The organism is Rhodococcus sp. 24CO (assembly GCF_050586165.1).
Classification (GTDB): domain Bacteria; phylum Actinomycetota; class Actinomycetes; order Mycobacteriales; family Mycobacteriaceae; genus Rhodococcus_F.
In genome coordinates this window covers 345499-403169 of record NZ_JAZFNF010000003.1, presented here as the reverse complement: position 1 = coordinate 403169, position 57671 = coordinate 345499, and the positions used below count along the sequence as shown (strand labels likewise).

50 protein-coding genes and 3 tRNA genes (2 of these 53 only partly in view) are annotated in these 57671 nt (G+C 62.2%); 30 read left to right on the top strand and 23 right to left on the bottom strand.

Annotated features, from left to right (window positions below; translation table 11 throughout):
• Positions 1 to 45, top strand: the final stretch of a protein-coding gene (locus V2B23_RS09060) for a DUF998 domain-containing protein (RefSeq protein WP_430950037.1). It extends 651 nt beyond the left edge of the window; 45 of the gene's 696 nt are visible here — the last part of the coding sequence; the start codon falls outside the window, past its left edge; its stop codon occupies positions 43 to 45.
• Between the two features lie 29 nt (positions 46 to 74).
• The gene (locus tag V2B23_RS09055) at positions 75 to 1313 is read left to right on the top strand and encodes an alpha/beta hydrolase family protein (RefSeq protein ID WP_430950036.1); all 1239 of its coding nucleotides are present in this window, start codon (positions 75 to 77) and stop codon (positions 1311 to 1313) included.
• Here V2B23_RS09055 and V2B23_RS09050 read toward each other — a convergent pair.
• The 3 genes from V2B23_RS09050 to V2B23_RS09040 form a co-directional block, all read right to left on the bottom strand.
• On the bottom strand, positions 1310 to 2497 hold the full coding sequence (locus V2B23_RS09050; protein ID WP_430950035.1) for a cation:proton antiporter: 1188 nt from the start codon (positions 2495 to 2497) through the stop codon (positions 1310 to 1312). The genes V2B23_RS09055 and V2B23_RS09050 overlap by 4 nt on opposite strands.
• A gap of 67 nt (positions 2498 to 2564) precedes the next feature.
• Positions 2565 to 3206, bottom strand: coding sequence for a dihydrofolate reductase family protein (locus V2B23_RS09045; RefSeq protein ID WP_430950034.1), 642 nt, complete (start codon positions 3204 to 3206; stop codon positions 2565 to 2567).
• Positions 3207 to 3291: 85 nt separating this feature from the next.
• On the bottom strand, positions 3292 to 4125 hold the full coding sequence (locus tag V2B23_RS09040; RefSeq protein ID WP_430950033.1) for a MurR/RpiR family transcriptional regulator: 834 nt from the start codon (positions 4123 to 4125) through the stop codon (positions 3292 to 3294).
• Positions 4126 to 4408: 283 nt separating this feature from the next.
• Between V2B23_RS09040 and V2B23_RS09035 the strand changes: the two genes are divergently transcribed.
• Positions 4409 to 5638, top strand: a complete 1230-nt coding sequence (locus V2B23_RS09035; protein WP_430950032.1) for an amidohydrolase family protein — start codon at positions 4409 to 4411, stop codon at positions 5636 to 5638.
• Positions 5639 to 5729: 91 nt separating this feature from the next.
• Here the strand turns inward: V2B23_RS09035 and V2B23_RS09030 are convergent.
• The 3 genes from V2B23_RS09030 to V2B23_RS09020 form a co-directional block, all read right to left on the bottom strand.
• Positions 5730 to 5802, bottom strand: a tRNA-Arg gene (locus V2B23_RS09030).
• Positions 5803 to 5884: 82 nt separating this feature from the next.
• A tRNA-Ser gene (locus V2B23_RS09025) sits at positions 5885 to 5976 on the bottom strand.
• Between the two features lie 96 nt (positions 5977 to 6072).
• Entirely contained in the window at positions 6073 to 6789 is a 717-nt protein-coding gene (locus tag V2B23_RS09020) for a dienelactone hydrolase family protein (protein ID WP_430950031.1), read from the bottom strand.
• Between the two features lie 61 nt (positions 6790 to 6850).
• Here V2B23_RS09020 and hisC point away from each other — a divergent pair, with 61 nt between their 5' ends.
• The 3 genes from hisC (at position 6851) to V2B23_RS09005 (ending at position 10616) form a co-directional block, all read left to right on the top strand.
• Positions 6851 to 7927 carry a histidinol-phosphate transaminase gene (hisC, locus tag V2B23_RS09015; RefSeq protein WP_430950030.1) on the top strand — a complete coding sequence of 359 codons (1077 nt, stop codon included), beginning with the start codon at positions 6851 to 6853 and terminating at the stop codon, positions 7925 to 7927.
• A 100-nt stretch (positions 7928 to 8027) separates the two neighbouring features.
• Entirely contained in the window at positions 8028 to 9710 is a 1683-nt protein-coding gene (locus tag V2B23_RS09010; RefSeq protein WP_430950029.1) for a bifunctional metallophosphatase/5'-nucleotidase, read from the top strand.
• Positions 9711 to 9746: 36 nt separating this feature from the next.
• Complete coding sequence (locus tag V2B23_RS09005) at positions 9747 to 10616, top strand: MYG1 family protein (RefSeq protein ID WP_430950028.1); 870 nt, start codon at positions 9747 to 9749, stop codon at positions 10614 to 10616.
• A gap of 16 nt (positions 10617 to 10632) precedes the next feature.
• Here the strand turns inward: V2B23_RS09005 and V2B23_RS09000 are convergent, their stop codons facing one another.
• Complete coding sequence (locus V2B23_RS09000; RefSeq protein ID WP_430950027.1) at positions 10633 to 11670, bottom strand: alpha/beta hydrolase-fold protein; 1038 nt, start codon at positions 11668 to 11670, stop codon at positions 10633 to 10635.
• A gap of 359 nt (positions 11671 to 12029) precedes the next feature.
• On the opposite strand from V2B23_RS09000, the gene V2B23_RS08995 reads away from it, so the two are divergent.
• Positions 12030 to 12647, top strand: coding sequence for a LysE family translocator (locus V2B23_RS08995; protein ID WP_430950026.1), 618 nt, complete (start codon positions 12030 to 12032; stop codon positions 12645 to 12647).
• Positions 12648 to 12674: 27 nt separating this feature from the next.
• Positions 12675 to 13079, top strand: coding sequence for a DUF4259 domain-containing protein (locus V2B23_RS08990; protein ID WP_430950025.1), 405 nt, complete (start codon positions 12675 to 12677; stop codon positions 13077 to 13079).
• A 6-nt stretch (positions 13080 to 13085) separates the two neighbouring features.
• Here V2B23_RS08990 and V2B23_RS08985 read toward each other — a convergent pair whose 3' ends face one another.
• From V2B23_RS08985 to V2B23_RS08970, 4 genes are all read right to left on the bottom strand, one after another.
• On the bottom strand, positions 13086 to 14012 hold the full coding sequence (locus V2B23_RS08985; protein WP_430950024.1) for a D-isomer specific 2-hydroxyacid dehydrogenase family protein: 927 nt from the start codon (positions 14010 to 14012) through the stop codon (positions 13086 to 13088).
• 165 nt (positions 14013 to 14177) lie between these two features.
• Positions 14178 to 14267 (bottom strand) — tRNA-Ser (locus tag V2B23_RS08980).
• A gap of 53 nt (positions 14268 to 14320) precedes the next feature.
• Positions 14321 to 14812, bottom strand: a complete 492-nt coding sequence (locus V2B23_RS08975; protein WP_430950217.1) for a MarR family winged helix-turn-helix transcriptional regulator — start codon at positions 14810 to 14812, stop codon at positions 14321 to 14323.
• A gap of 184 nt (positions 14813 to 14996) precedes the next feature.
• The gene (locus V2B23_RS08970) at positions 14997 to 16241 is read right to left on the bottom strand and encodes an alpha-hydroxy-acid oxidizing protein (protein ID WP_430950023.1); all 1245 of its coding nucleotides are present in this window, start codon (positions 16239 to 16241) and stop codon (positions 14997 to 14999) included.
• Here V2B23_RS08970 and V2B23_RS08965 point away from each other — a divergent pair.
• Positions 16240 to 17229: an NAD(P)H-quinone oxidoreductase gene (locus V2B23_RS08965; RefSeq protein WP_430950022.1), complete on the top strand. Its 990-nt coding sequence runs from the start codon at positions 16240 to 16242 to the stop codon at positions 17227 to 17229. The two genes, V2B23_RS08970 and V2B23_RS08965, sit on opposite strands and share 2 nt — an antisense overlap.
• Positions 17230 to 17245: 16 nt before the next feature.
• On the opposite strand, the gene V2B23_RS08960 is transcribed toward V2B23_RS08965, so the two are convergent.
• The gene (locus V2B23_RS08960) at positions 17246 to 18448 is read right to left on the bottom strand and encodes a cysteine desulfurase-like protein (protein WP_430950021.1); all 1203 of its coding nucleotides are present in this window, start codon (positions 18446 to 18448) and stop codon (positions 17246 to 17248) included.
• 131 nt (positions 18449 to 18579) lie between these two features.
• On the opposite strand from V2B23_RS08960, the gene V2B23_RS08955 reads away from it, so the two are divergent.
• The 6 genes from V2B23_RS08955 to V2B23_RS08930 all read left to right on the top strand — a co-directional run bounded on the left by V2B23_RS08955 (position 18580) and on the right by V2B23_RS08930 (position 23995).
• Positions 18580 to 19152 carry a bacterial proteasome activator family protein gene (locus V2B23_RS08955; RefSeq protein WP_430950020.1) on the top strand — a complete coding sequence of 191 codons (573 nt, stop codon included), beginning with the start codon at positions 18580 to 18582 and terminating at the stop codon, positions 19150 to 19152.
• A 64-nt stretch (positions 19153 to 19216) separates the two neighbouring features.
• On the top strand, positions 19217 to 20089 hold the full coding sequence (gene wzm, locus V2B23_RS08950) for a galactan export ABC transporter permease subunit Wzm/RfbD (RefSeq protein ID WP_033235132.1): 873 nt from the start codon (positions 19217 to 19219) through the stop codon (positions 20087 to 20089).
• 12 nt (positions 20090 to 20101) lie between these two features.
• Positions 20102 to 20908, top strand: a complete 807-nt coding sequence (gene wzt, locus V2B23_RS08945) for a galactan export ABC transporter ATP-binding subunit Wzt/RfbE (protein WP_430950019.1) — start codon at positions 20102 to 20104, stop codon at positions 20906 to 20908.
• Positions 20905 to 21816: a galactofuranosyltransferase GlfT1 gene (gene glfT1 / locus V2B23_RS08940; protein ID WP_095887660.1), complete on the top strand. Its 912-nt coding sequence runs from the start codon at positions 20905 to 20907 to the stop codon at positions 21814 to 21816. The genes wzt and glfT1 overlap by 4 nt, the downstream gene beginning before the upstream one ends.
• A 174-nt stretch (positions 21817 to 21990) precedes the next feature.
• On the top strand, positions 21991 to 23121 hold the full coding sequence (rsgA, locus tag V2B23_RS08935) for a ribosome small subunit-dependent GTPase A (protein ID WP_430950018.1): 1131 nt from the start codon (positions 21991 to 21993) through the stop codon (positions 23119 to 23121).
• A 46-nt stretch (positions 23122 to 23167) separates the two neighbouring features.
• Positions 23168 to 23995, top strand: coding sequence for a TylF/MycF/NovP-related O-methyltransferase (locus V2B23_RS08930; RefSeq protein ID WP_430950017.1), 828 nt, complete (start codon positions 23168 to 23170; stop codon positions 23993 to 23995).
• A 3-nt stretch (positions 23996 to 23998) separates the two neighbouring features.
• Here V2B23_RS08930 and V2B23_RS08925 read toward each other — a convergent pair whose 3' ends face one another.
• Together V2B23_RS08925 and V2B23_RS08920 are read right to left on the bottom strand one after the other, a co-directional pair.
• Entirely contained in the window at positions 23999 to 25888 is a 1890-nt protein-coding gene (locus tag V2B23_RS08925) for a glycosyltransferase (RefSeq protein WP_430950016.1), read from the bottom strand.
• Positions 25889 to 25947: 59 nt separating this feature from the next.
• Positions 25948 to 26775, bottom strand: a complete 828-nt coding sequence (locus tag V2B23_RS08920; protein ID WP_430950015.1) for a glycosyltransferase — start codon at positions 26773 to 26775, stop codon at positions 25948 to 25950.
• Between the two features lie 149 nt (positions 26776 to 26924).
• Here V2B23_RS08920 and V2B23_RS08915 point away from each other — a divergent pair, with 149 nt between their 5' ends.
• Positions 26925 to 29132, top strand: a complete 2208-nt coding sequence (locus V2B23_RS08915) for a hypothetical protein (protein WP_430950014.1) — start codon at positions 26925 to 26927, stop codon at positions 29130 to 29132.
• On the opposite strand, the gene V2B23_RS08910 is transcribed toward V2B23_RS08915, so the two are convergent.
• Both V2B23_RS08910 and V2B23_RS08905 read right to left on the bottom strand, forming a co-directional pair.
• A complete protein-coding gene (locus V2B23_RS08910; RefSeq protein ID WP_430950013.1) occupies positions 29087 to 30067 on the bottom strand; it encodes a Gfo/Idh/MocA family protein in 981 nt (326 codons plus the stop codon). The genes V2B23_RS08915 and V2B23_RS08910 overlap by 46 nt on opposite strands.
• Positions 30068 to 30069: 2 nt before the next feature.
• Positions 30070 to 31170: a DegT/DnrJ/EryC1/StrS family aminotransferase gene (locus V2B23_RS08905; RefSeq protein ID WP_430950012.1), complete on the bottom strand. Its 1101-nt coding sequence runs from the start codon at positions 31168 to 31170 to the stop codon at positions 30070 to 30072.
• 110 nt (positions 31171 to 31280) lie between these two features.
• On the opposite strand from V2B23_RS08905, the gene V2B23_RS08900 reads away from it, so the two are divergent.
• Both V2B23_RS08900 and V2B23_RS08895 read left to right on the top strand, forming a co-directional pair.
• Positions 31281 to 31997 carry a DapH/DapD/GlmU-related protein gene (locus tag V2B23_RS08900; protein ID WP_430950011.1) on the top strand — a complete coding sequence of 239 codons (717 nt, stop codon included), beginning with the start codon at positions 31281 to 31283 and terminating at the stop codon, positions 31995 to 31997.
• Positions 31998 to 32130: 133 nt separating this feature from the next.
• Positions 32131 to 33084: a lysylphosphatidylglycerol synthase transmembrane domain-containing protein gene (locus V2B23_RS08895; protein WP_430950216.1), complete on the top strand. Its 954-nt coding sequence runs from the start codon at positions 32131 to 32133 to the stop codon at positions 33082 to 33084.
• Between the two features lie 22 nt (positions 33085 to 33106).
• Here the strand turns inward: V2B23_RS08895 and rfbB are convergent, their stop codons facing one another.
• The gene (rfbB, locus tag V2B23_RS08890; protein ID WP_430950215.1) at positions 33107 to 34111 is read right to left on the bottom strand and encodes a dTDP-glucose 4,6-dehydratase; all 1005 of its coding nucleotides are present in this window, start codon (positions 34109 to 34111) and stop codon (positions 33107 to 33109) included.
• Positions 34112 to 34299: 188 nt separating this feature from the next.
• Between rfbB and rfbA the strand changes: the two genes are divergently transcribed.
• The 3 genes from rfbA (at position 34300) to V2B23_RS08875 (ending at position 37121) form a co-directional block, all read left to right on the top strand.
• A complete protein-coding gene (rfbA, locus tag V2B23_RS08885) occupies positions 34300 to 35175 on the top strand; it encodes a glucose-1-phosphate thymidylyltransferase RfbA (RefSeq protein WP_033235232.1) in 876 nt (291 codons plus the stop codon).
• Between the two features lies 1 nt (position 35176).
• Positions 35177 to 35758, top strand: a complete 582-nt coding sequence (locus V2B23_RS08880; RefSeq protein ID WP_430950010.1) for a dTDP-4-dehydrorhamnose 3,5-epimerase family protein — start codon at positions 35177 to 35179, stop codon at positions 35756 to 35758.
• A 214-nt stretch (positions 35759 to 35972) separates the two neighbouring features.
• A complete protein-coding gene (locus V2B23_RS08875; protein ID WP_430950009.1) occupies positions 35973 to 37121 on the top strand; it encodes a S1C family serine protease in 1149 nt (382 codons plus the stop codon).
• 32 nt (positions 37122 to 37153) lie between these two features.
• Here V2B23_RS08875 and V2B23_RS08870 read toward each other — a convergent pair whose 3' ends face one another.
• The 4 genes from V2B23_RS08870 to V2B23_RS08855 all read right to left on the bottom strand — a co-directional run bounded on the left by V2B23_RS08870 (position 37154) and on the right by V2B23_RS08855 (position 41323).
• Positions 37154 to 38665, bottom strand: a complete 1512-nt coding sequence (locus tag V2B23_RS08870) for a DUF222 domain-containing protein (protein ID WP_430950008.1) — start codon at positions 38663 to 38665, stop codon at positions 37154 to 37156.
• Between the two features lie 114 nt (positions 38666 to 38779).
• The gene (locus V2B23_RS08865) at positions 38780 to 39736 is read right to left on the bottom strand and encodes an alpha/beta hydrolase (RefSeq protein WP_430950007.1); all 957 of its coding nucleotides are present in this window, start codon (positions 39734 to 39736) and stop codon (positions 38780 to 38782) included.
• A gap of 19 nt (positions 39737 to 39755) precedes the next feature.
• Complete coding sequence (locus tag V2B23_RS08860) at positions 39756 to 40766, bottom strand: PIN domain-containing protein (RefSeq protein ID WP_430950006.1); 1011 nt, start codon at positions 40764 to 40766, stop codon at positions 39756 to 39758.
• An 83-nt stretch (positions 40767 to 40849) separates the two neighbouring features.
• Positions 40850 to 41323, bottom strand: coding sequence for a GtrA family protein (locus V2B23_RS08855; RefSeq protein ID WP_430950005.1), 474 nt, complete (start codon positions 41321 to 41323; stop codon positions 40850 to 40852).
• A 64-nt stretch (positions 41324 to 41387) separates the two neighbouring features.
• Between V2B23_RS08855 and V2B23_RS08850 the strand changes: the two genes are divergently transcribed.
• The 5 genes from V2B23_RS08850 (at position 41388) to V2B23_RS08830 (ending at position 46972) form a co-directional block, all read left to right on the top strand.
• A complete protein-coding gene (locus V2B23_RS08850; RefSeq protein WP_430950004.1) occupies positions 41388 to 42821 on the top strand; it encodes an FAD-binding protein in 1434 nt (477 codons plus the stop codon).
• On the top strand, positions 42818 to 43579 hold the full coding sequence (locus V2B23_RS08845; RefSeq protein WP_430950003.1) for a decaprenylphospho-beta-D-erythro-pentofuranosid-2-ulose 2-reductase: 762 nt from the start codon (positions 42818 to 42820) through the stop codon (positions 43577 to 43579). Before V2B23_RS08850 ends, V2B23_RS08845 begins: the two co-directional genes overlap by 4 nt.
• A gap of 91 nt (positions 43580 to 43670) precedes the next feature.
• On the top strand, positions 43671 to 45515 hold the full coding sequence (locus V2B23_RS08840; protein WP_430950214.1) for a galactan 5-O-arabinofuranosyltransferase: 1845 nt from the start codon (positions 43671 to 43673) through the stop codon (positions 45513 to 45515).
• Between the two features lie 101 nt (positions 45516 to 45616).
• Complete coding sequence (locus V2B23_RS08835; protein ID WP_430950002.1) at positions 45617 to 46225, top strand: TetR/AcrR family transcriptional regulator; 609 nt, start codon at positions 45617 to 45619, stop codon at positions 46223 to 46225.
• Between the two features lie 129 nt (positions 46226 to 46354).
• A complete protein-coding gene (locus V2B23_RS08830) occupies positions 46355 to 46972 on the top strand; it encodes a hypothetical protein (protein WP_430950001.1) in 618 nt (205 codons plus the stop codon).
• A 50-nt stretch (positions 46973 to 47022) separates the two neighbouring features.
• Here V2B23_RS08830 and V2B23_RS08825 read toward each other — a convergent pair whose 3' ends face one another.
• Entirely contained in the window at positions 47023 to 47769 is a 747-nt protein-coding gene (locus V2B23_RS08825) for an MspA family porin (protein ID WP_430950213.1), read from the bottom strand.
• 341 nt (positions 47770 to 48110) lie between these two features.
• Between V2B23_RS08825 and V2B23_RS08820 the strand changes: the two genes are divergently transcribed.
• The 3 genes from V2B23_RS08820 (at position 48111) to V2B23_RS08810 (ending at position 56667) form a co-directional block, all read left to right on the top strand.
• Positions 48111 to 49937, top strand: coding sequence for a glycosyl transferase (locus V2B23_RS08820; RefSeq protein ID WP_430950000.1), 1827 nt, complete (start codon positions 48111 to 48113; stop codon positions 49935 to 49937).
• Between the two features lie 59 nt (positions 49938 to 49996).
• On the top strand, positions 49997 to 53278 hold the full coding sequence (locus V2B23_RS08815; RefSeq protein ID WP_430949999.1) for an arabinosyltransferase domain-containing protein: 3282 nt from the start codon (positions 49997 to 49999) through the stop codon (positions 53276 to 53278).
• 74 nt (positions 53279 to 53352) lie between these two features.
• A complete protein-coding gene (locus V2B23_RS08810; RefSeq protein WP_430949998.1) occupies positions 53353 to 56667 on the top strand; it encodes an arabinosyltransferase domain-containing protein in 3315 nt (1104 codons plus the stop codon).
• Here the strand turns inward: V2B23_RS08810 and V2B23_RS08805 are convergent.
• Positions 56664 to 57590: a DMT family transporter gene (locus V2B23_RS08805; protein ID WP_430949997.1), complete on the bottom strand. Its 927-nt coding sequence runs from the start codon at positions 57588 to 57590 to the stop codon at positions 56664 to 56666. The two genes, V2B23_RS08810 and V2B23_RS08805, sit on opposite strands and share 4 nt — an antisense overlap.
• A 73-nt stretch (positions 57591 to 57663) precedes the next feature.
• On the opposite strand from V2B23_RS08805, the gene V2B23_RS08800 reads away from it, so the two are divergent.
• Positions 57664 to 57671, top strand: partial view of a LysR family transcriptional regulator gene (locus V2B23_RS08800; RefSeq protein ID WP_430949996.1) — the 5' end (the start) only. It continues 925 nt past the right edge of the window; 8 of the gene's 933 nt are visible here — the first part of the coding sequence; the start codon lies at positions 57664 to 57666; its stop codon lies beyond the right edge, outside the window.

Sequence of the window (57671 nt, the reverse complement as noted above, 5' to 3'; positions counted from 1 at the left end):
CGGCGACAGGAAAGGTTTTTGAACAGCGATTTCGGGCGATCCTGACATACACGGACCTACCGAAGGGTGTGCCCATGTCACTCGCGTCGACGTTCTTCTCCCACCCGCATCAGGCGTTCACCACGGGGTTTTACCGCAACGAGTCTTTCGACTACGAACTGCGAGTCCTCCTCGGCCAGGCAACGTACGGCGCCTCCGATACCGGAGAAGTTCTTGCTGCCATCGCCGAAGTCGGCGACAAAGACCACGAAGGTTGGTACGTCGCGTGGTTCGACCTCGGATCACGGATCTTCGAGGAAGCCGAGGAATCCGCGCGCGCCGGACATTTGCGCAGCGCATCCAGCGCGTATCTTCGGGCAGCGTCGTACTTCGCTGTTGCCGTCAATGCCGTCGACGGACTGACCGACGACTCGGTGCTGGTTCCCACGTTTCGGCACCACCGCACCGCGTGGGACGGTTTTGTCGACACCACCTCGCACTCCGTGGAGCGCGTGCGCATTCCGTACGAGGACACCACGATGCCGGGGTACTTCTTCCGTCCCCCCGGAGATGTACGACGCCCGACGCTCATCATGGTGAACGGCAGCGACGGCCCCATCAGTTCGATGTGGGTCAACGGCGGCGCCGGAGCGCTCGAACGCGGCTACAACGTGCTGATGTTCGACGGACCGGGTCAGCAGTCCATGCTGTTCGAGAGCAATGTTCCATTCCGCCATGACTGGGAAGCTGTCATCACCCCTGTCGTCGACTTCCTGATCGACCGACCCGACGTCGACGCGTCGAAGTTGGCAATGTGTGGCATCAGTCAGGGTGGCTATTGGGTGCCGCAGTCACTGGCGTTCGAGCATCGGATCGCCGCGGCAATCGCTGATCCCGGCGTGGTCGACGTATCCGCGTCGTGGCTCGTTCACATCCCGCGCGGCATGCAGAACTTACTGGAAGAAGGCAAGTCGGAAGCCTTCGACCGGGACATGGCGATGGGGTTGCGAGCATCGAAGGAAACGGCCCGCACCTGGCGATTCCGAGCCCGGCCGTACCTGACCGACGGCTATTACAACACTCTGGCCGAGGTACGGAAATACCGCCTCGAACATGTTGCGGGCTCGATCACGACTCCCCTGCTGATCACCGATCCCGAACACGAACAGTTCTGGCCGGGGCAATCGCAACGACTCGCTTCGCTGTCCGGCGGACCCACCACTCTGGTTCCGTTCACGGCCGCCGAAGGCGCGAGTTTCCATTGCCAACCGATGGCCCGGCGCCTCACCGACCAACGCATGTTCGACTGGCTCGACGAGCAGTTGGGCCTCTAGACGACTGAACCGACCTTCTCCGGACGGTTCAGCAGCGTTGCACACATCGGGAGCAGCAGAACGGTAATTGCGCCGGCCGCCACCAGAATCGACGCATTGGACGACGACATCTGACCGGCACTGACAGCGGCACCGGTGACGGCCACGATCATCGGCAACCCGGTAGCCCCGTACAGCGCGACCTGTGCGCTCTCCCTGGTACTGAAAGGTGGTTCGACCTTCTCGAACTTGGTCGTGAAAAACACCGGCACACCGCGAACCACGATGATGAGAACAAGGAACGCCAGCAGGACGGTGGGATTCTCCGCGACCGCCGACACGTCGATTGCCATTCCGGAAGTGATGAAGAAGATCGGAATGAGGAATCCGAAAGCAATACCGTCGAGCTTGATCTCCAACCGCTCGTTGCCGTCGGGCATCAGGCGTCGCAGGATGAAACCGGCCGCAAAGGCGCCGAGAACAACGTCCAGCGAGAATACGGCCGAGAGCGCACCCAGACCGACCAGCAACAGGATCGTCAGGCGAACCGTGGTCTGAGCTGTGGTGTCTGCGCCGGAACGGACAAGTGTGTGCGTCCACGATCCGTGCGAGATCAGCTTGGTCGGCAGCACCGCAAGAATCACCGCGATCAGCGCGAATGCCGCGAGGACCACCAGCGACAGGACAGCGCCACGCGCACCGAGCAATACGGCCATCGCAACAACGGGGCCGAGTTCGCCGACAGCGCCGTGATTGAGGACCGTCCGGCCAAGCCGGGTGTCGAGGATTTTGTTGTCCTTGAGAATCGGCAGCAAGGTACCCAACGCCGTCGACGTCATCGCAATCGCAACCGCCGCTTCTGCGGAGATCACACCCTGCGCCCCCAAGAGCGCGACGATCGCAAACGCCAAGGCGAGGCAAAACAGCCACGTGTACAGCGCTCGCCGGCCACCAGCGCCGCTCAGTTCCTTGCGGTCGATCTCGTAGCCGGCGAGCAAGAACAGCATGCCGAGGCCCAGTTCCCGAAGGATCCCGATGGCCTCACTCTCTGCCGCCAAGTTGAGCGCAAAAGGCCCGACAACCGCGCCGGCGACCAACAACAGCACAACTTCCGGCACCAGGCGCCGCGGGAACAGGCCCGCGACAAAAGGCGCGAGGGCGGCGATCAGCGCAATCCAGAACAGCGACGAGGCAATTGAGGGCACGTATCATTATCGGGCATTTACGACAGATGTGCCTGCGATTACGTCAACGGCGCGTTACCTTCTGAGCTTATTTTCGCCAGAACAGGTGGTGGGTCATCCCACTCGGGCTCGGCACGATCTCGAGATTGAAACGGTCACGCAACTCGTCCGGTGAATCCCAGAGACGGAGCCCCGAACCGAGCTCGATCGGAGAAACAGCGACGTGCATGGTGTCGACAAGATCCGCGTCGAGAAACTCCCTGATGGTGGTCACCCCACCGCCGAGCCGGACGTCCTTACCCCGGGCGGCCTCGCGGGCCTGCTCGAGCGCGGTCGCCGGGTCCGCGTCGACAAAATGAAATGTCGTGTCGGAAAGGGTGAACGACGGCCTCGGGTGGTGGGTCATGACAAACACGGGCGTGTGGAATGGCGGCTCGTCGCCCCACCATCCCTGCCACTCGAGGTCTTTCCAGGGTCCACGCTGGAATCCGAATTTGTTGCGGCCCATGATTTCGGCGCCGATATTCTGGGCGAAGTCGCGAGAGAAGTAATCGTCGAGCCCTCGACTTCCACCGGGGTCAGTTCGATTCGGCCAGCTGGCCGTGGCTCCGGCCCACGCAAACATATCGCGATGGTCGAACCCGAACGGGCTCTCGAAACTCTGGTTCTCACCCGCGGCGACTCCGTCACTGGAGATGGTGAAGTTCTGGACCCGTAGTAGCTGATTCACTATGCGCTCCCGCACTCTCGAAGATGGTGATACAGGAGTTGAGACTCGGCAGAGAGGTGAAACTCATCGGCGCCGGGACTATGGATCAAGCCTGATCGTCCATGAGACTGAGCGTCTCCCAAGCCTGCTCGATGCGGCCGGCCGAAAAACGGGCATCGGAGCTTTCGAGTTCGGCGAGAATGGCCTGAACGACAGCGACCATGGCTGTCAGCGACGGAGTCACGTAGATACCCTCGATCGGGGTGATCACGACATGATCGGCGTATGCGTTCAGGGGTGACGAGTGCAGGTCGGTGAGAACGGCGATAGTCGCGCCCCTTTCGCGTGCAAGACGGGTTAGTCCACGCAATGTACTGGTGAGGCGCCAAACATTGATGACGATGACGCAGTCGCGTTCGTCCAGGTGGGACACGTGTATCGCCTGCGAAGTTGCGGAGCCTGCCGAGAGGCGAATGTCGTAGCCGTAGATGGATGCCAGGTAACTGAGTACCTGTGCGGGTCCTCCACCGGATCCACTGGTGATCACCACTATTCGACGGGCCGCTTTCATCGCGTCCGCAACGCTCTTGATCGCAATGACGTTGGCCGCGGACGAGACGGCGGCGAGATTTGCCACGTCCTGCCTCAGCATTTGCGCCGCCGCCTCCGTTGATTCGGGGCGCTCGGGATTCGTTGTCACGAGTGAGTCGAGATATTCGGCTCGGAGCGCTTGACGAAGATCGCTCCACCCGTCGAACTGGAGCTGCTGGGCGGTCCGCACAACAGTGGAGACATTCACCCCAGCGCGCTCGGCGACTTCGCGGCCAGATGCATAAGAGGCGAACTGTGGCATCTGTGCAAGAACCTGTAGGACCCGATCGGCCTGAGCTCCGAGGTTCGCGCGCTCTGCCCGTTGCGCGAGCATCGTCCCCACCGTCACCTCGGAGCGCCTCTTTTCACTGGATCTAATACATGGCATCAGCGTCGATGACGACCTGAAACACCTCACTGGTCGCAGTCACGCTATCACCGCAATTCTCAGGCCTCCTTGGGAAAACTTGGAACGCGCGTGCCGAGCTGTGACGACAGAGCACCGAACACCTCGCACAAACAAAGTGTTGCACGAATCATCAGTATGCATCTAATGTTGCGCGCAATCCAGGCCTCGACGAGCGCCTTCCCGCAGCCAACGGACAACGATCAATCGCTTTCAAGGAGAGACCATGCACACTCGGGTAATAAATGCCCACACGCTCGAACCCTCGACCGGCGAGCGGCAGAAGAATGCTTGGATCGATATAGCCGACGGGCTGATCGTCGACAGCGGAGTGGGGCGGCCCCCCGCTTCGCCCGGTGACATTCGAATCATTGATGCAGGTGGGGGCACAGTTATGCCCGGCTTGGTCGACGCGCATGTCCACATCCTGGTGACGACGACAAATACCGCCGAAATTGCTGGATGGACGCCGGGCTACGCGACGGTGAGAGCGCTGCGCTCGGCGGGTGACATGCTCCGACGCGGATTCACCACCGTGCGTGATGTCGGTGGCGCCGACCATGGAATGGCCCGCGCTTTGCAGGAAGGCTTGGTCCCCGGGCCACGACTGATCTTCGGCGGTAAAGCGCTATCGCAGACAGGTGGCCACGGAGACTTCCGCTCTCTCAATGACACCTCTGCGCCCTGCTGTCAGCTGAAACCCGACTTCGGACGTATCGCGGACGGCGTCGATGCCGTTCGCCATGCGGCCCGCGACGAGTTCCGCAAGGGCGCGCATCATCTGAAGCTTGTCGTCTCCGGTGGGGTTGCATCCCCGACTGACGAGATCTCGGCGGTCCAGTACACGCACGAAGAGATACGTGCCGCTGTCATCGAGGCCGAGAACCACAATCGATACGTCACGGTGCATGCCTACCACCCGCGCTCGGTGAATCAGGCGCTGAGGGCTGGCGTGCGATGCGTCGAGCACGGCAACCTCATCGACGACGAGTCGATCCGCCTGCTCGTCGAGAACGACGCCTTCTTGGTACCGACGATCATCACGTACGAGGCGATGTACGAGGCCGGCGCTGCATCCGGGCTGTCCGCAGGATCACTGAAGAAGCTCGACGAGGTTCGCACAGCGGCCGTCGGCGCGCTCGAACAGGCACACCGGGCAGGAGTGAATCTGGTCTACGGCAGCGACTTGCTCGGGCATCTGCAAACGCGTCAACTCGAAGAGTTCACGATCCGTGCGCGCGTTCAGCCGATCCTCGACGTGATACGCAGCGCCACCAGCACTGCTGCACGCCTACTCGGCATGGAAGGAGAGATCGGCACCCTCGCGCCGGGTGCTCACGCGGACCTTCTCGTGTTGGACGGGGATCCGGAACAGGACCTCACTGTCCTCACCACGCCGGAGCGGTACTTGCGTCACGTGCTCCACGGTGACGGCGTCACCGACATCGCGAAGTGATGGACGTAACAGCGGGACGCGGCGGCCTCCGTCGCCAGAAATACAAGAAAGCCCCTCACCGGCATCTCTGCTGGTGAGGGGCTTTCTGTTGTGCGCCCGAAGGGATTCGAACCCCTAACCTCTTGATCCGTAGTCAAGTGCTCTATCCGTTGAGCTACGGGCGCATGTTCTGTTGTGTTGCTGGTCTTGCGTGTCTTGCCGTCGTACTTTCTATCATTTCTTACCCGCCGGTCAAAATCACCGGCGTGGCGGAGGCGAGAGGATTTGAACCTCCGGTCCCTCGTAAAAGGGACAACTCATTAGCAGTGAGTCCCATTCGGCCGCTCTGGCACGCCTCCCTGGGGGTTCCGATCCTTTCGGACCGCCGGGACGAAAGATTACACACTTCTCACCACCAAAGGCAAAACGAGTGGTCAGAGGCCTGGTCCATGGCGTTATCGCAGGTTGCCGTCGAACCAGTCGAAGATCCGGGTGCGGGCGTCGATGATCGCGGCGGCGCACGGGTCGTCGTCGTCCCGGCCTTCGGGGATTTGTGGTGGTTCGTCGGCTCGATGCTGCAATCCTGCGTAACTCACCACCAGGGTCGCCACGTCGGCTTTGGCCGTCGCCTCCCTCAGCCTGCTGACGTGCTCGGGCGGAGTGTCGGGATCGTCTTCTCCGTACAGGGCGAGCCACGGGGCTTGGAGGGACACCGCGGCGTCGACCAATGCCTGCGCGTCGACGGACAGCGCTTCGACGATTCCACGAGCGGCGACACTCACAGCCGCACCGACGGGACGACTGGTTGCGACGAGCATGGCCGCGGTGCCTGCCGCGTCGAAACCGAGGACGCCGATGGTGTCGGCCGGGACGTCGCGGCCCGTGAGCCAATCCAGGGTCGCGTCGACGTCGGCAAAGAGGTTGTCACCGAAAACATCGCCCTGAATGTGCTCGGGTTCGCGGTGGAAAAGATGCGGGGCGACGGTCAGCCAGCCGTCGACGGCGAGAGCGGCCATCAACTCCAGGAGCGCTTTGCTGAACTGTCTCGCCTCGTGCAATACGACGATCGCGCCACGGGTCGGGCCGTCGGGTTCCACCACGGTCAGTGGCACAGTGGCGACGACGCCGTCGGCCACCCGCAGACTCGCGGCATCTCGGAACATTCCCGACATGTTCCTACTCTGACACGTGGACGGCTCGAGCGCACCGAATCAGAGCGCGCATAATCGGACTGTGACCCCACACATTCGCCCCGACCTCGCATCGATCCCCGCCTACGTTCCCGGACGCAATTTTCCGGGTGCGATCAAACTCGCGAGCAACGAAACGACACTGGGCCCGCTGCCCAGCGTCCGTGATGCCGTCGCCGAAGCCGTCGGTCACGCGAACCGTTACCCCGACAACGGCGCGGTGGCATTGATCGAGACACTGGCGTCATTCTTGAATGTCGAACCGGCCAACGTCGCTGCTGGTTGCGGCTCTGTGACGCTGTGCCAAGAATTGGTGCAGGTTACGTGCGATCCGGGTGACGAGGTCATCTACGCGTGGCGCTCCTTCGAGGCATACCCGGTGGTGACTCAGGTCGGCCACGCAGTGTCCGTGAAGGTTCCGCTGGCCGAGGATTTCGGGCACGACCTCGACGCGATGCTTGCCGCGATCACCGACCGCACCCGCTTGATCTTCATCTGCAACCCCAACAACCCGACCGGCAATGCACTGTCGAAAGCGGAACTCGAGAACTTCTTGGACGCCGTTCCGTCGAGCGTCGTCGTCGCTCTCGACGAGGCGTACTACGAGTACTCCCGGTCCGATGCGAACGGCATCGAACTGTTCCGCGATCGCCCGAATGTGGTTGTGCTGCGCACATTCTCGAAGGCGTACGGCTTGGCCGGCATCCGGGTGGGTTACGCGGTGGCCCATCCGGAGATCATCGTTGCGCTCGGCAAGGTCCACACACCGTTCTCGGTGAGCGCGCTCGCGCAGACCGCGGCTATCGCGTCCCTGGCTGCAGCCGACGAACTCCTCGCCCGCACCGACGCCGTCATTGCGGAACGGACCCGCGTCCGCACCGCACTGATCGAGGCCGGCTACACCGTCCCCGAATCGTCGGCGAATTTTGTCTACCTGCCACTGCGTGAACTCTCCCCCGGCTACGCCGACGCAAGTACCGAAGCGGGCATTCTGATCCGCCAGTACGGCACCGAGGGCGTCCGCATGACCATCGGCGATCCGGACGAGAACGATGCCTTCCTCGCATTTGCCTTGACCGACGAAGCCAGGCGCTTGGCGGGAATCGGCGTCAGCGCGTGACACTTGATACATAACTGTTACGCCCAGCCCTAGAATTCGTTCTCGCGGCCAGGCACACTCAGGAAGGTTCAAATCCGGTCCCGAGGAAGGAGCACGAAGTATGACGCGAGGCATCACACGCGCTTGTGCTGTGCTCGCGACTTCTCTCCTCGCAACCTCCCTGGGTGTAACTGGTGTGGCTAATGCCCAAAGCCCCGATACCGTCTCGGTCCGACTTCTTGCGTTCAACGATCTCCACGGCAGCCTGCTGCCACCAGAAGGCGAACGCAGCCAGATCATGCAGGCCGACGGTTCGTACACCCCCGCGGGCGGCGCCGCCTACCTCGCCGCGTACGTGTCCCAACTGCGGGGCCAAGCGTCGAATTCGCTGCTCTACTCCGTGGGTGACAACTGGGGATCGTCTGCACTGGAATCGTCGATGTTCGACGACGAACCGACAGTCGAACTCCTCAACCGCATGCAGATCAATGCGTCGGCGATCGGTAATCACGAACTCGACGACGGCCTCGCGGAATTTCGTCGGATGGAATCGGGTGGGTGCTCCGCGCAGAACGCGTGCACCTTCAGTCCAGAGTTCGGTGGAGCGAATTTCCCGCTGATGGCGGCCAACATGACGTACACCGACGGCACACCGGCGACGCTGCCCTTCACGGTCGACATCGTGGACGGCGTTCCCCTCGGCGTGATCGCGATTGCGGCTAGTAATACAGCGCAGATCGTGGCACCGGACGGCGTCTCGACCCTGAAATTCGGCGACGAGGTCGAAGCAATCGATCGCACCGCGGACGTTCTCGACTTCTTCGGAGTCAAAGCCATCACCGTGCTGTTGCACCGCGGCGACGAACCGGACATTGCGGGTGGGCCCAACGACTGCAACGTCACGTCCGGCCCCGCTCGCGACATCGCGTTGCGAGCATCGCCGAAAGTGGACGTCATCTTTACCGCGGACAGTCATCAGCAGTACAACTGCGAATACCCCGACCCCGCCGGAAATTCCCGCGTAGTGATGCAAGGCGCGTCGCACGGTCGCATCGTTTCCGTCGCGGACGTCGTGATCGACCGCACCACTCGAGACGTCCTGCGAGATCAGACATCGTCGTTCAATCAGATAGTGACACACGATATTTCACCCGACCCCGACACAGCAGCACTTGCCGATCAAGCGTGGAATGCGGCTGCGGAAGTGGCGCAACGTCCCGTCGGCACAATCACCGCCGACCTGACTCGCGACCAGGCGACCAGCGGAGAATCCGCCCTTGGCAACCTGATCGCCGACGCTCAATTGGCGGCAGGCACCGAGCGGGGAGCACAAATCGCTCTGACCAATCCGGGCGGAATCCGCGAAGACCTCGACACCGGAACCGTGACGTACCGCCAGGCCCATGCGGTACAACCGTTCGGCAACAGCATCGAGGTGCTGTCCATCACAGGTGCGGCATTGAAAGACGCACTGGAACAGCAGTTCCAGTTTTCGCCGGAATACTTGCCGTTCGAACGAATCCTCGCCCCGTCCACCGGTTTCACGTACACGCTCGACCGTAAGGCCCCCGCCGGCTCACGCGTGTCGGAAATGCGCCTGAACGGCGAAAACATCAACCCGAACACGGTTTATCGTGTTGCGGTCAACAAGTTCCTCGCCGAGGGCGGCGACGGGTTCACCGCCCTGCGCAGCGCCGTCGAAACAACCGGAGCGGGCAACGACCTCGACGCTCTGGTTGCCCTGTTCACCTCCGGCTCACCAGTAGCGCCACCGGCCACCGATCGCATCCGCACGGTCGGCTGAATAGGCATCAGCGAGCCGATTGCCTAGTCTCGACTGGTGATCATCGCGACCCATAACGGCAAGTTCCACGCAGACGACGTCTTCGGCGTATCGCTCCTGAAGCAGCTGTACCCCGACGCCACTGTCGTCCGCACCCGTGACGAGGACGTCCTGAACAGCGCAGACATCGTGCTCGACGTCGGCGGACGCTACGAGCCGGCGGCCGGACGCTTCGACCACCACCAGCGCGGCGCAGGCGAACGCAGCAACGGCATCCTGTACTCGGCCTTCGGGTTGCTGTGGCAGGAATACGGCCTGAAGTTCTGCAACGGCGACGAGTCCGTGTGCCGTCGTATCGACGGCCGCCTGGTCGAGGGCATCGACGCCGTCGACAACGGCCAGGAGATCTACACCCTCAACGAGTTCGGCACCAAGCCGTTCGACCTGTCCGCGGTTCTGGATCTGTTCAATCCCATCTCGTCCACAGACGAGGAGTTCGACACGCAATTCGAACTCGCGGTTGCGCTCGCAACGCAGATCCTGATTCGCTTGCGCGCCAAGTACGCCGGTGACGCGGCCGCCGAGAAGGAGTTCGCCGAGACGTACGCCAAAGCGTCGGATCCGCGATTTGTCGTGCTGGAACGCTTCATTCCGCACGGCCGGGCGGCGTCGGCTCAGCCGGAGCTGTTGTTCACGATCTTCCCGAACACCAACGGCGGCTGGTCGATTCAGACCGTCAAGCCCGCTGATTCGAAGTTCGGTTCACGAAAGCTGTTGCCGGAGCAGTGGCGCGGCCTCAACGGTTCGGATCTGGCAGCAGAGACCGGCGTCGACTCGTCTGTGTTCTGCCACAAGGCCGGATTCATCGCTGCCGCACACACTCGCGACGACGCGATGAAGCTGCTGGAATTGGCTCTCGCAGAGTAGATCCTCAGCATGGTCCTCAGCGGCGGAGTGCGGATTCCAGTATCGGCCAGGAATCGTGCAGTGCATCCTGGTAGTACGACCACGAATGAGTTCCGCTGTCCCGGTAGGCAAACACTCCCGTAATACCCAGGTCTTCGAGCCTGCTCTCGAAGACCTGGGTGCACGAATGGACAAGCGCTTCGAGCGGACCACCCCGGATTATCGCCGTCACGCCGTCCAGGCTGAGGACTGTGTTGTGCGCTCCTGGCAACCCGGTGCTCGCAGAGCTGTAGATCGTTTTGCCACGCAACGCCTCTGCGTTGCCCGACGGATTGTGATCTAGCCAATCCGGATCCCCGGCCGGTCCCCACATATTCGTGGCATCGCCGTTCTTGCTGGCTACCGTGGCACGCACGAAGTCCTGTGAGTATGGCGCCGTGGTATCGAGACATCCACTGTACGAAGCCAATCCCGTGTACAAGTCCGGATTCCGAGTGATCAGGTTGCCTGCAGCCAGCGCGCCCATGGATACGCCGCCGACAAGATTGGTGCCGTTTCCGTCGAATGACTCGTCGATGAGGGGTGGCAACTCTCGGGTCAGAAACGACTCCCATTTGTTCACACCGAGGTTCGGGTCGTCGCTGCGCCAGTCGGTATAGAAACTACCGGTACCTCCCACCGGCAGAACCACATTGACGTCCTTGTCGGCAAAGAACGCCTCGATGTCCGTGTTCTGCGTCCACGTGCTCTCGGTGTATCCCGACTCGGAACCGGCACTGACCCCATCGAGGAGATAGAACGTCGGCCGAGTACCCAGAACGCTCGCGGGGTGCAGAACCTGCACCTGAACTTCGCGGCGCATCGACGGGGAGTCGACAAACACTGCACTGCGAGTGGGCGTCAACTGCTCGATCCGGGCGATGTGAGCGATCCCCGCCCCGGCGTGAGTGACAGCTGCCCCGGCGTGAGTGACAGCTGCCTCGGTGTGAGTGACAGGCGTCTCGGCGTGAGCGAGTCCGACTACGCCGAATGCACACAACGAGAGAATCACTCCGAGTACCGCTGACGTCCGCATAAGTGGCCACCTTCTCACATAACGCCCTGTCAGACTGTTCGGTCGGGGCTGTCGATTCGACCGGAGGATTGAGTCGATCAGAAGCCGGGTATGCGTCACTCTTGGCAAGTTCTCCACCGATGCACACACAGGTGTGGATAACTTCATTCACATCCAGCCTGTGACTGTGCATAACCTGTGCACAACTACGTGAATTACATCAAGGTTATTCCACCTACCTCGACTAACAGGGTTCTACACAGTGTGGATAACTTTGTCATCAGATTCGCCGAACCGTTGCCGTTTCGGGCGTGTCCATGCAGTTCCGACCCGGCGCAACATGATTTGTTCACAAGGAAGCAACTCCCCATACTGAGTGCATGATCTCCGCCCTGTTGGCCGCTGCCGCCGTTCTGGCACTCCTCACACTGGTGCCCGGACCGGACATGGCCGTCGTGACGCAGGCAGCGCTCACCGGCGGTCGCTCGTCCGGATTTCGGGTAGCGGTAGGCATCATCAGCGGACTACTCGTATGGGGCTTACTCACCGTGCTCGGCTTGTCGGCGTTGCTGGCCGCTTCCGCGGAGGCATACACCGCTGTGAAACTCGCCGGCGCTGCCTATCTGATCTATCTGGGGGCACGAGCGCTGTGGGGCAGCCGTTCATCCCAACTGCGCAGCATCGACGCACCGCGTTCGCAGAAGGCCGGAACCTGGAAAACCGGTTTCACCACCAACCTTCTCAACCCCAAAATCGCGGTCTTCTACACCAGCCTGCTGCCGCAACTGGTTCCAGCGGGATGGCCGACGGGTCCGTCACTCGCACTCCTGGTGCTCATCCACGCAGCTATCTCCATCGCATGGCTCAGCGCCTACGTCGTGCTTCTCTCCCGCGCCCGTAGCACCTTCGAGAAGCCGAAAGTGCGGCAGGCACTTGAACGCGTGACCGGCACGGTTCTTCTAGGATTCGGAGCGAAGATCGCGCTGGAAGCGCGCTGAGTCGACACATCAGAGAAGAGCAAAACAGTGGGTGCGTGGGGATCGGGACCGTTCGAGAATGACGGTGCGGGGGATTTGATTGCATCCATCGGGCACGGTGATTTCACCTTCGAGTCCGTGGAATGGGCGTTCGAGGACGACTACCTCGAGGTCGACGGCGGCCAGATCGCCGTTGCCTTACTCGAATTGGTGCTCATCGTGCGCGCCGATCGCAAGCGGGATCCTGCCGTCGAAGAACTCGATCTCGGCGCCTTTGCCGACGCCTTGACCACCGAGCGACTCACGTGGCTGATCGAGATGGTGGAGCGCACCATCGCGTCGACCGATTCGGAACTGTTCGAGCTGTGGGACGAGCAGGGACCGGAAGAACTTGCGGCCTGGCGGATCCCGGTTGTCGACGGTCTCGAAGATCTGCGCGTTCTGTCGGTCTGATTTAGGTCAGTATCCAGCCGACGGATCGATCACGGCAGCGAGGTCCTCACCCGCAGCAAATCGAGCAACGTTGGCGGCCACGTGATCTGCCAGGACACGCGTGAGCGTCGTAGCCGGGTTGGCGACATGCGGTGTGATGATCGCGTTGGGCAGCTTCCACAAACGGTGTCCGTCCGGCAACGGCTCGGGATCGGTGACGTCCAGTGCCGCACCGCCGATCGAACCGGCCTCGAGGGCGTCGACCAGCGCGTCCGTGTCGACAAGATTGCCGCGGGCGATGTTCACGATCCAGCTCGACGCCGACATCTGGTCCAGTTCCGCCTTACCGATCAGGTGCCGGGTCGCCGACGTCGACGGTGCAGCAATCACGAAGTGGTCTGCCTTGGACCAGATTTCACCGGTGCGATCGGCCGAGAGAGTTTCGGCAGCGCCCTCGACAGGGGTTCCCGACCGGGTGATCGCGATGACCTCGACCTTGGATGCGGCGAGGTACGGGATCAACGCGCGACCGATTCCCCCGCAGCCGATGATCGCCACCGTCGAGCCCTGCAGGGTGCCCACTCGCGGATCGAATTCTTCTTTACGCCACGACTGTGCCGCCAATTGTTCGGGGAGAGAACGTACTCCAGCAAGGAGGAGCATCATCGTGTGCTCAGCCACGTTGCCCGCATACGCGCCGGCAGCGGACGTCCAGACCCGCTTGTCGTCGATCACGTCGGCATCGAACCAGGGCTCGATCCCGGCGAATGGCAACTGCACCCAGCGAACCGAGTCGGGCAGCGACGACGGGAACGTGTCCGGCCCCTGCGCCCAGACGACGCCCTCGGCCTCGTCGAGTGGAACAAGAACTCCACCGGCTCGGCGAATACCGTCGGCAAGGTGAGGATCCTCGACGGGACCGAGGTGGATGCGAGGGGCGCTTGTGCCTGTCATGTGGGGCGCTTCCTGTTCGAGAGTGGCGGTGGGGCGATCCCGATGCCGGGGATGCAGGGAACAGTAGTGCTCCGATCGGCTCCTTGGTACTGCCCTAGCGTCCAGCGGGTGAGCGTCTCGGGTCACAAAAAGGTCCCCCACCTGCGTAAGCAAGTGAGGGACTATTGGCGGAAGCGGAGGGATTTGAACCCCCGGTGGGTTTAACGCCACGCTCGCTTTCAAGGCGAGTGCATTCGGCCGCTCTGCCACGCTTCCGTGGGCGATACTATCCGGTGCACTCGCAAACTGTGAAAACGGCTCCCCGTTACTCAGCGATCGCCGATGGCCGCGTCGACCTTCGAGAAGACGTCTGCCAGCACTTCCAGTTCGTTGGGGGTCAACAAATCCACCAGATTTTTACGCACGCCTGCAACGTGAGTGGGTGCGGCAGCAGCGAGGCGTCGTCGGCCTTCGTCGGTGATCTGCGCAAGCACGCCCCGCCCGTCCTCTGCGCAGGTAGTACGCACGACTATGCCCTGAGACTCCATGCGACGGATCTGGTGCGTGAGGCGGCTACGAGAAGACAGCACGCCGTCTGCCAAGTCACTCATCCGAGTTGAACCGTCCGGGGCTTCCGACAACATCACGAGGATGCGGTAATCCGCCAACGAAAGATCATGCGAATCCTGCAGCTCCCGGTTCAAGACCTCCATGAGCCGCTGATTGCCGTCCATGTAGCCGCGCCAGGCGCGCATCTCGGCGGGCGTCAGCCAGGGAGTCCCCTGCTGCGCAGTGTCCAATTCTTGCTGCGCAGTGTCCATTTCCTGCCGCACAGTGTCCATTTCCTGCTGCGCAGTGGGCAATTCCGCCAGTACGCTGGATGGCTCCGGGACTGCCGGTGCCTCGTCGGTTGTCGTGTCAGCTGTCACGGCTCCCCAGTTTAGACCCGCGTAGGCCATATTCAGCCTTCTTCATCGGCCTGAAGTCCTGAAGCGGCCAATGCCGCTAATGTCCGGAAGTGGCCACAAGTAGGGACCTGTCGATTGCCCCCACCGACGACACCCCAGCCAGTCCCATCGTGAGATCGAAATCGGCGAGCAAACTCCGCAAAGCATGGCGGACGCCGTCCGCTCCCGCCAATCCCAACCCGTATACCCACGGTCGCCCGTACAAAACCGCCTTCGCTCCGAGCGCCAGCGCGATGATCACGTCCGCACCACACCGAATACCCGAATCCATCATGATGTCAGCTTCATGTCCGACGGCCGACGCTATGGGCCCCAACGCGTCCAACGCCGATATCGCACCGTCCACCTGACGACCACCGTGGTTGCTTACGATAATTCCGTCAGCACCGGCCGCAACCGCGGCGCGAGCGTCGTCGGGATGCACAATCCCCTTGACCGCGATCGGAAGTGACGTCCACTGGCGAAGTTTCGCAATATCCGCCATCCGAACGGCGTGATTGCCGAACAGCGACACCCACGTCAGAACCGCAATCTGCAGCGCCTCCGCACTTTCCTCGGGCGGTGTCGCCAACTTCGCCCGGAAGACCGGATCGGACAGATAGTTCGCGATGCCTTTCGCCCGCAGGAACGGCAAGTGCCCCAGTTCCAGATCCCTTGGACGCCAACCCATGCCGGGCGTATCGGCCGTCACCACGATGGCCTTCGCTCCCGCGATGTCAGCACGTCGGACAAGCGATTCGGCAAGTTCGTCGTCCGCCGGCCAGTACAACTGATACCACCAGTTGTCTCCCGACACCGCGCCGACATCTTCGATGGTCGACGAGGCCGCAGTCGACAAAACCGAGCCGATCCCCAATTCCGAAGTGACCGAACCGACCGCAACCTCCGCGTCGGCGTGGACCAAACCGAGTACACCGACGGGCGCCGTCAAAATCGGCGCAGCCAAACGTGTACCAAGCACCTCAACGCTCAGATCACGGGCATCGGGCGCAGCGGTACCTCGAAACATGCGTGGCACTATCGCGTGCCTCTCGAACGCCCGGAGGTTCGACGCTGCGGTGCGTTCGGTCGAAGCGCTGCCCGCGATATACCCGAACGCTTCGGGTGAGAGTTGCTCACGCGCGGCAGCTTCCAGCCCCGCCGCTGTCATGGGCAGCGACGGGACGGTGCCGCCGAGGCCGCTCAGGTAGATCTCGTTTTGCATGTTCCCGAAGTAAGTCACGACAGCGACGGTAGCGCCAAACCCACCTACTGCGGGGCGATTCGCTAGCGTCGTATCCATGTACGCCACCACTATCGACCAGCCCGGCGGCCCCGAGGTCATGACCTGGGCGCAGCAGCCCGATCCGGAAGTGCCTCGCGGGCATGTTCTGGTCGACGTCGCCGCGACCGCCGTCAACCGAGCAGACCTCCTGCAACGCCAAGGTTTCTACCCACCGCCACCGGGCACAAGTGACGTCCTCGGACTCGAATGCTCCGGCGTCGTCAGCCAGCTCGGAGAAGGTGTCACCGGATGGGCCGTCGGCGACGAAGTGTGCGCGCTGCTTGCCGGTGGCGGATACGCCGAGAAGGTGGCAGTACCTGCGACACAACTCCTTCCGGTACCCGAGGGAGTGGATCTGCGAGTCGCCGCGTCCCTGCCGGAAGTCGCCTGCACGGTCTGGTCCAACGTGGTCATGCGCGCCGGACTGCGCCGCGGACACACTCTGCTGATCCACGGAGGTGGCGGCGGAATCGGAACCCACGCCATCCAGGTCGGCAAAGCTCTCGGCGCACGAGTTGCCGTGACCGCCGGCTCGGAGGAAAAACTGGCCCGCTGCCGTGAACTGGGAGCGGACATCACGATCAACTACCGCGAACAGGACTTTGTCGCCGCTCTCGCCGAAGCCACCGACGGCCACGGCGCGGACATCATTCTCGACAACATGGGAGCGTCGTACCTGGGCCGGAACCTGGACGCCCTCGCGATGGACGGGCACATCGTCGTCATCGGAATGCAGGGCGGACGCAAGGGCGAAGTCGACATCGGCAAGTTGCTGGGGAAACGCGGAAGCATCACCGCGACGGGCCTACGTGGACGTCCGATAACGGGGCCAGGCGGAAAAGCCGAAATCGTGGCCGACGTTCGAGCCAAACTGTGGCCGCTGATCGCCGACGGTTCCATCCAACCGGTCGTTTCCATTGAGCTTCCGATCGCCGAAGCGCCATTAGCTCATCAATTGCTGGACTCACCCGAAACGGTAGGCAAGGTCATCCTCACCGTGAAGTGACGTAACAGGTACGAGATCAGCCCAGCGTGCCGAGTTCGGCAACAAGTTGGTTGATCTCGTATCGCGTCGTATACGGCGCCAAACCGATCGTGACCGCGCCACCCTCGTCGTTGACACCCAATGCGTCGAGGAGGCGCGAATTGCCGTGAGTGCCACTCATGACCGCAATCCGCTTGTCTGCGAGATGAGCTGCCACCTTGTCTGCAGCCGTACCGTCGAGGGTGAAACTGATCGTCGGAACCCGCGTCGGCGCATGCCCGATGACCATCACATTGGACAGCGCGGACAGGGAACGCAGCAGGTGCTCGAAAAGGCCGTCCTGGTAGTTCTGCAATGAACTGATCGACGTTTCGAGACGCTCGCGGCGACTGCCAGTGGCTGATTCATCGAGGCCGGCGAGGAAATCGATCGACGCGGTGAGTCCGGACAGCAGCGCGAACTGATGCCCACCCACTTCGAGACGTTCGGCACCGCGCGCATACGGATTGAGCGAGACGGCGGGGATACGGTCGAGCAGGCCGGGATCGCGGAACACCAGCGCACCCACCTGCGGACCACCCCAGGACGGGGCACTGACCGCGATGATGTCCGCGCCGAGTTCGGCCATATCCAAATGCGCGTAGGGAGCAGCACCAACGGCGTCGACGACCATGAGGCCACCGAATTCATGCAGCCGATCCGCCGCTGCACGCACATTGGGCGCCGAGCCCACGATTGGCGACGCCGCCGTCAAAGCTACAAGTCGGGTCGTTGAGGTAATAAGCTCGTTGAACTGCCAACTAGGCAGTTCGCACGTCTCGATTTCCACTTCCGCCCAACGCACCTGTGCGCCGTACCGACCGGCGACGCGCAGCCAGGGCGCGACATTTGCTTCTTCGTCGAGCCGGGAGAGCACCAGCCCGGTACCGAGGCCCAGGCGCGAGCTCAGAGACTCAGCTAGCCAGGCCAACAGGACTGCCCGGTCCGAACCCAGGACAACACCCGCCGGATCACCGCCGACGAGATCTGCAACGGCAGAACGAGCACTGTCCAGGATTGCCGCGCTGCGACGGTTCGAGACGTGCCGACCGGACGACGACGACGCTGCTGCCCGGAATGCGGTGGACACTGTCCGAGAGACTGCGTCGGGAATCTGCATACCCGCCTGCGGGTCGAGGTGGATCCAGCCGTCACCGAGTGAGGGAATCAATCCCCGAACGCGGGCAACGTCGTAAGCCATGCTCGACACTCTAGGGGCATGCGGCTCTGTAGTCGAAGGCAGACACCGAAATACCCGTCAGTACAGTTACTTTTTGGTTACCTTTTCGGGGTTAAGTGCAGTTTGTCGCCCTGACACGACAAGATGGAGCTATGAACAAGCCAGAGGAAGAACGGATACTGGTCATCGGCCCCGACGGCACGGAGACAAACGGCGCGGAGACGAACACCGATCGACATGACGCCAGGGAGCCGGAAGGCGAATCGATCGCCGACATGGTCGAGCAGCCGGCCAAAGTCATGCGAATCGGCACCATGATCAAACAGCTCCTCGAAGAAGTGCGTGCCGCACCGCTCGACGACGCCAGCCGAGTACGACTCAAGGAAATCCACCGATCCTCGATTCGTGAACTCGAACAGGGCCTCGCACCGGAGCTCCGTGAAGAACTCGAACGGCTGACGCTGCCCTTCACCGACGACTCCGTTCCGACCGACGCAGAACTGCGGATCGCCCAGGCACAGCTGGTCGGATGGCTGGAAGGCCTCTTCCACGGCATTCAAACAGCACTGTTCGCCCAGCAGATGGCGGCCCGGGCCCAGCTCGAACAAATGCGTCAAGGCGCACTGCCTCCCGGCATGAGCATCGGCGTCCCACACACACCAGGGCACCCCGGGAACCCCGGGCACCCCGACCAACAGTCCCCCGGCACCGGCCAATATCTGTAACTCCGACCACCACAACACCCGAGTAAAAGTTCGCGCTGCACCGGGGCCGGTAGGCTCGACCTCCGTGTCAGCATCCGCAACCGAATCCGAGACGTCGGAGCAACCTGTGCCCGTGTCCGACTCCCAGACCTTCCATCGCGCTTTCAAAGACCTGCGCGATGGACTACGGCAGCGCGAGTTGTGGCTGAGCCTCGGTTGGCAGGACATCAAGCAGCGGTACCGCCGGTCGGTGATCGGCCCCTTCTGGATCACCATCGCCACCGGTGTCCAGGCAGCTGCGATGGGCCTCCTGTACTCCGCTCTGCTGAACATCCCGCTCAAGGAGTTCCTGCCGTACGTCACGGTCGGGTTGATCGTCTGGAACCTGATCAGCGCCAGCATCCTCGAGGGCTCCGAAGTCTTCATTTCCAACGAGGGCCTGATCAAGCAGTTGCCGTCGGCGCTGAGCGTGCACGTGTATCGCCTGGTGTGGCGTCAGGTGCTGTTCTTTGCGCACAACTTCGCGATCTACATAGTCCTCCTGTTCGCGTTCAGCATCTGGCAGAACATGAGCTGGACGGCGCTCGCGGCGATACCGGCATTCGTGCTGATCGTGGCGAACACCCTGTGGGTGTCGATCGTGTTCGGCATCTTCTCCACGCGGTACCGCGACATCGCACCCATCCTCGGCAGCCTCACCCTGCTGCTGTTCGTGCTGACCCCCATCATGTGGACGACGCAGGCTCTCAAGGATCAGGGCGGGCAAGCCGCAGAGCGAGTGAAGCTTGCCGAACTCAACCCGCTGTACCACTACCTCGAGATCATCCGAGCACCACTTATCGGAACCGATCAGCAGGCATACCACTGGTACATCGTCATCGCCCTCACCGTCGTCGGCTGGGCAGTTGCACTCCTGGCACTCCGCAAGTATCGGGCACGCGTGCCCTACTGGGTCTAGAGGAAAAATCACATGAGTCAGCCAGTCAGCATCCACACGCAGAACGCGTGCGTCGACTTCCCGATCTTCGACGCCAAATCCCGCTCGCTCAAGAAGGCTTTCCTCGGTAAGGCCGGCGGATCCATCGGCCGTAACGACTCCGATGTTGTTGTCGTCGAAGCTCTCCGCGACATCACGATGTCCCTCAAAGAGGGCGACCGCATCGGACTGGTCGGCCATAACGGCGCCGGCAAGTCCACCTTGCTGCGACTCCTCTCCGGGATCTACGAACCGACCCGCGGAACAGCCACCATCCGCGGCCGCGTCGCGCCGGTCTTCGATCTCGGTGTCGGGATGGACCCCGAGATTTCCGGCTACGAGAACATCATCATCCGCGGCCTGTTCCTCGGTCAGACCCGCAAGCAGATGCTCGCGAAAATGGATGAGATCGCCGAATTCACCGAACTCGGCGAGTACCTCTCGATGCCACTGCGCACCTACTCCACCGGCATGCGCGTGCGCGTCGCCATGGGTGTTGTCACCAGCATCGACCCGGAAATCCTGCTCCTCGACGAAGGCATCGGCGCCGTCGACGCGGAATTCATGAAAAAAGCCCGCGTACGTCTGCAGAAACTGGTCGAACGCTCCGGAATCCTGGTTTTTGCAAGCCACTCCAACGAGTTCCTCGCCCAACTGTGCAACAGCGCGATGTGGATCGACCACGGTCAGATCCGCATGCACGGTGACATCGAAGACGTCGTCCGCGCTTACGAGGGCGACGACGCCGCCGAACACGTCCGCCACGTGATCAGAGACATGGAACGGGAGACGCCCGCGTGAGCACACCCGAGAAGATCATCGGGGTCGTCGTCACACACAAGCGTCGTGAACTGCTCGCCGAATCGCTGAAAGTGCTCAGCACACAGACCCGGCCGCTCGATCACCTCGTTGTCGTCGACAATGCCGACGAAGACGCGGTGCGTGAACTGGTCGAAGGCGCTTCCCTGCCCACCAGTTACATCGGTTCGAAGCACAATCTCGGCGGTGCCGGAGGATTTGCCCTGGGCATTCTGTATGCATTGTCACTCGGTGCAGACCGGGTTTGGCTCGCCGACGACGACGGTCGCCCCGAGGGACCCGAAGTCCTCGAAACCCTGCTTGCCTGCGCGCTGCGACACGACCTGGCCGAGGTCTCCCCCGTCGTCTGCGACATCGACGATCCCGACCGCCTGGCATTCCCACTGCGCCGCGGCACCTCGTGGCGGCGGTTGCGCAGCGAACTCGACACTTCCGAACTCGGCGACGAGGACCTTCTGCCGGGAATCGCATCCCTCTTCAACGGCGCGTTGTTCACCGCCGACGCCATCGACGCTGTCGGTGTTCCGGATCTTCGACTGTTCGTGCGCGGTGATGAAGTGGAAGTGCACCGGCGACTCGTACGATCCGGCCTGAAATTCGGCACGTGCCTGAAGACCGCCTACGTGCATCCCAACGGCGCCGAGGAATTCAAGCCGATTCTGGGCGGGCGGATGCACACGCAATACCCGGACAACGACACGAAGCGCTTCTTCACCTACCGCAACCGTGGGTACATCCTCGCGCAACCCGGAATGCGCAAACTGCTTCCGCAGGAATGGATTCGGTTCGGCTGGTACTTCCTGATCACGCGGCGCGATCCCGCCGGTCTGCGAGAGTGGATGCGACTGCGCAAACTCGGCCGGGAAGAGAAGTTCGAGCGCCCGAGTTAATTCGGGTGCCCTGATTTAATTCGGTTGCACAGCCGGGCCTGCGCCTGGGACGATTCTGCACCGACGCATGGTGCGTCCTGAGATTCTCGAGGAGTGAGTATTGATGACTGTCGTGTTCCGCACTTATCGCACCGTCAACACTCACGATTCTTCGTACTCGAGGACACCTTCACCATGCCAGAAAACAGCACATTACTGACCGAATACGGTTGGAACGCAACACTCTCGGATACATTCGACGCATTGCGTTTTGATTCACCTGACGCGGCACCTGGGCGCGTCACACGCGTGGACCGCGGCCAGTGTGACATTGCCGTCGCGACCGGTACCGTCCGCGCACTCAGTGGCAGCAATGCACTGTGCACCGGCGACTGGGTTGCAGTCACCAACACTGCGCTCACCAACACTGTGCTCGACAACACCACGCCCGCCAACACTGCGCTCGCCAACACCACGGGCGAGACTGAAACACCCACGGTCACTTCGATATTTCCGCGATCGAGCAGCATCGTTCGATCCTCGGCATCCGGAAAATCCGAAGGTCAGATACTGGCCGCAAACGTCGACACCGTCGTCATCACCACGGCGTCGGACGGCGACGTCGACCTCGGGCGCATCGAGAGACTACTCGCACTCACCTGGGAAAGCGGCGCAACACCTGTCGTCGCGCTCACCAAATCCGATGCAGCTCCTGATATTTCCACTGTTCTATCCGAAGTCTCCGCCATCGCCCCCGGCGCAACAGTGCTCGCCGTCAGCGCCGAAACCAACGAGGGGATGGACGTACTCGACGCAGTTCTGGACGGCACCGTGGCGATACTCGGACCTTCCGGCGCCGGGAAATCGACCCTTGCCAATGCGCTCCTCGGTGATATCCCCGCGAGTCGCGTGCTCGAGACAGGCCGGGTGCGGGCCGGCGACGGCAAAGGACGCCACACCACCGTCACGAGAGAACTGATTCCGTTTTCCGGCGGCCGGACGCTCATCGATACCCCAGGCCTGCGGGGCGTCGGCATGTGGAACGCCGGAGAGGGCATCGACAAGACGTTCCCCGAGATCGAGGAATTCATCTCGGCCTGCCGGTTCTCCGATTGCGCACACAACTCCGAGCCTGGGTGCGCGGTCTTGGGTGCACTCGAACGCGGCGATATCGACGAGCGGAGACTCAGAAGCTATCGGAAACTGCAGCGGGAGAACGCGTGGAACGCCGCACGCAGCGACGCCCGTCTGCAGGCGGAACGCACGCGAGAGATCAAGGTGCTCTCCCGCCACATCAGGGATCATTACCGGGGCCGAAGACAGTAACGGCCGAATCCTGGCAGCATGGGAGTGATCCCGACGAGAGGTTGCCATGTTCGAGCAGTTCCGTTCCAGCGCCAGGACCAAGCTTCAGCGTGCGGTATCCGAGGTGATCGAGAATGCCGACCGTCACAATGCCGAGCGCACACGGCAGATTCTCGACGAACTAACACGCTCGCACGACGAACTGGCCGGGGCCCGCGAAGATATCGCGGGCCTTCGGCGCAGAATCGACGAACTGGAATTCCGTCAACGCCGCGATCTGGCGTACGCAGTCGATCTGGAAGCAACCGCGTCGAGCGCGTCGTTCATCCTGGAACACATGCGGGTGGCGCAGACGTTCGGCCATCCTCACGACACACTGCGGCACGCACTGAATTTGGTCGAGATTCCAGGAATGGCACTCGAATTCGGCGTCGCATCCGGAACGACCTTGAAGATTATCGCCGACGACTATCACGAACGTGATGGCATCGTTGCCGGCTTCGACGTGTTCTCCGGGCTACCGGAAACATGGCGAACCGGATTTCCAGCCGGCGAGTTCGCCCAGGAATCTCTCCCCGAAGTACCTGGAGCACAACTCGTTCCAGGACTTTTCGAGGAAACGTTACCGACGTTCCTGGACCAGGAACGTGAAACCGTGGCGTTCCTGCACCTCGACGCCGACCTCTACTCGTCGACCAAGACGGTGCTCGATCTACTCGGAGACCGCCTAGTCCCGGGATCGATCATCGTGTTCGACGAATTCTTCAACTACCCCGGGTGGCAGAACCACGAATACCGGGCATGGACGGAATACGTCACACGCACCGGCATCTCCTTCGAGTACGTCGGTTACACCTTCGACAACGAACAGGTGATAGCCAAGATAGTCAGGTGAGATTCACTTCTCGTACAGGCGAGCCCAGTTCTCGCGGCTGGTGAGCTGCGGGAACTCCCGGGCGAATGCCTGAGCGACACTTGGCGCTTCGGCCAGGAATCGCTTGATCACGCCGGCGAGGCGACCACTCATCTCGGCAGCCGTCTCACTGTCGAAGCGGCGTTCACGCACGCCGCCCTGCGAAGCGTCGGTCACGAAGACATGATCGAAGCGTCCGACGTGCCACCACTGTGCGTCCTCGTAGGAGATCGCCACCGGACCCCGCTCGAGCTGGTTACGAGCCTGCATCACAGCACGTTTCGCAAGAACGAGATCGGTCCACAGGCCGGTCTTGGGACTGGGTGCAACGCGTCGGATCGGCAGCCTTCCCGGCAACTCAGACGCCGGACGAGTCACCGTCTCCGGGAACCGCTTTCGCTCCTGGTTGATCGTCGCCAATGCCTTCTGTCCACCGTCGGCCAAGCCCGCCGGGCCTTCCAGGAATCCCTCGATCGCCCGGATCTGTGTGTGCGCAAGGCCGTACTGCAAACCGACTATCGAATGCGAAATGTCTCGCGCCATTTGCTTGGCCAGTGTCTTCGGCGCAAACCCTGGATCGAGTGCCGCGGTGATCAGACCGTTGCGAGTACTGAAGTAGTGGGCAAAACCGTCGACGTCCTTCCAGTAGAAGTCCGCATGCCAGACCGCCGCCGACGGCAACGTGATGGTGGGGATTCCGGCCCGTCCGGCGCGCAGGCTGTACTCGACGTCGTCCCACTGGAAGAACACCGGCAGGGGCAGCCCGATGCGTTCGATGGCTTCAGCGGGGATCAGGCACGTCCACCAGCCGTTGTATTCGGCGTCAACTCGGCGTTCCGGCAGCTTCTCGAGCACGCTCCGGTTACGGACCCCGTGCTCGTCGGTCGGCACACCACGCTGAAGGGTGCCCAGATCGACGCGTTCACCCGAAGCCAACAAGTAGTCGGGGTTGAACAGGAAAAGCATCTGAGCGCCGATCAAGGCGGGTTCCGTTGTCATGTTCGCAAACGCACTCAGTCGAAGGACCGATTCCGGTTCACACAGGATGTCGTCGTCCATCAGAATCACGTCGGAGTGCGGTCCGGCCTCTGACGCCTCGTACAGTCCTCGCGTGAAACCGCCGGCACCGCCCAAATTCGCCTGCCGCAGGTACTGCAGACGCGATCCGAACTTCTTCGACACTTCCTGGAACAGTTCACGGCTCTCCACCGGATCGGTGCCCTGATCGACGACGTACAACGCGTCGAGCAACCCCAACACGCGTTCGTCGGACGCAAGAGCCTCGACCGTGCGAGCGCAGTCGTCGGCACGGTTAAACGTGCAGATCGCTACCGCTACCGGCCGGATCAGCTTCGGTGAAACGACGGACCATTCGACGTCGTCGACAACTGCGCCGCCCCCTTGCGCTTCGAACTGCAACCACAGCGCGCCGCCGTCGACAAAAGTGTCGAGCGGCGCAGTCATGGAAATCTGCTCAGTTCCAGTAACAACGACATTGGTCACGATACGACGGTGACCACCGATGTCGGACGCCTGAATTTGGATGCGGCAGGCCGTCTCGGCTACGACGCGTGCGGTGACGGTGACCTCGGTGACGGGCGTCCAGCGCTGCCAGTAGCTGGCCGGAAATCGACCGAAGAAAGTGTTGGTGTGCGCAACAGCGCCAGGCTGAAGTCGCAGTTCGAACCGAGATCGTGTCGACATGCCGACCTTGGTGACCGCGTACAACTCGTCACTCGCGACCGGTGAGGTTCCGGTGAACAACGTGCGCTGCGCCACCAGGCGATCCGAGCTCGCACGATGTTCGGTCAACTCGACCCCGGAGTCGGACTGCCCGGAGTCGGACTGGCCATCGGTCACTTTCGCGGTATCCACACCTCGCAGGGTATCGCGAACCCGCTCAGCCCTGCCGCAAGCACCAGGCCACGCTGGTTCTACCCGCGGTACCCCGGGCCGGCCACAGCGGCCAGTTCCTTCTTCCGCCGCCGAAGCGACAACAATCCGTTTGCCATTTGAATGACGTCCTTGGGCGAAATCCGGCTTGCATGCGCGAGGTGATCGTCACTGAGACGAATGGGAACCTCCACTGGGCGCACTCCCGCCAATTCCAGCGCGTAGTCCAATTCCGTCGTGAACAGAAAACCTCGCTCGGCCAAAGCCGGCGCGATCCGGCGCACCAAGGTGCCGTCGACGATGAACGTTCCCTGCGGATCACCCGTCCGGGTACCCAATATCGCTCGCCGAAGGGTGGCAAATCCACCGGTCATGATCGCTCTCAGCAGACCACGCTGCACCTCGGATTCCGCGTGGGCCTTGGAACCGATGACCACGGGAGGAACAGACCCCAAATCAGCCATCACACGGTTCGCGCCTTCGATGTCGCCGAAACCGAATGGCAAATCGTCCGCGGTGAGCAACACACGCTCTCCACGTGACGCGATGATTCCCGCGCGCAGTGCTGCACCCATGCCTTTGTCACTGGTCATGGGACGGAAAGTCACGCCCGGCCAGGACCAGGCTGCCGACAACGCGGCGCACACGTCCGCAGTGTTATCGGTGGAACCGTTCTCCACGACGATGATCTCGACTGGGCTGGTGCTTTTGGCAGGGCTGATGCTCTTGGCAGGGTTGGCGCTGAAGTACTCGGCGAATTGTCGCACCGTCGACTCCAGTACCTCACCTGAGTTGTATGCGGGGATGACCACCGAAAGCTCCGGCGTAGCTGATTCCCCACGAACGGGTTCCGTCCGCGATGTCGCCACGTCCCGATCTCCTTCTTCCCCGACTGCAGTTCGAACTCGTCGGAATACTACGCTCCAAGGAAATGGGCTCCGCGAAACAGGGGCACCGAGAAACAGGGCACGCCCCAGGCTCCGAAGTACAGCCATCGACTCGACGACGAAAGCACATCGTGAAATCTGACTTGCCACTCGCTCAACGCGTAGTGCCGCCGATTCTGCTCGCCGCTCTGGTTTCGATCGTCGCGGCAATCCCACTGATCTCCAATCGCTGGTTCTACTACTGGGACGACAGTGCAGCAGCTTTCACGCCTGGATGGCACACGATCGGCGAACGAATTCTGTCGGGATCATGGCCGACGCTCATTCCCGAATTGTGGGCCGGTGGAAACGTCACCGCCGAAGCTCTTTACGGGACATACAATCCCGTGATCCTTCTGGATTCAGTTGCTATCGCACTCATTCCGAACCTCGGTATCGGAATCACCCTCGTCAAGATGCAATTCATGGCGATACTCGCCGTCGGTGTCTACCTGGTCGCTCGCCAGTACGGCGCAAACCGGTCGATGGCCTTCATCGCCGGATTTGCCATGCCATTCGCCGGCTACACGCTCTACTTCGACGCCTCCAGTTGGGCATCCGGACTGATCGCCTTCGCCTGGATCCCCCATGTCTGGTGGTCGACGCGAGCCAGCGCACTCGGACGCGTGAATCCGCTGGTACCGATCGCATTCGGCTATCTCGCCATGACCACCGGCAACCCGTACGGAGCGGTTGGCGTCGCTGTCGTCTACATCGCCGTCATCGCGGAATGCATAGCGATCAAACGGGCAGGCAGTATCCGGTCACTTCTGATCAGTGCCACCGCGATCATCATGATGTCGCTGATCGTGTACCTACCACTTCTGTTCACCACCGGCGTGTCCGTGCGCACGCAGTCCGGCATCGCGAACGACGGCTCGCTACGGCCCGATCTCGGTGACCTGATCAATGTTTCAGGACCTTCCAACCAGCCGTACGTCACGGCGTTTGCCTCACCTGCCATGACGATTCCCTTGGTCTACCTGGTGTGGTTCCTGATCCCGCTCGCTCCCTGGATTCGATGGAGTTCGCTCAAGGCCCTGGGGCGTCACAGTGTTTCGCTCTTCGTCTTCGGCGGAATCTACGTAGTGCTGCTTCTCGGCCCGTCGAATCTCTGGCTGTTCCGGTGGCCGGCGCGACTTCTCGAATACGGTCAGCTGCCGGCCATCATTGTCACGGCGGTTGCTCTGTCCGCGGGCTTGCAGCGTGATCGAATCCGCGCGCGATCGATCATCACCGCAGGATTGCTGGCGCTCCAGTTCTATCTCGCCTGGTCGAATGTCCCCGAAGACATTGGCATTCATCTCGCATCGCTGGTCATCACCGTGGTTCTGACGGTCGTCGCGTTGATCGTGGCCTACCGGAAACCCCGCTACCTGGTAGGTGCACTCGCAGCCGGAATCGTCGTGGTGCTCGGTGCCCAGACAAACTTCTGGTTCACCGGAAACTACAACGTCACACCTTGGAAGTTCCCGCGGCAGATCGCGTTCCTGGAATCGAAATTCGAAGACCGCTACCAAGGAACAACTTTCGCCATCGCCGATCCCATCAACATTCCACTGGACAACCAAACCGGACAGTGGGGCGATCTGCTGTTCGGAAACGCCTGGCAGCCTGCGGGTGTCGACGCCGTAAACAGCTACGCGGGAATCAGCTACAACGACTTCGTTCAAGCCCTGTGCCTGAATTACTACGGCGGCGTCCAGTGCCCCGACGCAGTCGATCGACTGCTCGCCGAATCACCGGGCACCGGCGTGTCCTGGCTCGACGCGATGCGCATCGATACCGTCGTCGTTCAGAATTCCGGACCCTATGGCGGCAAACGCGCCCTCGACGCCCTCCCTGAGAGCGACTGGGCAGTCTCCCCCGATCGGGTCGTCACGGTCGGCCGCCGCACCACCGATCACCAGTGGCCGGACGGCCGGGTATCCGCAACCACACCGGGACTCGACATTCAGGGCGACGCCGCCGCAACAGACACCCGGGAAACCGTCGAGTACACCGGATCCGGCACCGTCACCTTCGCCCTGCTCGCCTGGCCCGGCTGGACCGCAACCGTAGACGGGCAGTCGGTGGAAACGAAGGCCAGCCCCGGCGGCTTGTTGCAAGTCGATCTACCGCCGAGCGCCGACGCCGGATCGACACTCACCATCGAATTCAGCCCGCCGGGAAGCACATTCGGATGGGGTATCGCCGGCGTCGGACTACTCGTCGCCTTGTCTCAAGGCGCCTGGGCTTTCCGAACGCGGCGCAATCAGGAAGAGAGCGACGCGGCGAGCGCAGATTCCGTGACTTCGTGAACCGCACGGTGAGCGGGCAGGATCGACGCCCGCTCACCGTCCGCATCACCTGTTCCCTGCACCAATCCGAGGAAGTGCGTCAGCTGCGCAGCCAACGGCTCCTCGCTGTAACGGATCGTCGGAATCTCGATGACCGTCTGCTGCTGGTAGCCGTCCCGATCGGTGGGCATGTTGTCGTCGATGTGCCGGTAGATCGTGATGTCGCGACGAAGCAGGTCGATCTCGATGAGTCGGTCGGCCTCGAGCAACGACAGTTGACGGATCTTGCGCTGGCTGATTCGGCTGGCCGAAATCGTCGCTACCGCACCCGAATCGAAACGCAGAACAGCGTCGGCGCAATCTTCTGACCGGTTCTGCACGGAAGTCGGATGGAAGTATCCGAACTCGCCTTTAGCCAAACTCGGCTCCGATCCGGCAAAGCCGATAGCCAAGTCGATGTCGTGAATCAACAGGTCTGTCGCAACGCCCGTCGGAATGCGAGAAACGAACGGAGAGTGGCGAATACCGTTAACCTGCCACACGTCGCCGGAGAACTCGCGCGCAGTGCGAACAGCTGGATTGAAACGTTCCAGAAGACCACACATCAGCGGAACACCGGACGCGCGTGAACGATCGACCAAGTCGACACTCTGCTCGTACGTCGCGGCCAACGGCTTCTCCACCAGAACGGGCTTACCCAGATCGAGAACCCGTCCGGCCAACTCGTAGTGGGCCGGTGTGGCCGCGGCGATCACCACGGCGTCGATACCGTCGAGCGCGTCGAAATCCGCAGCCCAGCGCGTATCGAACCGCTCCGCAACAGCTTTGCCCTGTTCCTCGCGGGGTTCGATCAACAACTCCAACTCGCACAAGGCCGACTGCGCGATGACACGCGCATGCAGCGAACCCATCTGACCGGAGCCGACAAGGGCAATACGGGGCTTGCTCGTGGTCATTTTCAGGCCTCCATAGCGCCGCGCACTGCGGCTACGATCTGATCGACATCTCCGGCGGACAACGCCGCGTGGACGGGAATGCTCAGGCACCGCGACGCCACCGAAGTGGCCACCGGCGTCTCGTCGATGACGACGCGCGGATGTTCGCGGTAGCACTCGTAGTCGTACACAGCCTTCGGGTAGTAGATGCCGCTACCGATGTCCTTCGCGGCCAGACGCTCGCTCAACTGGTCGCGAGTGATCGGTGCGTCCTCGGCCAACAGCAAGGTGAACTGATGCCAGACGTGTCCGCGGCCGGACAGCTCAGCCGGCAGGATCAGCCCGTCGACATCTTTCAAACCGACTCGCAAGGCTTCCGCGTTGCTTCGGCGCGCCTCGACCTGCTGCATGTACGTCGCCATCTGCGGCAGCGCCAAGCTTGCCTGCAGATCGGTCATCCGGTAGTTCTGGCCGACCATCTCGTACTGGTAGCGAGCCCGCATCCCCTGGTTACGCAGGACACGAAGTCGGTCGGCCGTCGCCTCGTCGTCAGTGGTGATCATTCCGCCTTCGGCGGTCGTGAGGTTCTTCGTCGCGTAGAACGAGAAGCAGCCCAACCCGAAACTGCCGGCGCCGCGTCCCGCGAAGGTCGCACCGTGAGCTTGAGCGGCATCCTCGACGACGGTCAGGCCATTTTCTGATGCCAGCGGCATCAAGGCACCCATGTCAGCCGACTGGCCGTACAGGTGGACGGGCATCAGCACCTTCGTACGGTCGCCGATTCGGGCAGCCGCGGCGGCTGGGTCCAGATTGAAATCGGACTCGGAGATATCTGCGAACCTAGCCGTCGCACCGGCCTCGAGAATCGCATTCAACGTGGCAACAAATGTGAACGGTGTGGTCAGAACCTCGTCACCGGGCTGCAGATCCTGAACCTGAAGCGCCGCGATCAGCGCCGTGGTGCCGTTGTTCACCGCCACCGCATGACGAGTACCGACCAGAGCCGCGAACTCGTCCTCGAGTCGCTTGACCTTGGGGCCCTGCGCGACGATCCCCGATCGCAGAGTGTCCAGCACCTCGCGCTCGACTTCTTCCCCGAACGAGATACTGGATATCGCGATCACTGAGTTACCTCCGATAGATTCATCCGACTGTCGTCGGACCGAAATGCTCCGACAACCAACGAAGCGTATCGAAACGCAATTCGATACTTCGAGAGGATTCCGGAACACGCATGTCTTCACGACCTGACTGCCATATCCATCCCACCGCCGTCATCGGCGCTGAAGTACTGATCGGAACTGGTGTGACGATCGGACCGAACGCAGTCCTGACCGGTCCACTCGACATCGGCGACGACTGCTGGATCGGCGCGGGAGCCGTGCTGGGAGCACCACCCGAAATCCTCGGCGCGGACCATCCCACCTCGTGGTCCGTCAGCGCGGGCCTCGGAATCCGCATCGGCGCCCGAACCACAATCCGTGAACTGACCACCGTCCACCAGGGCAGCGAACGACGCACCGAAATCGGTGACGAGTGCTTCGTGATGAACCGTGTCGGCATCGAACACGACGTTCAGGTCGGTGACCGGTGTGTGGTGTCGTCCGGGACGACGCTGGCCGGGCATGTCAGCGTCGGAGACGGCGTCAATCTGGGGATGCATACCGTCGCTCACCAGCGACGCGTCATCGGATCCGGATCCATGATCGGCATGGGAACCGTCGTGGTCAAAGACGTTCCTCCGTTTGCCAAGGCCTTCGGCAATCCGGTATCCCTGCACGGCGTCAACCGGATCGGCATGAGTCGTTCGGGTATCTCCGAAGAAGCCATCGAGGCAGTTGCGGCGATCTACGCCGCCGGAAGCTTCGACGGTCTGGCAACCTTCCCGGATTCTCTGCGCGACGCCTTCACCTGGTGGCGCGAACGGGCCGACAAACCACTCGTTGTGTAGCTGGGAGAACCCTGGTTGGTATCGTCAGGCAAATGACGAACGGGTGGGAAGTTTCAGGCGCGTGAGTACACCCCCCGAATCTGAACAGCCCAGACCGGTCGACGATGTCGAACCGGACGCGAAGCCGAACACTATGCGCGGTGCGCTCGTCAACGGATTCAAAATTCTGGTCACCATCGCGATCGTCATCGCAATCATTTTTGCGGTGAAATCCCAGTGGGCCGCCGTGAAGAACACGATCACCGAACTGAACTGGTGGACACTCGCTGCGTCGTCGCTGTTCATCTTCCTCGGCATGGGCGCCGCAGTGCGATCCTGGCAACACGCACTCGGCGCCCTGGAACAACCGATCCCGGCGTTCGACGCTGCGCGCGCTTATCTGGTCGGCCAACTCGGCAAGTACCTTCCCGGCAGCGTGTGGGCTTTTGTGCTGCAAACGGAACTCGTGAGGCGCGCCGGCGTGTCCCGGGCCGCAGGCTTTGTCGCAGTGCTGGTCACGGTGGGGTTGAGCACAACTTCGGCGTTGGTCGTGGGACTCTTCGGTCTACCTGCTCTGTTCGAGGTCAGCACGGTAGCAGCGGTCGGCGTGATCATCCTGGTACCGATCGCATTGGTCTGCGCGTACCCACCGGTGCTCACCCGTTTGGTGAACCTCGCGCTGAAATTGCTCCGCCGCGCGCCCCTGCACAAACCGCTCACAATGCACAAAATAGCCCTCGCGCTGGGCTGGTGCGCGGCTAGTTGGGTGCTCTACGGCATCCAACTGTGGCTGCTCGCGTCCAGCTCGGCGGGATTCGAAATTCGTGGGCTCGTCCAGTGCATCGGGGCTCTCGCCCTCGGTATGTGCGCGGGCGTCCTGGTATTTGTCGTCCCGTCCGGAATCGGTGTCCGCGAAGCCGTCATCGTCGCGGCGCTTTCGCCGTTCATGGATGCGGGCGTCGCGCTCGGCCTCGCGCTGGCGTCGAGGCTGCTCTTCACCCTCTGCGAAGTCTTTGCCGGCGTCGTAGCTGCGCTCTCGGGATCGCGGGGCCTGCGCAACGCTCTCGTGCACGAGCGTTCCCGGGTACCAGATCCCAGCAAAGCCTGAGCTGACAAGTCCGGTAAGCCGCTCAGTCCACGACAGCTTCCGAAGCTGAATAGCCTGCCTCGGTGACAGCCTTCTGTGGACGCCACCACTGTTCGTTGTCGCGATACCACTCCACGGTGGCTTCCAATCCACTGCGGAAATTGCGATACAGCGGCTGCCATCCCAGTTCCCGTTGAATTCGCGTCGGATCGATCGCGTACCGCATATCGTGCCCTGGCCGGTCGGTGACAAAGTCGAATTCGTCTGGTTTGCGCCCAAAAATCTCGAGCAGGGCCGCAATGACCGTCCGGTTATCCGTTTCACCATCCGCGCCAATCAGGTACGTTTCGCCCGACTTGCCTCGTTCCAGGATGTCCCAGACCGCGCGGTTGTGATCGTCGACGTGAATCCAATCACGGACGTTGCGACCCTCCCCGTACAACCGGGGACGCACACCGTCGATCAGATTTGTGATCTGGCGCGGGATGAACTTCTCGACATGCTGAAACGGGCCGTAATTGTTGGAGCAATTGGAGATCGTTGCCTCGATCCCGAACGAACGCACCCACGCCCGCACAATCAGATCGCTCGACGCCTTCGACGCCGAATACGGACTCGAAGGGTTGTACGGAGTCGACTCGGTGAATCGCGTCGGGTCATCCAGCTCAAGATCGCCGTACACCTCGTCCGTCGAGATGTGGTGATAACGGACCTTATGCGCCCGAACAGCTTGCAGCAGCGAGAACGTGCCCATCACGTTCGTTCGGATAAACGGTTCCGGATCACTCAACGAATTGTCGTTGTGGCTCTCCGCCGCAAAATGCACCACTGCATCGGATCGCGATACCAACTCGTCCACCAAGCCCTGATCGGCGACGTCACCGTGAATGAAGTGGATGCGATCCTCCACCTCGGCAAGTGAGCTCCGATTACCGGCATAGGTGAGAGCATCGAGAACCGTAACCTCGACGCCCGGACGCGAAGTCACCGTCTGGTGAACAAAATTGGCGCCGATAAACCCGGCACCCCCGGTGACCAGCAGTCGCACGTTCATCTCCTCAAGCTTGCCGAACCCTTCGAACCTTACCGCTCGACGACGCCTGACTGGTTTGCTCGTCGGATCTGACCGCTTTGCCCATTAGCGCCCGAACCGAATGCCTGCCGGTGCCAGATTCGTTTGCCCATCGGTGCCCGATCCGTTTGCTTCGTTGTGCGTACGTGCAGGACACTGCACGTATGCGTGGAATCATTCTGGCCGGCGGCACAGGCTCTCGCCTGCACCCGATCACTCTCGGAGTGAGCAAGCAGATGCTGCCGATCTACGACAAGCCGATGATCTATTACCCGCTTTCCACCCTGATGTTGGCGAATATTCGCGACATTCTCATCATCACCACGCCGCACGACTCCGAACAGTTCAGGCGCCTGCTCGGTGACGGTTCCCAATTCGGGGTCAATCTGACCTACGCGATCCAGCACGAACCGAACGGACTCGCAACAGCATTCGTCCTTGGCGCCGAACACATCGGGAGCGAATCTGTTGCACTTGTTCTGGGCGACAACATCTTCTACGGTCCGGGCCTGGGCACCCAGTTGAAGCGATTCTCCGACATCGACGGAGGGGCGATCTTCGCCTACTGGGTCTCCGATCCCACTGCCTACGGTGTCATCGAGTTCGACGACGCCGGACGCGCGATCTCCATCGAGGAAAAGCCGGAATCCCCGAAATCGAACTACGCCATACCCGGACTGTATTTCTACGACAGCGACGTTGTGGACATCGCGCGAGACCTGAAGCCCTCCGACCGAGGCGAATTCGAGATATCCGACGTCAATCGCCACTACCTCGACGCGGGTCGTCTACAGGTCGATATCCTCCCCCGTGGAACCGCCTGGCTCGACACCGGAACCTCGAACTCCCTTCTCGAAGCCGCCAACTACGTGCGGACAATCGAGCATCGCCAGGGCCTCAAAATCGGTTCACCCGAAGAAGTTGCCTGGAGGCAAGGATTCATCACCTCCGACCAAATGCGCTCCCAAGCAGAAACATTGGGCAAATCTGGCTATGGCGATTACCTCCTCGCCCTACTCGAACACGGCAAGGAATGGTGACATGGACATCCGCGAACTGAAAGTTGCCGGAGCTTGGGAAATCACTCCCCGACAGTTCGGAGACAACCGCGGCGTTTTCCTCGAATGGTTCAAAAGCTCAGCCTTCACGGCCGCAACGGGCCACAATCTCGAACTGGCGCAAGCTAATTGCTCGGTTTCTGCAGCGGGCAGTTTGCGCGGAATCCACTTCACCGACACACCTCCCGGGCAAGCCAAGTACGTCACCTGCGTCAAAGGGGCGTTCCTGGACGTGATCGTAGACCTGCGCGTCGGATCCCCGACATTCGGCGAATGGGATTCCGTCCTGATCGACGACATCGACCGCAAAGCGGTCTACCTGTCCGAAGGCCTGGGGCACGCCATTCTGTCCCTCGAAGACGGATCAACCGTCATGTATCTCTGCAGCATCGAGTACTCCCCACAATTCGACCGCGACCTCGACCCTTTCGATCCGGAACTGAACATCGCCTGGCCGACAACCGACCGGGCAGGTCAACCCCTGGCCTACGAACTGTCTGCAAAAGATAGTGCCGCACCATCACTCGAGGCACTTCGCACGCAAGGACTCTTGCCCAGGTTCTAGGCGCCCAGGTTCTGGGTGCCCCGGTTCTGGGTGCCCAGGTTCTAGGCGCCCCGGCTCCAGCGCCCAGGTTCAGTGCCCCGTTTTGTGACCGCACCACCGCCGAATCGGTAATCTGCACCAATAGAAACACCGGTACTGGTAACCGACGGGCATGGGTACACAGGCGACATGGGTACACCGACGACATGGGTACACCGACGACATGGGTCCACGGATGAGCAAAGACAGTGGTAGCCGGGGCACCAAACGTGGCCTGTGGATCGCCGTACTGCTCGTCCTGGGACTCAGTGGTCTCACGTTGGCCGCTCCGCCGCTCACACCGAGCTCACTAATACCGAGCTCACTAATACCGAACTCACTGCAACCGAACGCCCAGTCACCCGTCTCGGTCATCACCACCACCCCGCCGCCGCCTGCGATTTCGCTGACGCCACAAGAACTGGTCGCGCGGGTCGTCCCCAGCATTGTCACCATCACTTCTTCCGCCATGTTCACCACCACTGCAGGAACAGGCATTGTCCTGTCTCCGGACGGGGTTGTCCTAACTAACCATCACGTGATCAGCGGTGGCACCGAAATCACGGCCGTGAACATGTCCAACGGACTGATCTACGACGTAGAAGTACTCGGCTACGACAGCGGCCAAGACCTCGCAGTACTCCGACTCGTCGGAGCGTCCGACCTTCCAGTTGCCGCCGTGGGAAGCTCACAGACAGCCGCGCGAGGCGATCCCGTGACCGCCATCGGAAACGCCGATGGAGAAGGAGTTCCACTTCCTGCGCTCGGCGCCATCACCGGTTTCGGGGTCACAGTCAACACTCGCAATTCCACGGATGGCTCACGAAATCAGTTGAAGGGCCTCATCGAGGTCAATGCCGACATCCGGCCAGGCGATTCCGGCGGACCACTTGTGAATGCGGCTGCCGAATTGATCGGAGTCAGTAGCGCCGGCAATGCCATCGCCATCGAAGATCGGACGGAAGTCTCACCCGCCCCGCAGTCTTACGCGATCCCGATCGACACGGCGCTTCCGATTGTCGACCAAATACTCAGTGGTCGCTCCTCGGAAACGGTACGAGTAGGGCCGACGCCGGTGCTCGGCGTAGCAGTCAAAGATCACGTGGGCTCTCCTCCCGGCGCGGAAGTGGTTGCAGTGAGCTTCGATTCGCCAGCAGAGCTTGCCGGGCTGACCGAAGGTGGCGTGATCACGAACTTCGGCGGAGCACCCATCGCCTCGACGTCCGACCTGAATATTGCGATGAGCATGCGTCACCCTGGCGATACGGTCGATTTGATCTGGTTCGACACGGAAGGTCAGCAGCGGTCAGGTTCCCTGGTCCTCGACGAAGGGCCGCCGCGTTGAACTGCCACGCCGAACCGCTGCTCTGAACCGCATCACGCTCGTCCCTCTGGCTCCGGATCTTGATCCTCTCTCGAAGACCGTCTCTGTCGATTCGGGTCTCCTCGATATAGTTTCTTGCGCCACGCAATGATCGAGTGTGCTCGTTGCAACAATTCTCGTGGGTGGTGCCGCGAGTTCACTCGAGGCCGCCGTTCCGGATCGATATGCGCAGGCGGCGTCCACTCGGTTCTTCCGGTGTACCCGTCGTTTTCGTTCCGCGCGTTGGTGATCCAGCCCTGTGGGCCCTTTTTGACCAAGCTATGGCAGCTGTCGCAGACGAGGGTGAGGTTTTCGATGTCGGTGAGTCCGTCATCATTCCATTCGGTCAGGTGGTGAACGGCGCACCGCGAGGGTGGTGCGTCACAGTCGGGCCGCGTGCATCCCCGGTCAGCTGCAATAAGCGCCAGGCGCTGATTAACAGTTGCGAGGCGCTTCCCACGACCGAAATGCAGCGGCCGACCGTCATGATCGAAGAGAACCAACACCGGATGGGATTTCTCGGACATCGCGAGCGCGTCCCGAATCGGCAGAATACCGCCGGTTGCCGTGGTTGCCACGCCACCGATCGATTCCTCCAACTGCTCCAATGTCATGGTGACGATGACCGTCGCAGGAAGGCCGCGATGGTTGCCCAACACACCTCCGTCGAGGACACATTTCAGCAGTGCCGAAAACGCGTCATGGTTTCGCTGACCGGCGGTACGTGTGTCACGTGACGCTGCTGCCGCAATTACCGACTCACCGACCTCAGAGCAGTCCCCGCCAGGTGATTCCGGATCATCCGGGTTGTTCATCCCTGGTCTCGCCCATTTGGCCAGCACAACATCAAGTTGTGCCTTTGCAACCGGATCGAGCTCACCGGAGATCCGTGCCATCAGATCTGCGTCCTGTCTGCGCACGCTGAGATACCGCCGACGTCGCCGATCCCTGTCATCGGTTAGTTCGCCGTCTGGGTTGAGCCAGGCCAAGGCCTCGATGCCGGCTGCCGTCACTGCTTCGGGAGTGCCCGTGCGCGCGTATTCGGCAAGCACCATTTCAAGGCTTTGTCGGTCTTCGAAATCAAGCGCAGCAGGCGCCTTGTGCATGACGTCCGCGATCGCCGATATGTGATCACGGCCGATATCCCCGTCGCGTGCTGCATCACCGGTTTCGGGGAGCACCGCCGGAGTCGGCTCGCCGAACGCCGAAACTTGTTGCACCACAGACCGTGCCGCCCGTACGCGCCGCGACGCGTCCGACGCAGAAATTCGGAGAACCTGCACGAGTAGTTGATTGGGTGATCGAAGACCTTGTCCCACGTGCAGGCTACGTTCCATTCCTTCGGCCACGAGCTGATAACCAACAGCATCGATGAGCCGAACTGTTCGCTCGAGATCTCGCAAAGCAGAGATAATGCCGTCGTCGGTCAACGCCGAAGACGAGCACTGCACCAATTCTTCGGCAGCGCAAGACAACACGTCGACCAACTGGCGATGACCCCCGTCATCTGGTGCGATATCGCTCACTGAACCCCCCGGTTCGAACTTGCACCACACACTATTCCGAGGGTCCGACAAGAAACTCCGGGCACGACAAGACGAGCGCCGGAAACGAGCGTCGGAAACGAGCGCCGGAAAGAGTCAGGCGATGCGCGCCCGAATGAATGTTGCGACGTCACGGAGAGCTGCACGGCTTTCCGGAAGACTCGGCCACACCGCTGGGAAAGCGTGAATCTGACCGTCCCAGATTTGCAGTGAACATTCGACACCGGCTCCCGAAAGTCGTTGCGCCATCAGTTCCGCGTCCACTCTGAGCACTTCGGATTCCGCTGCTATCAGCAGCGACGGAGGAAGCCCTGCAAGGTCTCCGTCGACCGGCGAATCCATCACGCCGCCCAGCGCACCGATTGCTGTCAACGCAGAAACCGGGGCGATAACATCGCGTCGAGCATTGGCATGTGCAGATTTAGCGGTGCAGTCCAGGTCGAGGAATGGCGACAACCCAACCAACCCTGCAGGCGCAAGATCAATGGCAGCTGCGGCCAACGCTGTTGCGAACACCAGAAATCCACCGGCCGAATCCCCGACGAAGACAGTCTTTTCCGGCAATCCGCCCTGCGCGAGAAGCCAGTGATATGCGCTCAGGCAATCATCGACCGATCCGCTGATGCTCGTGTGCGGCAACTGCCGGTACGCAAGATGCAACACCGGCAGACCCGTCCGCTTGGCAATGCTTGCAACCACTGGACGATGCGTGTTGAGGCCGCAACACATGAAGCCGCCCCCATGCAGGTACAAAACCGCTCCGTCGCGGATATCGGCCGTCGAACCGGCTCTGCGCACCAGTTCTCCGTCGAATCCCAAGCCCCCGCCGAAATCAGGAAAACGAATCACCTCTCGATCGATTCCTGACGGAATTCGCAACCCTGCCGCGGAGTCCAACACCGCAGCGCGCCGAATTGCGCCGTGCGTCAACGGCGCCACTCCGACAACCGGACGCACCATCGCGCGACACACGTTGTACAGAATCCGCGACGAGGTACTCGGGCTGCCGTACCGCGTGCCGGTTCGGCGAGTGATTATCGGAGACAGGGACATCCGCCTAGATTAAGGGCGGTCAGTTCCCGGTGAGGTCGACTTCGTCAAGATCTTCGACGATAGTGACTTTTCGCTTCCGTCCACCGATCACTTTCCCGAAGTTGCGTAGTCCACCGGACGTCGGCTTGGGTGCGGGCGGGATGCGCTGGGGTGCAACGCGGGTGCGGGCTGCACGTTGTACCGGTTTAGGAGCGGGTGCCACCGGCACAGCAGGAACAGGAGCAGCCGGCGCGGCGTAAACAGTCGACTCAGCGACTTCCACAACCTCGCGCACGACAACCTCGGGCACTTCCACAACCTCAGCCACCTCGACAGGCTCCGGCATTTCGACAAGCTCCGGCACTTCCACAACCTCAGCCACCTCGACAAGCTCCGACGAGACAACCCGCGCCTCAACAACCCGCGCCTCAACAAACGTCGCCTCAACCTGCGCCGGCCCGTCGAACACGGGGAATTCCAGCGCCCAACGAACGCGGCTGTCCAACCACCGTGAGTCGAGTTCGCGCAGAAGATCCGGATGCCACGACGCTTCCTGCGTGTCACCGAACGCCCGTGTGTCGGCGCTGACCCAGAGTATTTCGGTGCCGGGATTCCGATCGGCCAGATCGAGCAGGGTCAACCAGTTCAGTGTCGCGGGGTAGCCGTCACGCTTTTTCTTGTCGACGTACGGCCGTTGCATCGCTATCGCACGTTCGGCCACGAGTAGGTGCGGCACGTCGACAGGGTCGATGACCTCGATGCCGATTCCCTGCAGATCGTCGACCAGATCCTGCACATAGCCGTCCGCTTTGTCGTGGGCGGCGTCGATGAATCGGGTGAGGTCCCGGCGTAGGCCGAGACGGTCGTACATCCGCGCTTGCACGCTGAGTGCGGCGATCATGTCCGCGGATTCCTTGCGGTAGCGATTTGCGACGTCGAGGGCAACGAGGCGCGGGACCACAACGCGGAGTCCGCGGGCTTTGGCGTCGGCGACGGAATTGTCGAACCGTGCGCCCCGGACCAAGGCGGAGGAGTCGAGGACGATGATCATGACCTGCATTCTCCCCCAAGAACGGGACGAATGCGCTAATTCACGCAGCCGCTAATTCATGCGGCGCTTAATTGCTGCAACTCTCACTTGATATTGAAGATCACAGCTCGCTGGACGATGAAGTTGATGACCGTTGCCGTGCCCTGCGCGATGACAAACGCCAGCGGCATGCGCCACCATTCGTCTGCAAGCAGGTGCAACATCACCGCGTTGAGACCGACCTGAACGGCAAAGGTCACCGCGTACAGCAAAACAACGGCGATAAACCGGGCGCGCGACGGCTCGGCCTTGAACGTCCACCGGCGATTGATCAGATACGCCGTGGTTGTACCGGCAACGAAGCTCAGAGCTTTTGCTGCGGTGAACGACAATCCCAACGCGTGGAGCAGCGCGTACAGCCCGTAGTCCACGATCGCGGACAGCCCGCCCGTCGCAACAAACCGGACGATCTGCGTTTTCAGGTCGAGAGCGTCATCGGCGAGGTCCGTCGTGACGGGAATCTCCACCGGCAAAGGGACGTGAGGTTCGTGCTGGTGGTTCGCAGGCGTTTCGGGCACGACGACGAGCGTAACGACTCCGGCCCAAGCCGTCCGGCTCTACTCCCAGGTAACCTCTACGTTGATGTCCACGACAGCAGAAGAGACGCCCAAGCAGGCTCTCCACACCCAAGCCCGCACCCTCACCGGTTGGGGACGCACCGCCGCCACCACCGCACAGGTGTTGTCCACCCCCGACGTGGAAGTGATCGCCAGTGCGGTCGCCCAGGTTGCGGAGAAGAACGAGTCCAAGCCGTCGCACCTGCGACGCGGTGTCATCGCGCGCGGCCTCGGCCGTTCGTACGGTGATCCGGCGCAGAACGCAGGCGGCCTGGTCATCGACATGAATGCGCTCAACCGTATTCATCGCATCGATCGTGACACCGCTTTGGTGGACGTCGACGCCGGGGTGAACCTGGATCAGCTGATGAAGGCTGCTCTGCCGTTCGGCCTGTGGGTTCCGGTCCTGCCGGGTACGCGTCAGGTCACGATCGGCGGCGCCATCGGTTCCGACATTCACGGCAAGAACCACCACACCGCCGGCAGCTTCGGCAACCACGTCGTGTCGCTGGATCTGCTGACGGCTGACGGCAAGGTTCGCACCCTCACCCCCAAGGGCGGGCGTAACGATCCCAAGGCTGCGCTGTTCTGGGCCACGATCGGCGGTATGGGCCTGACGGGCATCATCCTGCGCGCCACCATCAAGATGACACCGACCGAGACGGCATATTTCATCGCCGACGGCGATGTCACCAACAGCCTCGACGAGACCATCGCGCTGCACAGCGACGGCAGCGAGGCCAACTACGAGTACTCGAGCGCCTGGTTCGACGCGATTTCCGCGCCCCCGAAGCTCGGTCGTGCGGCAGTCTCGCGCGGATCTTTGGCGAAGCTCGACCAGCTTCCGGCCAAGCTGCAGAAGAACCCGCTCGCGTTCGATGCGCCGCAGTTGCTGACGTTCCCCGACGTCTTCCCGAACGGTCTGGCCAACAAGTTCAACTTCACCGCGATCGGTGAGGTCTGGTTCCGTAAGTCCGGCAAGTACCGCGGCAAGGTCCAGAATCTGACGCAGTTCTACCACCCGCTCGACATGTTCGGTGAGTGGAACCGGGCGTACGGATCCAACGGATTCCTGCAGTACCAGTTCGTGGTTCCGCCGGAGGCTGTCGAGGAGTTCAAGAAGATCATCGTCGACATTCAGCGCAGTGGTCATCACTCGTTCCTGAATGTGTTCAAGCTTTTCGGCGAGGGCAATCAGGCTCCCCTGAGCTTCCCGATCCCGGGTTGGAACATCTGCGTCGACTTCCGCATCAAGCCGGGCCTCAACGAATTTGTCACCGAACTCGACAAGCGGGTCCTCGAATTCGGCGGACGCTTGTACACGGCCAAGGATTCGCGGACGTCCGCAGAAACCTTCCATTCCATGTACCCGCGCATCGACGAGTGGATGGCGACGCGCCGAAAGTACGACCCCACAGGCGTTTTCGCCTCCGATATGTCCAGAAGGCTGGAACTGTGATCAACGCTGTAGGTAACCCGCAAACCGTTTTGCTTCTCGGTGGAACCTCCGAGATCGGCCTCGCGATGTGCGAGGAGTACTTGAAGAAGGCGCCGCTGCGCATCATTCTGGCGACACTGCCCGGCGATCCGGGCACCGATGCCGCGGTCAAGGGCCTCGAAGCCAAGGGCGCCACCAAGGTTGAGGTCGTCGACTTCGACGCCGTGAAGTTCGACAGCCACCCCGACGTCATCGACAAGGCATGGGCCGGCGGCGACGTCGATGTCGCGATCGTTGCGTTCGGTTTGGACGGTGACGCCGAGGAGCTGTGGCAGAACCAGCGCAAGGCCGTCCTGGTCGCAAACGTCAACTACACCGCGGCAGTCTCCGTCGGCGTGCTGATCGGCGAGAAGATGAAGGCTCAGGGCTTCGGCAAGATCATTGCCATGTCCTCGGTTGCCGGTGAGCGCGTGAAGCGCGCCAACTTCGTCTACGGCTCCACCAAGGCGGGCCTCGACGGCTTCTACCTGGGTCTCGGCGAGGCTTTGGCGGAGTTCGGCCCGAGCGTCACCGTGGTTCGACCGGGCATGGTGCGCACCAAGTTCAGCGCCCACGTCAAGGAAGCGCCGCTGACCGTCAACAAGGAAGACGTCGCGCGGCTTGCTGTTGCAGCGTCGGACAAGGGCAAGGAAATTGTCTGGGCACCTGGCCCGTTCCGCTTCGTGATGATGGCTCTGCGCCACGTGCCGCGACCTATCTTCCGGAAGCTGCCCGTCTAAGCTCTTTTTCGTGTCACAGACAACAGCCGAACCAGCTCTGACAACTGCCTCCCCGTCGCCGTGGCGTAATGCCGCGGCGACGGTGGTGGAAATGGTGCTCGCGGCACTGGTAGCCGTCGTCGTCGCCGCTGTCGGGCTGTTCGCGTTCAGCCAGGTCGACTGGCCGGCGTTCACGTCGTCGAATGTCACTCAAGCCGTCACGACGGTCTTGCAGGTTGTCTGTATCGCCGTGATCGGCGTCGCCGTCCTGATGTTCCGCGCCCACAAGGCGCAGCGGACTGCAAAGGTCCTCTCATGGGCGGGGCTTTCGGGCTTCGTCACCACGACGCTCGGACTCCCTCTCGCCGCAACCACGCTGTATCTGCACGGGGTTTCGGTCGATCAGCAGTTTCGCACCGAGTACCTGACTCGGCTCACGGATTCCGCTGCGCTGCACGACATGACGTATGTGGATCTCCCGCCGTTCTACCCGGCCGGCTGGTTCTGGGTCGGTGGCCGCGTCGCCAATCTGCTGGGCATGGACGGCTGGGAAGCCTTCAAGCCCTATGCGATCGGCTCGATCGCAGTTGTCGCCGTGATTGCACTCGTGTTGTGGACCAAGCTCATTCGCCGCGACTGGGCGGCAGTCGCGGCGCTGGCCGTTACTGCGGTTGTGTTGGCGTACAACTCCCCTGAGGCGTACGGCGCCGTCGTCAATCTTCTTATTCCGCCGGTGCTCATCCTCGCGTGGGGCGCTCTCGATCGCCCGGGTGCTTCTCGATTTGCCGGAGCGGGCGCAGTTCTCGGCACCGGCTTGTTTCTCGGCTACGCAGCGACCGTCTACACCCTGTACCTCGGATTTGCCGCCTTTGCGGTAACACTGATGGGTATCGTCGCGGCGGTTCTCGCTGCCCGCGCCCAGAACACCTGGAAAGCCGCACTCGGACCACTGATTCGACTGGTTGTCATCGCCGTCATCGCAGGCGTGGTCGCTTTGACTGTCTGGGCTCCCTACCTGCTCGAGGCCCTCTCGGGCGCTCCGGCCGAGTCGGGCACCGCTATGCATTACCTCCCGGATTCCGGCGCGGTATTGCCCTTCCCGATGCTGCACTTCTCACTCGTCGGCGCGCTGTGCATGTTGGGCACGATCTGGCTGATTTCCCGGTTCCTGTTCTCCCGCAGGGCACGGGCGCTGGGCATCGGCGTGATTGCCGTGTATTTGTGGGCCCTGCTGTCGATGATGTTCACGGTTGCCGGCAGCACTCTTCTCGGATTCCGGCTCGAGCCGGTTCTGATCGGACTCCTCGCCGCGGCGGGTGTGTTCGGCTTCTTCGAGTTCGCCGGCTGGATCGTGTTGGCCACCAGTGAGAATCCGCGGGTCAAAGCGGTACTCGTTGCTCTGGGCGTCATCGGCGCGATTTCCTTTGCGCAGAACATCCCGCAGGTGCTGGCACCGGATATCGCTGTGGCATACAGCGATACCGACGGCAACGGTGAGCGCGGAGACAAGCGCCCGCCGGGAGCCGAAGCGAATTACGCGGACATCGACCGCATCATCCGCGAACAACTTGGCCGCGAACCCCACGATCTGGTGGTCCTGACAGCCGACATCGGCTTCTTGAGCTTCTACCCGTACTTCGGTTTCCAGGGATTGACGTCGCACTACGCAAATCCGTTGGCAGACTTCCGGGCCCGCGCCGAGCTGATCGAGCAGTGGTCGGAACTCGAGACACCCGACGAGTTGATTGCCGCATTGGATTCCGCACCGTGGCGCAGCCCCGACGCATTTGTCTTCCGCCAGGGTGCCGACGGCTACACCCTGCGCCTGGCCGAGGATGTCTACCCCAACGATCCCAATGTCCGCAGGTACACGGTCACCTTCCCCAAGGAGCTGTTCGACGATCCTCGCTTCACGATCACCGAGCAGGGACCGTTCGTGGTTGTCACCCGCAACTGACGCGGTACCCCCGATAACAGTAAACAAACGGGATATTCTTCACAGTCGGCTTGCCGATGAAGGTCGTTGACGCGCTCCCTCCGCGCCCCTAGCTTCATACCGTGACAAAAACCGATGCCCGCACGGCCATGATCGATGCGGCCGAGCGATTGGTGGCGGAGCGCGGTCTCGCAGCACTGACTTTGCGCGATGTCCAGATCGAGGCTGGGCAGGCAAACAAGTCGGCTGCGCAATACCACTTCGGTTCACGCGAAGGCTTGCTGTCCGCGGTGATCGAGTCACGGATGAAGCCGGCCGCGGAGCGCAGACATGATCTCCTCAACGCTATCGACGTCGCGCAGCAACCTCCCACCATGCGCCAACTCGTGGAGGCGTCGGTGCTGCCGTTGGCCGAGCAGACGATCGAACGTGAGCACAGTTTGTACGCGCGCTTTCTGGTGCAGTCCATCTTCGATCCGGGGATGTCGGCGGTCATCCGGGACCACCTGCAGGCAGCGACCTTTCGCGACGTTCAGCATCGCATCGCGGCGGCGTCGTTGTTGCCGGCCGATATCGCGGAACTTCGCGCAGGCACACTCAGCATTTTGAGCATCGTGACATTTGCTACTTGGGAAGGACGAGTTCACAGCCCTGCACAAGCCAAGGTCATCGTGGCCGATCTGATCGAGAGTTGCCTCGGCGCGTTGAACGCGCCGGCACCCCAGCTCTGATCACACCCGGCCCCAGTTAGACCCCTAGTCAGACAGGGGTCGAGTTTGTCCTCGCCATCACCGGGGTATTCGACTGCTTCACGACGCGGTTGACATAACAACTGCGCACCCATCGTGGCGGGGCAGGTGATGACATTGAGCGAACTCATTGCGCAGAGTCACGAATTGGTTCCACATCGCGCGATCCTGGACGCAGCAGAGCACACTCTTGTCATTGCGCGGGGTAAGCCGTACTGCCCCGAGCAGGCATTTCACGAGTTACTCCGTGTTGCGACAGAGCATCGGATCGCGGTGCTCACTTTAGCGCGGGCTCTCATCGACGTATCTCAGACCCGTCAGCCCGAGAGCCTTCCGAAGGATCTGCCGCACACCGTCGCTGCGGCGCAATGGGGTGCGCTTCTGGATCTTCCCACCCGGGAAACGCTGGACGCGCACGACAACGGCGGCGCCGAGGTAGAAAGTCACGCAGCCGACGAACCTGCTGTCGACTATCTGCTCGCGACGGATCTTGCCGGTCGCATCGTCTTCGTGTCGCTGGCGTTCACCATCGCGGCGATAGTGGGATTCTTTGCCCACGACTGGGCGCTCTTACTTCTGGTGACGGCGGCGTGCACGACGTGGGCGGCGGTGGCACTCTCAATGAAGGCCCTGCGCGCCTCCCGCGCTCACCGCCGGTCGATCTCTACCGAATACCGGTCGAATACACAGGCTCCCAACAACTCTCACCGCCACACTGTTGCAGCGTGACGGTGAGAGTCATATCAATCAAGGCCCCCGCCCCTTAAAGTCCCTGCCCCTTAAAGTCTCTGCGGAACTCCGTACGTCACCACAGTGTCCCCATTGGATGTCACGGCCTTTGCGTACGGCCGGATGGTGACCGGACCGATTGCACCCTGCACGTAGCCGTGGATTCCTTGCATCCGCACCGTAGCTTCGCGGCCGTCGAATGTCTGATCTTCGAGCAATTCCACGTCGGTGATTCCACCCGGCGCCAAATCCACGTCGAGTTCCTGCGACGGAATGATGTCCCCACCGAGCACAAATGCATTCGAGATGTCGAGCCCCAGTGCCGGTTCCGGAATGAATCCGATACCGATGTTGGTTCCGCTCTCCACTGCCCAGTCGAGACCAGGACTGTTGAGGACAACCGTGGCACCGGTCAACGCGATCGGGTAACCGATTTGGTAGCCGATCGTCAGTTGCGTTCCGGTGAAACTGTCGGCGTCTGGGCCGTCGATGCGCACCGACGCAACGCCGTCGTGGAAGAACTCGACGCTCAGTGGCGAACTGTCGAGCGGCGGGACTGTCTGGATCGCTGTGTCCATCTGTAGGACTTCTATGCGGTTTCCCTTGACGTCCGTGATCGAACTCGCGTTGTCGACTCCCGCCGATGCGTTGGTGCCGCCGAACGCGACGGCAAGGGCGGCCACTGCCCCGACAGCCCCGATACGAGCCCCGTTACGAGCCTTGTTCCTACTCGCTGCGCGTTTACCCTCTGCGCCGCCGCAAACCCGTGTGTTCGTCATGCACAAGCACCATCCCATCAGGTTGTGACCCCGAAGGGTTCCCGCTTTGTCGAGAACGCGATCCGTCGGGGCTGTGTGAACGAATTCGGGGTACACGAATTCGAGCAGGACACCTCCGAGGTACCCATGTCACAAAGCCGCCAAACTCGACCGACCGGTTATCTCGAATCAGGCACGAGCGGTCCTGAACTGCCCTGAATACGGCCTGCTCGCGCTGCTAGAGGCAGGCTTCGAGGGCATTGTTCGTTACGCTGGCGGGATAAGTTATCGAATCGATACCTTGAGTGCGACCTCGTAACCACCGAGCCGAGCACCGAGGCAACCACCGAGATTGGTTTCAAACGAAAGGCGCCGACTGCATGACCGAGACTCTGCCCGAACCTCAACAACAGCTGGTCGAGGCGACATCAGGGCGGGTCCGTTCAGTTATCAGTCGTGGCCGAATGGTCGATCTTGCGATCGTGGTGCTCTTTGTCCTTGCGGCGTTCTGGGTGATGTCGAATCTCTGGCGCAACCTGGAGTCCGGCTATCTGGTCAACGCGGGCCGCGACCAGTCGATGTGGGAATGGTTCTTCGCCGACACTGCGCATGCGCTCTCGCAGTTCCGCACACCGTTGTACAGCGACCTGCTGAATTATCCGCTCGGTGTGAACCTGATGGCCAATACCGCGATGTTCGGCATCAGCATGCCGCTGGCGCCGCTCACCTTGATTTTCGGGCCGACGCCGACCTACGCCATCGGGCTGACCTTGGGTCTGGCCGGTACCGCAATCGCCTGGTACTGGACGTTTTCCCGGTATGTGCTGATGGGCGTTTCCGTTCGGGTGAAGTGCGCGGCCGCGATCGGTGGCGGGTTCTGCGGATTTGCCCCTGCCATGATTTCGCACGCAAACGGTCACCCGAATTTTGTGGCGTTCTTTGTCATTCCGTTCATCTTCATGCAGGTTATCCGCGTTTCACGTGGAACCAATGTGGCTAGAGACGGCGTCGTCCTTGGGCTGCTCATGGCGTGGCAGATTTTCCTCGGCGAAGAACCGCTCCTCATCTTCACCATGTCCGCGATGGTGTTCGGCGCTGCGTACGCACTCTCGGATATCTCTAGGGCACGGGCCGCCATCAAGCGCAGCCTGCCCGGCTTGGCGGTCGGCGCAATCGTGTCGATCCTCATCACCGCGGTACCGCTCTATTCACAGTTCTTCGGTCCCGCAAGCTACGACGGCGTCGCCCACGGCCAGGCGGGAGCCGACTTCGGCGCCTTCACCACCCTCCCCACCGAATCGGTGGGTGGCGACAAAACCGGCGCCGAGTACCGTATGAACCCCACCGAGGAGAACTCGTACTTCGGTTGGCCGATCGTCATTCTGATCTTCTTCGCGACCGTGTGGCTGTGGAAGATGAAACTCACCCGTGCCGCTGCGGCCGTCATCGTCGTGATGGGCGTGTTGTCACTGGGATCCGAGCTTGTCTACAAGGGCGATCACACCGGCATCACGTTGCCCTGGAAGTTCCTGGCGCACTTGCCGCTGTTCGAGTCGGTCCTGGAGTCGCGCTTTGCCATGGGAGCAATTCCCGCTATCGGGTTGCTTCTGACCCTGGGCACCTACCGCGCGCTGGTGGAACTTCGCAATCCTCGGGGCCCGGCCTTGATACTGCCGGGAGCGTGGTTGGCGGTGCTGGCGCTCGCAGTGGTAGTCCTGATTCCGACACGCATCGATACCGTCGAACGCCAGGACACCCCGGAGTTCATCACCAGCGGATCGTGGGAGAACTACGTCAGCGACGGCAGCCTCGTGTCGGTTCCCGTGTCCAGCGGCGAAGAAGCCCGGGCCATGCGCTGGCAGATCGACGCCGATTTCGGCTTCCCGATCGCGGGCGGCTACTTCGTCGGCCCTCATTCGATTACCCGGGGTGGCATCTACGGGGCTGAGTTCCGCCCCACGTCGTCGCTTCTGGTCAGAACAAACGAGACGGGTCAGATCCCCGTTGTCGACGCCACCACCCGCGCCGACGCACTTACCGACCTGCGGTTCTGGCGTGCCGACGTCCTGGTGCTCCCGAAAGCAAGCAACGACAACGCGTTGCGTCAGACGGTCAACGCTCTGGTGGGCTTCGACGCCACCTCGGTCGACGACGTCTGGGTGTGGGACGTCCGTGACCTCGTGAGCGGCAAGACCACCAACAAGTAGCGCTTCCTTAAGTCGTCTCTCAGGATGTAACCGGCGACACTCGCCTAACATCGTTCCTTGTGCCGTCTGACGTAGTAGTGCCCCCGCAGTCTCCCCCCGCTGGCCCCGACGCTCGCCCCGAGTCGGATGCCCAACGGGTGCAGAAGGCACGAATCATCGCGATCGTCACCGGTCTGATCGGCCTGCTGCTGGCGCTCGCCACCCCGTTCCTCCCGGTCGACCAGAAGGCAGCAAGTGTCAGCTGGCCGCAGGACGGGTCGTTGAACAGCGTCTCGGCGCCGCTGATCTCCTACTCCCCGACCTCCCTCGACATCACCATCCCGTGCTCCGCGCTCGGCCAGCTCGGCGAAGACGGCGGCACGCTGGTCTCGACCATGCCGAACGGTGCGCCCGATCGCGACGCGCGCGGCCTGACCGTTCGGACCACCGCGGATCGCCTCGAAGCCCTCACCCGCGAATCGGTCCTGATCTCGGCGCCACTAGGCGAGCTCGCCGGATGCACCGCACTGACCATCACCAGCGACTACCAGCAGACCGTCGCCACCGTCACCGGAATCGACGGCGTCGGGGCAACCCTGACCGGCGACTACCGTCCGCAGGTTGTCGGCATCTTCACCGATCTGCAAGGCGCTCCGCCGGCGGGCCTGTCCGTCGACATGGATGTCGACTCGCGATTCTCCTCCAGCCCAACACTTCTCAAACTCTTTGCGATGATCGTCGCGGCACTCTCCACGATCATTTCGCTGTACGCGCTGCACCGGATCGACGGCGTCGACGGCCGACGCGCACGCCGATTCCTCCCGGCACGGTGGTGGAAATTCACGGGCGTCGACGGTCTGGTCATCGGCACGCTTCTGCTGTGGCATGTGGTGGGCGCCAACACGTCCGACGACGGATACCTCCTCGGCATGGCCCGGGTTTCGGAACATTCGGGATACATGGCCAACTATTTCCGTTGGTTCGGTGTGCCAGAGGCGCCGTTCGGTTGGTACTACGACGTCCTCGCGGCGTTCACCAAGGTGAGCACTGCCAGCATGTGGATGCGGTTGCCCGCGTTGATCGCCGGCATTCTGTGCTGGATGGTGATCAGCCGCGAGGTGATCCCACGGCTCGGCGTTGCGGTGCGCCGCAACAAGGTAGCCATCTGGACCGGCGGCCTCGTGTTCCTGGCGTTCTGGTTGCCGTACAACAACGGTTTGCGTCCCGAACCGATCATCGCGCTCGGCGCTCTACTGACGTGGTGCTCCATCGAACGTGCCGTTGCCACAGGCCGTTTGCTGCCGGCGGCAGTTGCGGTGCTGATTGCCGCGTTCTCACTCGCTGCAGGTCCGTCGGGCCTCATCGCGATCGGTGCCCTGCTCGCCGGTGCGCGCCCCATTGTGCAGATCATGATCGCTCGCGGCAAACGAGTGGGCTTCTTCTCGCAGATCATGCCTGTCCTCGCGGCCGGAACCGTCGTACTTGTTGCGGTGTTCGCCGATCAGACGTTGGCAACGGTGCTCGAATCGACCAGGGTGCGAACAGCTATCGGCCCCAACGTCCCGTGGTTCGAGGAGCGAGTTCGCTGGGACGCTTTGATGACCATCTCCCCCGACGGCTCGTTGGCACGCCGCTTCGGCATGTTCGTGATGATCGTCGGACTGATCTTCTGCGTCATGCTGATTCTGCGGAAGGGACGGATTCCCGGCACCGCGATCGGGCCGTCGCGCCGGATCCTGGGCATCGTGTTCGCGTCGCTGCTCCTCATGCAGTTCACGCCGACCAAGTGGACCCACCACTTCGGTGTGTACGCGGGGTTGGCGGCAACGGTGGCCGTGCTCGCGGCGGTGGGAGTCAGTGCGTCGAGCATGCGTTCCAAACGGAACCGCGCGCTCTTTGCCGCAGGCATCCTGTTCATCCTGGCCGTGGCGTTCACCAGCTCCAACGGCTGGTGGTACGTCTCGAGTTACGGCGTCCCGTGGTGGGACAAACCGCCGTCCATCGCCGGTAAGGGCTTCTCCACCGCGTTTCTGGGTCTGACGATTCTCGCGTTGCTGCTGGCTGCGTGGTACCACGTTCGTGAGCCCCTCGAAAAGTCGACACCGAAGAAGAACAACGGCCGGACAGCTCGCTTACTCGCAGCGTCCCCGTTGACGATCGCGGCAGGCGCGGTTGTGTTGTTCGAGGTGTTGTCCCTGGTGAAGGGCGCGGTCGCGCAGTATCCCGCGTACTCGATCGGCAAGTCCAACGTCGAATCCGTCTTCGGCGGAAGTTGTGGTCTCGCGGGCGAGGTCCTGGTCGAATCGGATCCCGATACCGGTGTTCTGCAGCTGATCGACCGCCCCACCGAACTGGCAGGCGCAGGCGCTTTCGGGGCAACCGAATCAACCGGTTTCACCCCGGACGGTGTGGCGAGCGACCTGACGGCAGACGCCGAGGATCAGGCTGCCGGCAGCGCCAACAGCCTCGACACCACCACGTCGGCAAACGGCACCACCACCCCGGGAACCGGCGCCGGTACCGGGGGTGGATCGGCGTCGACCGCCGGAATCAACGGAAGCAACGTTGCGCTCCCGTTCGGCCTCGATCCCGCGACAACTCCGGTTCTCGGCAGCTTCGGCTCGCCGGAAGCCGCTTCCCTCACCACTGGTTGGTACGCCTTGCCGCAGCGCAGTGACGCGGCGCCGCTGCTGACCATCGCTGCAGCGGGGCGTATTCGCTACGTCGACACCGACGGCATCGTCACTCCCGGTGCGGTTGTCCACGTCGAATACGGCAAGGCGCAGGCCGACGGCAGCGTGACCGCTCTCGGCCAGATCGATCCGATCGACATCGGCCCGTCCCCGTCGTGGCGCAACCTGCGTGTCCCGATTGATCAGCTCCCCGCCGACGCGGACACCGTGCGTCTGATCGCCAGTGACTCCGACATCGGCGGCGAGAAGTGGGTTGCCCTCACCCCACCGCGGGTTTCCGACATGCGCACTCTGCAGGACGTCGTCGGATCCACCGATCCGGTACTGATGGACTGGGCTGTCGGTCTTGCCTTCCCGTGCCAACGGCCGGTCGATCATCTCTACGGCGTGGCCGAGGTTCCGGACTGGCGCATCCTTCCCGACCGCATCGGCGCGGAGTCCACCAATGCCTGGCAGGACCACTACGGCGGCGGTCCGCTCGGCTGGACCAGTGAGTTGCTCGCAGCCCGCACCTTGCCGACGTATCTCGACAACGACTGGGATCGCGACTGGGGTTCACTCGAGCAGTACACACCGCTCGATCCGGCTGCGGAACCCGCTCGGATCGACGTGACAACCGAGACCCGTTCGGGCACCTGGACACCAGGTCCGATTCGTTACCAGTCGTAACTGTTACCTGTGGGCCTACCAAACCTCCCGGGCACGGTAGGTCCACGGGTAACACTCGCATAACATCGGTAGCCGTGCCAGACGTCGCTACAGTGCCGCCCTCTACTCCGAGTTCGCCGACTCCGAGTTCGCCGCCATCCCTTCCGGATGCACGGACGCGCTTCCGCCGAACGCGATTGATCGCGATAATCGCGGGCCTCATCGGATTTGTTCTGGCACTCGCCACCCCGCTTCTCCCCGTGGTGCAGACGACGGCAGCCGTCAACTGGCCGCAGAACGGCGTCATCGGCGACGTCGAGGCACCGTTGATGGCTCAGGTCCCCATCGACGTCAACGCGTCGATACCCTGCACCGCGGTCGGCTCGCTTCCCGCGGGCGGCGGCATCCTCATGTCCACGGCCCCCGCCCAGGGCGACGGTGCTGCCCTCAGTTCCATGTTCGTGCGTGTGTCCGAAAGCAATGTCGACGTCCTCGATCGCAACGTCGTCGTGGCGTCGGCTTCGCGTGAGGACGTCGAGTCCAGTCGCTGCAACGCCATCACGTTCAACTCCGATGTCGATCGGACCGCCGCAGAATTCGAGGGACTCACCTACACCGACGGCAACCCCGTTCGTGGACAACTCGACGGCGACTTCCGCCCCCAGGTTGTCGGCGTCTTCAGCGACCTCCCCGACGGCGCAGCACCCGAGGGCCTCGGATTCTCGATGACCATCGATTCCCGGTTCTCGTCCAGCCCGACAACGCTCAAGCTGGTTGCGATGATCGTGGCCGTCTTGTCCACCATCGTGTCGCTGATCGCCCTCGCCAAGCTCGACGGAATCGACGGCCGCACGCACCGACGCTTCCTCCCCGCACGCTGGTGGAAGTTCTCCGTACTCGACGGCGTAGTTGTCGGCACGCTGACGCTCTGGCACTTCATCGGGGCAAACACCTCCGACGACGGCTATCTCCTCACCATGGCCCGCGTTGCTCCCGACGCCGGATACATGGCCAACTACTTCCGCTGGTTCGGCGTCCCCGAAGCCCCGTTCGGTTGGTACTACGACGTGCTCGCGGTGATGGCCAAGATCTCGACGGCCAGCCCGTTCATGCGTCTGCCCGCGTTGATTGCCGGAATCCTGTGTTGGATGGTCATCAGCCGTGAGGTTGTTCCACGTCTCGGACGTGCGGTCCGCCGGAGCAACGTCGCGCTGTGGACCGGCGGTATGGTCTTCCTCGCTTTCTGGCTCGCCTACAACAACGGCCTGCGGCCTGAGCCCATCGTCGCGCTCGGCGCCCTGCTGACGTGGTGCTCCATCGAGCGCGCCATCGCGACCGGCCGACTGTTCCCGGCTGCCATTGCAGTGCTGATCGGTGCCTTCACGCTCGCTGCCGCCCCCACCGGATTGATGTGTATCGCAGCACTTCTCGCCGGTATCCGCCCGCTCATCCGAATCGTCGTGAAACGCCACCGCGAGGTCGGCACACTGCCACTGCTCGCACCGATCGCGGCGGCCGGAACCTTGGTGCTGGTCGTCATCTTCGCAGATCAGACACTGGCCGGTGTTCTCGAGGCCACCCGCGTGCGGACCATCATCGGACCGAATCTCGAGTGGTACAAAGACTTCCTGCGGTACTACTACCTCTTTGTCGACACTGTCGACGGCTCGGTAGCCCGGCGATTCGCCTTCCTGACGATGATCCTGTGCCTCTTCACGACGCTCTTCGTGTTGCTCCGACGCGGTCGCGTTCCCGGCGCTGCGACGGGCCCGTCGTGGCGTTTGGTCGGAGTTGTCTTCGGCACCATCTTCTTCATGATGTTCAACCCCACCAAGTGGACTCACCACTTCGGTGCGTACGCAGGCATCGCCGGTTCGCTCGCGGCCCTGACAGCTGTTGCAGTCTCGGCATCCGCACTGCGATCGCGCCGCAACCGGTCGGTGTTCGTGGCGGGACTGCTCCTGATGCTGGCGTTGACCTTTGCCGGCATCAATGGCTATTGGTACGTCTCGAGTTACGGTGTGCCGTGGTTCGACAAGACCGTCTCCTTGAGCGGACACGAATCCAACACCCTCTTCCTCGCACTCTTCGGGCTCGCTCTGGCCGTCGCGGCCTGGCAGTACCTGCGTGAGGGATTTGCGGCGGCACCGGAAAAGCCGAACTCAGTCAAGGGCAAGCGGATTCGCAAATTCGCCGCAGCACCGCTGACAGTGATCGCCGGCCTCATGGTGCTCTTCGAAGTGCTCTCCCTCCTCAAGGGCGCCGTCTCCCAGTACCCGGCATACTCGTTGGGCCGCAGCAACATCGAAGCCCTCGCCGGAAAGACCTGCGGCATGGCCGAAGACGTGTTGGTCGAGACCGACGTCAACTCCGGCAACCTGGCACCCATCCCGGGCCCCGGATTCAATGCCGAAGACCCCTTGTCCGGCGAAGAGGCGAAGGGCTTCTCCGCTAATGGTGTCCCCACCGACCTGACCGCGGACTACATCGAAGTCAAGCAGGGCATGGGTAACACCGACACCCAAAGCGTCGGCCCCACATTCGAAACCGGTTCGGACTCCGGAACCAGTGGCGGCACCGGCAATGTCGGCGTCAACGGCTCCACCGCCAAACTCCCGTACGGCCTCGACCCGGCCACCACACCCATCATGGGCAGCTACCAGGCCGGAGTACAGGAACCGGCGTCACTGATCTCGAGCTGGTACCAATTACCTTCTCGCAGTGAACAATCTCCGCTGGTTGTGATGTCGGTAGCCGGACGCGTCTGGTCCGTCGACAACACCGGTGCGGTGACCTACGGGCAGTCACTGCTGGTGGAGTACGGCAAGACGCAGCCGGACGGAACGGTGGCACTGCAGGGTTCGTACATGCCCCGCGACATCGGCCCGGCGCCGTCGTGGCGAAACGTTCGTATCCCGATCGACGAACTCGCCGCCGACGCCGACGCCGTCCGCGTGGTCGCGTTCGATCCCAACCTCACCGGCGATCAGTGGATGGCGTTCACGCCGCCGCGGGTGCCGAAGCTCGAGTCACTGAACTCGTACCTCGGCAGCGAGCAGCCGATCCTCCTGGACTGGGCTGTCGGCCTTCAGTTCCCGTGCCAGCGTCCGTTCTCGCACATGAACGGCGTCGCGGAGATGCCTAACTTCCGCATCCTCCCGGACCGGCCGCTGGCGGTCAGTTCCACCGACACGTGGCAGTCCGCGGACAACGGCGGGCCGCTCGGGTTCACCGAGGTTCTGGCCGAGGCCACGGCCGTCCCGACGTATCTGAAGAACGACTGGGCCCGCGACTGGGGATCTCTCGAACGTTACGACCGGTACTTCCCGAATGCCGTTCCCGCAGAAGTAGAGACAGGCACCGCAACCCGCTCGGGCATGTGGATGCCCGGCGAGATGCGGGTGCACTAGGCGATCGCTGCTCGGGTGCGCCCCAGAGAGACGAGTGAAACAGCTCCGACCACAACAACGCACCCGAGCAGCTGCGCAGCACTTGGCCGTTCGCCAAGGAGGACAACGGCCAGCAGAACGGCAAGTACCGGCTGCATGAGCAGTAGCGTCGCGCCAACCTCCGCGGGCAGCCGAGGCAGCGAATAGCCCATCAGCATCCAGCCGAACACCTGGCCTACCAGTGCAAGAGCGGCCAGCCAGACAAATGCTTCCCAGCCTGGCGTGAAATCGATCTGCCCCCACAGTGATCCGATCAGGGAACCGGCAATACCTGCCGAGGTTGTCGACACCAGCACCTGACTCGCCGCACGATCGGCCGCGCCGGTACGGCCGACCACAAAGATGTAGCCGCCGTAGGCGATTCCGGAGATCAGGGACAGCACAGTTCCCCACAGCAAATCCGTCCCCGCCGCTTCGCCGCCGAACACGCCGCCCGCCAGGGCAATTCCGGTGAACATGAACGGCAACGCAAACAGAAAGCGTAGCGAAACGCGATTGCCGAACACCAGCCAGGACAACGCGGGCACCACGATCACCTGCACATTCACGACAACGCTTGCCATCCCGGCACCGATCATGAGAATCGACTGCGACCACAAGGCAAAGTCCAGCCCGAGCAGGATGCCGCCCAATGCCTGCAGCACCAGTGCCCTCTTGCTTGGCATCCCTACCCGCCGATACTCGCGCCACGGCAGCAGGGCCAGCGGCGGCAAGGCCAGGAAGCACCGGAAGAAGACCGCCGTCGACGGCGACACATCTGCCAGTTTGATCAGGATCGAACTGACGGAGATAGCAGCGGCACCACCGATGACCAGTAGTCGAGGATCGAAGCGAGCCTGAGCAATTCGAGTGGGTGTCAGCGTGGGTGAGGTCAAGGTGGTCACCCCATAATGTTCCTGCCGCTAACTATTCAGCACAAGCAAATATTCAGACCGCATATTGCGTAGCATTACTACCGTGTTGAA

Coding starts and splice junctions, on each gene's coding strand:
- V2B23_RS09055 (WP_430950036.1), top strand. CDS start 75: ATGTCACTCGCGTCGACGTTCTTCTCCCACCCGCATCAGGCGTTCACC.
- V2B23_RS09035 (WP_430950032.1), top strand. CDS start 4,409: ATGCACACTCGGGTAATAAATGCCCACACGCTCGAACCCTCGACCGGC.
- V2B23_RS09020 (WP_430950031.1), bottom strand. CDS start 6,789: ATGTCGGGAATGTTCCGAGATGCCGCGAGTCTGCGGGTGGCCGACGGC.
- V2B23_RS09010 (WP_430950029.1), top strand. CDS start 8,028: ATGACGCGAGGCATCACACGCGCTTGTGCTGTGCTCGCGACTTCTCTC.
- V2B23_RS09000 (WP_430950027.1), bottom strand. CDS start 11,670: ATGCGGACGTCAGCGGTACTCGGAGTGATTCTCTCGTTGTGTGCATTC.
- V2B23_RS08995 (WP_430950026.1), top strand. CDS start 12,030: ATGATCTCCGCCCTGTTGGCCGCTGCCGCCGTTCTGGCACTCCTCACA.
- V2B23_RS08985 (WP_430950024.1), bottom strand. CDS start 14,012: ATGACAGGCACAAGCGCCCCTCGCATCCACCTCGGTCCCGTCGAGGAT.
- V2B23_RS08975 (WP_430950217.1), bottom strand. CDS start 14,812: ATGGACACTGCGCAGCAAGAATTGGACACTGCGCAGCAGGGGACTCCC.
- V2B23_RS08965 (WP_430950022.1), top strand. CDS start 16,240: ATGTACGCCACCACTATCGACCAGCCCGGCGGCCCCGAGGTCATGACC.
- V2B23_RS08970 (WP_430950023.1), bottom strand. CDS start 16,241: ATGGATACGACGCTAGCGAATCGCCCCGCAGTAGGTGGGTTTGGCGCT.
- V2B23_RS08960 (WP_430950021.1), bottom strand. CDS start 18,448: ATGGCTTACGACGTTGCCCGCGTTCGGGGATTGATTCCCTCACTCGGT.
- V2B23_RS08955 (WP_430950020.1), top strand. CDS start 18,580: ATGAACAAGCCAGAGGAAGAACGGATACTGGTCATCGGCCCCGACGGC.
- wzt (WP_430950019.1), top strand. CDS start 20,102: ATGAGTCAGCCAGTCAGCATCCACACGCAGAACGCGTGCGTCGACTTC.
- rsgA (WP_430950018.1), top strand. CDS start 21,991: ATGCCAGAAAACAGCACATTACTGACCGAATACGGTTGGAACGCAACA.
- V2B23_RS08930 (WP_430950017.1), top strand. CDS start 23,168: ATGTTCGAGCAGTTCCGTTCCAGCGCCAGGACCAAGCTTCAGCGTGCG.
- V2B23_RS08910 (WP_430950013.1), bottom strand. CDS start 30,067: ATGACCACGAGCAAGCCCCGTATTGCCCTTGTCGGCTCCGGTCAGATG.
- V2B23_RS08900 (WP_430950011.1), top strand. CDS start 31,281: ATGTCTTCACGACCTGACTGCCATATCCATCCCACCGCCGTCATCGGC.
- V2B23_RS08895 (WP_430950216.1), top strand. CDS start 32,131: ATGCGCGGTGCGCTCGTCAACGGATTCAAAATTCTGGTCACCATCGCG.
- rfbA (WP_033235232.1), top strand. CDS start 34,300: ATGCGTGGAATCATTCTGGCCGGCGGCACAGGCTCTCGCCTGCACCCG.
- V2B23_RS08880 (WP_430950010.1), top strand. CDS start 35,177: ATGGACATCCGCGAACTGAAAGTTGCCGGAGCTTGGGAAATCACTCCC.
- V2B23_RS08875 (WP_430950009.1), top strand. CDS start 35,973: ATGAGCAAAGACAGTGGTAGCCGGGGCACCAAACGTGGCCTGTGGATC.
- V2B23_RS08865 (WP_430950007.1), bottom strand. CDS start 39,736: ATGTCCCTGTCTCCGATAATCACTCGCCGAACCGGCACGCGGTACGGC.
- V2B23_RS08860 (WP_430950006.1), bottom strand. CDS start 40,766: ATGATCATCGTCCTCGACTCCTCCGCCTTGGTCCGGGGCGCACGGTTC.
- V2B23_RS08850 (WP_430950004.1), top strand. CDS start 41,388: ATGTCCACGACAGCAGAAGAGACGCCCAAGCAGGCTCTCCACACCCAA.
- V2B23_RS08840 (WP_430950214.1), top strand. CDS start 43,671: ATGGTGCTCGCGGCACTGGTAGCCGTCGTCGTCGCCGCTGTCGGGCTG.
- V2B23_RS08830 (WP_430950001.1), top strand. CDS start 46,355: ATGACATTGAGCGAACTCATTGCGCAGAGTCACGAATTGGTTCCACAT.
- V2B23_RS08825 (WP_430950213.1), bottom strand. CDS start 47,769: ATGGGATGGTGCTTGTGCATGACGAACACACGGGTTTGCGGCGGCGCA.
- V2B23_RS08820 (WP_430950000.1), top strand. CDS start 48,111: ATGACCGAGACTCTGCCCGAACCTCAACAACAGCTGGTCGAGGCGACA.